67 protein-coding genes, 3 pseudogenes and 1 other annotated feature (2 of these 71 cut by a window edge) are annotated in these 55,038 nt (G+C 41.2%); of the genes and pseudogenes, 52 read left to right on the forward strand and 18 right to left on the reverse strand.

What is annotated here, in order from left to right; translation table 11 throughout:
• The 5 genes from ACXAD1_RS01190 to ACXAD1_RS01210 form a co-directional block, all read left to right on the forward strand.
• Positions 1-706, forward strand: the 3' portion of a protein-coding gene (locus ACXAD1_RS01190; protein ID WP_206845164.1) for an ABC transporter permease. The gene continues 488 nt to the left of window position 1, outside the view; 706 of the gene's 1,194 nt are visible here — the last part of the coding sequence; its start codon lies off the left edge, out of view; the stop codon is at positions 704-706.
• Between the two features lie 142 nt (positions 707-848).
• Positions 849-1,019: an EAL domain-containing protein gene (locus ACXAD1_RS01195; RefSeq protein WP_206845163.1), complete on the forward strand. Its 171-nt coding sequence runs from the start codon at positions 849-851 to the stop codon at positions 1,017-1,019.
• A 345-nt stretch (positions 1,020-1,364) separates the two neighbouring features.
• Entirely contained in the window at positions 1,365-1,592 is a 228-nt protein-coding gene (locus ACXAD1_RS01200; protein ID WP_206845161.1) for a hypothetical protein, read from the forward strand.
• A 321-nt stretch (positions 1,593-1,913) separates the two neighbouring features.
• Positions 1,914-2,432, forward strand: coding sequence for a GNAT family N-acetyltransferase (locus ACXAD1_RS01205; RefSeq protein ID WP_474909215.1), 519 nt, complete (start codon positions 1,914-1,916; stop codon positions 2,430-2,432).
• A 59-nt stretch (positions 2,433-2,491) separates the two neighbouring features.
• A complete protein-coding gene (locus tag ACXAD1_RS01210; protein ID WP_206845159.1) occupies positions 2,492-2,647 on the forward strand; it encodes a DUF1540 domain-containing protein in 156 nt (51 codons plus the stop codon).
• Positions 2,648-2,721: 74 nt separating this feature from the next.
• Here ACXAD1_RS01210 and ACXAD1_RS01215 read toward each other — a convergent pair whose 3' ends face one another.
• The gene (locus ACXAD1_RS01215) at positions 2,722-2,991 is read right to left on the reverse strand and encodes a hypothetical protein (protein WP_206845158.1); all 270 of its coding nucleotides are present in this window, start codon (positions 2,989-2,991) and stop codon (positions 2,722-2,724) included.
• A gap of 254 nt (positions 2,992-3,245) precedes the next feature.
• On the opposite strand from ACXAD1_RS01215, the gene ACXAD1_RS01220 reads away from it, so the two are divergent.
• The 4 genes from ACXAD1_RS01220 (at position 3,246) to ACXAD1_RS01235 (ending at position 4,277) form a co-directional block, all read left to right on the forward strand.
• The gene (locus ACXAD1_RS01220; RefSeq protein ID WP_474909216.1) at positions 3,246-3,698 is read left to right on the forward strand and encodes a GNAT family N-acetyltransferase; all 453 of its coding nucleotides are present in this window, start codon (positions 3,246-3,248) and stop codon (positions 3,696-3,698) included.
• 21 nt (positions 3,699-3,719) lie between these two features.
• On the forward strand, positions 3,720-3,893 hold the full coding sequence (locus ACXAD1_RS01225; protein WP_474909217.1) for a hypothetical protein: 174 nt from the start codon (positions 3,720-3,722) through the stop codon (positions 3,891-3,893).
• Positions 3,893-4,054 (forward strand): hypothetical protein, encoded by a 162-nt coding sequence (locus tag ACXAD1_RS01230; protein ID WP_206845150.1) that lies wholly within the window; start codon positions 3,893-3,895, stop codon positions 4,052-4,054. The genes ACXAD1_RS01225 and ACXAD1_RS01230 overlap by 1 nt, the downstream gene beginning before the upstream one ends.
• Before the next feature lie 82 nt (positions 4,055-4,136).
• Entirely contained in the window at positions 4,137-4,277 is a 141-nt protein-coding gene (locus ACXAD1_RS01235; protein WP_474909218.1) for a hypothetical protein, read from the forward strand.
• Positions 4,278-4,379: 102 nt separating this feature from the next.
• Here the strand turns inward: ACXAD1_RS01235 and ACXAD1_RS01240 are convergent, their stop codons facing one another.
• From ACXAD1_RS01240 to ACXAD1_RS01255, 4 genes are all read right to left on the reverse strand, one after another.
• The gene (locus ACXAD1_RS01240) at positions 4,380-4,676 is read right to left on the reverse strand and encodes a putative quinol monooxygenase (protein WP_206845148.1); all 297 of its coding nucleotides are present in this window, start codon (positions 4,674-4,676) and stop codon (positions 4,380-4,382) included.
• A gap of 21 nt (positions 4,677-4,697) precedes the next feature.
• Positions 4,698-5,333, reverse strand: a complete 636-nt coding sequence (locus ACXAD1_RS01245) for a nitroreductase family protein (protein ID WP_370221412.1) — start codon at positions 5,331-5,333, stop codon at positions 4,698-4,700.
• A 36-nt stretch (positions 5,334-5,369) separates the two neighbouring features.
• Positions 5,370-5,798, reverse strand: a complete 429-nt coding sequence (locus ACXAD1_RS01250; protein ID WP_206845146.1) for a MarR family winged helix-turn-helix transcriptional regulator — start codon at positions 5,796-5,798, stop codon at positions 5,370-5,372.
• A 161-nt stretch (positions 5,799-5,959) separates the two neighbouring features.
• Positions 5,960-6,595 carry a class I SAM-dependent DNA methyltransferase gene (locus ACXAD1_RS01255; RefSeq protein ID WP_474909219.1) on the reverse strand — a complete coding sequence of 212 codons (636 nt, stop codon included), beginning with the start codon at positions 6,593-6,595 and terminating at the stop codon, positions 5,960-5,962.
• A 248-nt stretch (positions 6,596-6,843) separates the two neighbouring features.
• On the opposite strand from ACXAD1_RS01255, the gene ACXAD1_RS01260 reads away from it, so the two are divergent.
• Entirely contained in the window at positions 6,844-7,770 is a 927-nt protein-coding gene (locus ACXAD1_RS01260) for a PLP-dependent cysteine synthase family protein (RefSeq protein WP_474909220.1), read from the forward strand.
• Positions 7,767-8,894: a bifunctional cystathionine gamma-lyase/homocysteine desulfhydrase gene (locus ACXAD1_RS01265; RefSeq protein ID WP_474909221.1), complete on the forward strand. Its 1,128-nt coding sequence runs from the start codon at positions 7,767-7,769 to the stop codon at positions 8,892-8,894. Before ACXAD1_RS01260 ends, ACXAD1_RS01265 begins: the two co-directional genes overlap by 4 nt.
• Before the next feature lie 60 nt (positions 8,895-8,954).
• On the opposite strand, the gene ACXAD1_RS01270 is transcribed toward ACXAD1_RS01265, so the two are convergent.
• Complete coding sequence (locus ACXAD1_RS01270; RefSeq protein WP_474909222.1) at positions 8,955-9,341, reverse strand: DUF1259 domain-containing protein; 387 nt, start codon at positions 9,339-9,341, stop codon at positions 8,955-8,957.
• Between the two features lie 363 nt (positions 9,342-9,704).
• Between ACXAD1_RS01270 and ACXAD1_RS01275 the strand changes: the two genes are divergently transcribed.
• On the forward strand, positions 9,705-10,082 hold the full coding sequence (locus ACXAD1_RS01275) for a hypothetical protein (RefSeq protein ID WP_206845138.1): 378 nt from the start codon (positions 9,705-9,707) through the stop codon (positions 10,080-10,082).
• Positions 10,083-10,113: 31 nt separating this feature from the next.
• Here the strand turns inward: ACXAD1_RS01275 and ACXAD1_RS01280 are convergent, their stop codons facing one another.
• The 3 genes from ACXAD1_RS01280 to ACXAD1_RS01290 all read right to left on the reverse strand — a co-directional run bounded on the left by ACXAD1_RS01280 (position 10,114) and on the right by ACXAD1_RS01290 (position 12,791).
• Positions 10,114-10,410 (reverse strand): 4a-hydroxytetrahydrobiopterin dehydratase, encoded by a 297-nt coding sequence (locus ACXAD1_RS01280; protein WP_206845137.1) that lies wholly within the window; start codon positions 10,408-10,410, stop codon positions 10,114-10,116.
• Positions 10,407-12,137: an aromatic amino acid hydroxylase gene (locus ACXAD1_RS01285; protein WP_474909223.1), complete on the reverse strand. Its 1,731-nt coding sequence runs from the start codon at positions 12,135-12,137 to the stop codon at positions 10,407-10,409. Before ACXAD1_RS01285 ends, ACXAD1_RS01280 begins: the two co-directional genes overlap by 4 nt.
• A 91-nt stretch (positions 12,138-12,228) precedes the next feature.
• Positions 12,229-12,436, reverse strand: a binding site (T-box leader).
• A 100-nt stretch (positions 12,437-12,536) separates the two neighbouring features.
• The gene (locus ACXAD1_RS01290) at positions 12,537-12,791 is read right to left on the reverse strand and encodes a YiaA/YiaB family inner membrane protein (protein WP_009335475.1); all 255 of its coding nucleotides are present in this window, start codon (positions 12,789-12,791) and stop codon (positions 12,537-12,539) included.
• Between the two features lie 304 nt (positions 12,792-13,095).
• Here ACXAD1_RS01290 and ACXAD1_RS01295 point away from each other — a divergent pair, with 304 nt between their 5' ends.
• From ACXAD1_RS01295 to ACXAD1_RS01310, 4 genes are all read left to right on the forward strand, one after another.
• Positions 13,096-13,299: a hypothetical protein gene (locus tag ACXAD1_RS01295; RefSeq protein ID WP_474909224.1), complete on the forward strand. Its 204-nt coding sequence runs from the start codon at positions 13,096-13,098 to the stop codon at positions 13,297-13,299.
• Between the two features lie 325 nt (positions 13,300-13,624).
• A complete protein-coding gene (locus tag ACXAD1_RS01300; protein WP_370223950.1) occupies positions 13,625-14,587 on the forward strand; it encodes a DUF2268 domain-containing putative Zn-dependent protease in 963 nt (320 codons plus the stop codon).
• An 18-nt stretch (positions 14,588-14,605) separates the two neighbouring features.
• Positions 14,606-15,205 carry a hypothetical protein gene (locus tag ACXAD1_RS01305; RefSeq protein ID WP_206845132.1) on the forward strand — a complete coding sequence of 200 codons (600 nt, stop codon included), beginning with the start codon at positions 14,606-14,608 and terminating at the stop codon, positions 15,203-15,205.
• A gap of 212 nt (positions 15,206-15,417) precedes the next feature.
• A complete protein-coding gene (locus tag ACXAD1_RS01310) occupies positions 15,418-16,125 on the forward strand; it encodes a DNA alkylation repair protein (RefSeq protein ID WP_206845131.1) in 708 nt (235 codons plus the stop codon).
• 47 nt (positions 16,126-16,172) lie between these two features.
• On the opposite strand, the gene ACXAD1_RS01315 is transcribed toward ACXAD1_RS01310, so the two are convergent.
• The gene (locus ACXAD1_RS01315; protein WP_474909225.1) at positions 16,173-16,784 is read right to left on the reverse strand and encodes a cupin domain-containing protein; all 612 of its coding nucleotides are present in this window, start codon (positions 16,782-16,784) and stop codon (positions 16,173-16,175) included.
• Between the two features lie 475 nt (positions 16,785-17,259).
• Here ACXAD1_RS01315 and ACXAD1_RS01320 point away from each other — a divergent pair, with 475 nt between their 5' ends.
• On the forward strand, positions 17,260-18,711 hold the full coding sequence (locus ACXAD1_RS01320) for a serine hydrolase domain-containing protein (protein WP_474909226.1): 1,452 nt from the start codon (positions 17,260-17,262) through the stop codon (positions 18,709-18,711).
• Between the two features lie 37 nt (positions 18,712-18,748).
• Here ACXAD1_RS01320 and ACXAD1_RS01325 read toward each other — a convergent pair whose 3' ends face one another.
• Positions 18,749-19,225 carry a VanZ family protein gene (locus tag ACXAD1_RS01325; protein ID WP_370223942.1) on the reverse strand — a complete coding sequence of 159 codons (477 nt, stop codon included), beginning with the start codon at positions 19,223-19,225 and terminating at the stop codon, positions 18,749-18,751.
• Between the two features lie 369 nt (positions 19,226-19,594).
• On the opposite strand from ACXAD1_RS01325, the gene ACXAD1_RS01330 reads away from it, so the two are divergent.
• From ACXAD1_RS01330 to ACXAD1_RS01365, 8 genes are all read left to right on the forward strand, one after another.
• A complete protein-coding gene (locus ACXAD1_RS01330; RefSeq protein WP_206845126.1) occupies positions 19,595-19,786 on the forward strand; it encodes a hypothetical protein in 192 nt (63 codons plus the stop codon).
• A 22-nt stretch (positions 19,787-19,808) separates the two neighbouring features.
• Positions 19,809-20,246: a YfmQ family protein gene (locus tag ACXAD1_RS01335; RefSeq protein ID WP_370223940.1), complete on the forward strand. Its 438-nt coding sequence runs from the start codon at positions 19,809-19,811 to the stop codon at positions 20,244-20,246.
• Positions 20,247-20,429: 183 nt separating this feature from the next.
• On the forward strand, positions 20,430-20,888 hold the full coding sequence (locus ACXAD1_RS01340) for a LytTR family DNA-binding domain-containing protein (RefSeq protein ID WP_370223938.1): 459 nt from the start codon (positions 20,430-20,432) through the stop codon (positions 20,886-20,888).
• Complete coding sequence (locus tag ACXAD1_RS01345; protein WP_061791884.1) at positions 20,885-21,298, forward strand: DUF3021 domain-containing protein; 414 nt, start codon at positions 20,885-20,887, stop codon at positions 21,296-21,298. Before ACXAD1_RS01340 ends, ACXAD1_RS01345 begins: the two co-directional genes overlap by 4 nt.
• 123 nt (positions 21,299-21,421) lie before the next feature.
• Complete coding sequence (locus tag ACXAD1_RS01350; RefSeq protein ID WP_370223936.1) at positions 21,422-22,219, forward strand: hypothetical protein; 798 nt, start codon at positions 21,422-21,424, stop codon at positions 22,217-22,219.
• Positions 22,220-22,418: 199 nt separating this feature from the next.
• Positions 22,419-23,330, forward strand: a complete 912-nt coding sequence (locus tag ACXAD1_RS01355; protein ID WP_370223934.1) for an ABC transporter ATP-binding protein — start codon at positions 22,419-22,421, stop codon at positions 23,328-23,330.
• Positions 23,327-24,067 carry an ABC transporter permease gene (locus ACXAD1_RS01360; protein ID WP_370223932.1) on the forward strand — a complete coding sequence of 247 codons (741 nt, stop codon included), beginning with the start codon at positions 23,327-23,329 and terminating at the stop codon, positions 24,065-24,067. Before ACXAD1_RS01355 ends, ACXAD1_RS01360 begins: the two co-directional genes overlap by 4 nt.
• 107 nt (positions 24,068-24,174) lie before the next feature.
• Positions 24,175-24,615, forward strand: coding sequence for a GNAT family N-acetyltransferase (locus tag ACXAD1_RS01365; protein WP_370223930.1), 441 nt, complete (start codon positions 24,175-24,177; stop codon positions 24,613-24,615).
• Positions 24,616-24,691: 76 nt separating this feature from the next.
• On the opposite strand, the gene ACXAD1_RS01370 is transcribed toward ACXAD1_RS01365, so the two are convergent.
• The gene (locus ACXAD1_RS01370; RefSeq protein ID WP_474909227.1) at positions 24,692-25,345 is read right to left on the reverse strand and encodes a cupin domain-containing protein; all 654 of its coding nucleotides are present in this window, start codon (positions 25,343-25,345) and stop codon (positions 24,692-24,694) included.
• A 180-nt stretch (positions 25,346-25,525) separates the two neighbouring features.
• Positions 25,526-26,959 (reverse strand): MocR-like pyridoxine biosynthesis transcription factor PdxR, encoded by a 1,434-nt coding sequence (pdxR, locus tag ACXAD1_RS01375; RefSeq protein ID WP_474909228.1) that lies wholly within the window; start codon positions 26,957-26,959, stop codon positions 25,526-25,528.
• Positions 26,960-27,185: 226 nt separating this feature from the next.
• Here pdxR and spxA point away from each other — a divergent pair, with 226 nt between their 5' ends.
• The 5 genes from spxA (at position 27,186) to ACXAD1_RS01400 (ending at position 30,319) form a co-directional block, all read left to right on the forward strand.
• Complete coding sequence (spxA, locus tag ACXAD1_RS01380; RefSeq protein WP_076260056.1) at positions 27,186-27,581, forward strand: transcriptional regulator SpxA; 396 nt, start codon at positions 27,186-27,188, stop codon at positions 27,579-27,581.
• 85 nt (positions 27,582-27,666) lie between these two features.
• The gene (locus tag ACXAD1_RS01385) at positions 27,667-28,080 is read left to right on the forward strand and encodes an RrF2 family transcriptional regulator (RefSeq protein ID WP_370223924.1); all 414 of its coding nucleotides are present in this window, start codon (positions 27,667-27,669) and stop codon (positions 28,078-28,080) included.
• Positions 28,081-28,163: 83 nt separating this feature from the next.
• A complete protein-coding gene (locus ACXAD1_RS01390; protein ID WP_370223923.1) occupies positions 28,164-28,493 on the forward strand; it encodes an IDEAL domain-containing protein in 330 nt (109 codons plus the stop codon).
• Between the two features lie 417 nt (positions 28,494-28,910).
• Complete coding sequence (locus ACXAD1_RS01395) at positions 28,911-29,396, forward strand: hypothetical protein (RefSeq protein ID WP_370223921.1); 486 nt, start codon at positions 28,911-28,913, stop codon at positions 29,394-29,396.
• Positions 29,397-29,725: 329 nt separating this feature from the next.
• Positions 29,726-30,319 carry a hypothetical protein gene (locus tag ACXAD1_RS01400; protein ID WP_370223920.1) on the forward strand — a complete coding sequence of 198 codons (594 nt, stop codon included), beginning with the start codon at positions 29,726-29,728 and terminating at the stop codon, positions 30,317-30,319.
• A gap of 69 nt (positions 30,320-30,388) precedes the next feature.
• Here the strand turns inward: ACXAD1_RS01400 and ACXAD1_RS01405 are convergent, their stop codons facing one another.
• A complete protein-coding gene (locus ACXAD1_RS01405) occupies positions 30,389-30,826 on the reverse strand; it encodes a cell wall hydrolase (protein ID WP_009335446.1) in 438 nt (145 codons plus the stop codon).
• Between the two features lie 669 nt (positions 30,827-31,495).
• On the reverse strand, positions 31,496-32,425 hold the full coding sequence (locus ACXAD1_RS01410; protein WP_206845095.1) for a DMT family transporter: 930 nt from the start codon (positions 32,423-32,425) through the stop codon (positions 31,496-31,498).
• A gap of 208 nt (positions 32,426-32,633) precedes the next feature.
• Here ACXAD1_RS01410 and ACXAD1_RS01415 point away from each other — a divergent pair, with 208 nt between their 5' ends.
• From ACXAD1_RS01415 to ACXAD1_RS01430, 4 genes are all read left to right on the forward strand, one after another.
• Positions 32,634-33,110, forward strand: a complete 477-nt coding sequence (locus ACXAD1_RS01415; RefSeq protein ID WP_474909229.1) for an Lrp/AsnC family transcriptional regulator — start codon at positions 32,634-32,636, stop codon at positions 33,108-33,110.
• Between the two features lie 183 nt (positions 33,111-33,293).
• Positions 33,294-34,142 (forward strand): hypothetical protein, encoded by an 849-nt coding sequence (locus tag ACXAD1_RS01420; protein WP_370223918.1) that lies wholly within the window; start codon positions 33,294-33,296, stop codon positions 34,140-34,142.
• A 12-nt stretch (positions 34,143-34,154) separates the two neighbouring features.
• Positions 34,155-34,478 (forward strand): hypothetical protein, encoded by a 324-nt coding sequence (locus ACXAD1_RS01425; protein WP_206845091.1) that lies wholly within the window; start codon positions 34,155-34,157, stop codon positions 34,476-34,478.
• Positions 34,479-34,596: 118 nt separating this feature from the next.
• Complete coding sequence (locus tag ACXAD1_RS01430; RefSeq protein WP_206845090.1) at positions 34,597-34,797, forward strand: ChaB family protein; 201 nt, start codon at positions 34,597-34,599, stop codon at positions 34,795-34,797.
• 47 nt (positions 34,798-34,844) lie between these two features.
• Here ACXAD1_RS01430 and ACXAD1_RS01435 read toward each other — a convergent pair whose 3' ends face one another.
• The gene (locus tag ACXAD1_RS01435; protein ID WP_370223917.1) at positions 34,845-35,315 is read right to left on the reverse strand and encodes an SRPBCC domain-containing protein; all 471 of its coding nucleotides are present in this window, start codon (positions 35,313-35,315) and stop codon (positions 34,845-34,847) included.
• 159 nt (positions 35,316-35,474) lie between these two features.
• Here ACXAD1_RS01435 and ACXAD1_RS01440 point away from each other — a divergent pair, with 159 nt between their 5' ends.
• From ACXAD1_RS01440 to ACXAD1_RS01465, 6 genes and pseudogenes are all read left to right on the forward strand, one after another.
• Positions 35,475-35,675, forward strand: coding sequence for a hypothetical protein (locus tag ACXAD1_RS01440; RefSeq protein WP_474909230.1), 201 nt, complete (start codon positions 35,475-35,477; stop codon positions 35,673-35,675).
• Between the two features lie 145 nt (positions 35,676-35,820).
• Positions 35,821-36,425: pseudogene (locus tag ACXAD1_RS01445) on the forward strand (TerD family protein).
• A 130-nt stretch (positions 36,426-36,555) separates the two neighbouring features.
• On the forward strand, positions 36,556-37,044 hold the full coding sequence (locus ACXAD1_RS01450) for an N-acetyltransferase family protein (protein ID WP_474911268.1): 489 nt from the start codon (positions 36,556-36,558) through the stop codon (positions 37,042-37,044).
• Between the two features lie 303 nt (positions 37,045-37,347).
• Positions 37,348-38,880 (forward strand): maltose/glucose-specific PTS transporter subunit IIC, encoded by a 1,533-nt coding sequence (locus ACXAD1_RS01455; RefSeq protein WP_206845083.1) that lies wholly within the window; start codon positions 37,348-37,350, stop codon positions 38,878-38,880.
• 24 nt (positions 38,881-38,904) lie between these two features.
• Positions 38,905-39,597, forward strand: coding sequence for an N-acetylmannosamine-6-phosphate 2-epimerase (locus tag ACXAD1_RS01460; RefSeq protein ID WP_370223914.1), 693 nt, complete (start codon positions 38,905-38,907; stop codon positions 39,595-39,597).
• Between the two features lie 164 nt (positions 39,598-39,761).
• Positions 39,762-40,601, forward strand: a complete 840-nt coding sequence (locus ACXAD1_RS01465; RefSeq protein ID WP_370223913.1) for a MurR/RpiR family transcriptional regulator — start codon at positions 39,762-39,764, stop codon at positions 40,599-40,601.
• A gap of 58 nt (positions 40,602-40,659) precedes the next feature.
• Here ACXAD1_RS01465 and ACXAD1_RS01470 read toward each other — a convergent pair whose 3' ends face one another.
• Together ACXAD1_RS01470 and ACXAD1_RS01475 are read right to left on the reverse strand one after the other, a co-directional pair.
• Entirely contained in the window at positions 40,660-41,007 is a 348-nt protein-coding gene (locus tag ACXAD1_RS01470) for a DMT family transporter (protein ID WP_370223912.1), read from the reverse strand.
• A gap of 1 nt (position 41,008) precedes the next feature.
• Positions 41,009-41,332, reverse strand: a complete 324-nt coding sequence (locus ACXAD1_RS01475; RefSeq protein ID WP_370223911.1) for a DMT family transporter — start codon at positions 41,330-41,332, stop codon at positions 41,009-41,011.
• Between the two features lie 173 nt (positions 41,333-41,505).
• Between ACXAD1_RS01475 and ACXAD1_RS01480 the strand changes: the two genes are divergently transcribed.
• The 12 genes and pseudogenes from ACXAD1_RS01480 to ACXAD1_RS01535 form a co-directional block, all read left to right on the forward strand.
• Positions 41,506-41,688, forward strand: a complete 183-nt coding sequence (locus tag ACXAD1_RS01480; RefSeq protein ID WP_474909231.1) for a hypothetical protein — start codon at positions 41,506-41,508, stop codon at positions 41,686-41,688.
• Complete coding sequence (locus tag ACXAD1_RS01485) at positions 41,685-42,713, forward strand: erythromycin esterase family protein (RefSeq protein ID WP_474909232.1); 1,029 nt, start codon at positions 41,685-41,687, stop codon at positions 42,711-42,713. The genes ACXAD1_RS01480 and ACXAD1_RS01485 overlap by 4 nt, the downstream gene beginning before the upstream one ends.
• Positions 42,714-42,759: 46 nt before the next feature.
• Positions 42,760-43,615: pseudogene (locus tag ACXAD1_RS01490) on the forward strand (manganese catalase family protein).
• Positions 43,616-43,748: 133 nt separating this feature from the next.
• Positions 43,749-44,522, forward strand: coding sequence for a TerC family protein (locus ACXAD1_RS01495; protein ID WP_206845076.1), 774 nt, complete (start codon positions 43,749-43,751; stop codon positions 44,520-44,522).
• 245 nt (positions 44,523-44,767) lie between these two features.
• A complete protein-coding gene (locus ACXAD1_RS01500; protein ID WP_370223908.1) occupies positions 44,768-45,874 on the forward strand; it encodes a sugar ABC transporter substrate-binding protein in 1,107 nt (368 codons plus the stop codon).
• An 84-nt stretch (positions 45,875-45,958) separates the two neighbouring features.
• Positions 45,959-47,479 carry an ATP-binding cassette domain-containing protein gene (locus ACXAD1_RS01505; protein WP_474909233.1) on the forward strand — a complete coding sequence of 507 codons (1,521 nt, stop codon included), beginning with the start codon at positions 45,959-45,961 and terminating at the stop codon, positions 47,477-47,479.
• A 12-nt stretch (positions 47,480-47,491) separates the two neighbouring features.
• Positions 47,492-48,667, forward strand: a complete 1,176-nt coding sequence (locus ACXAD1_RS01510; RefSeq protein WP_370223906.1) for a sugar ABC transporter permease — start codon at positions 47,492-47,494, stop codon at positions 48,665-48,667.
• Between the two features lie 210 nt (positions 48,668-48,877).
• Entirely contained in the window at positions 48,878-49,855 is a 978-nt protein-coding gene (locus tag ACXAD1_RS01515) for a sugar ABC transporter substrate-binding protein (protein ID WP_474909234.1), read from the forward strand.
• Positions 49,852-51,292: pseudogene (locus ACXAD1_RS01520) on the forward strand (sensor histidine kinase). Before ACXAD1_RS01515 ends, ACXAD1_RS01520 begins: the two are co-directional and overlap by 4 nt.
• Positions 51,289-52,830 carry a response regulator gene (locus ACXAD1_RS01525; RefSeq protein ID WP_474909235.1) on the forward strand — a complete coding sequence of 514 codons (1,542 nt, stop codon included), beginning with the start codon at positions 51,289-51,291 and terminating at the stop codon, positions 52,828-52,830. Before ACXAD1_RS01520 ends, ACXAD1_RS01525 begins: the two are co-directional and overlap by 4 nt.
• A complete protein-coding gene (gene xylF, locus ACXAD1_RS01530) occupies positions 52,827-53,930 on the forward strand; it encodes a D-xylose ABC transporter substrate-binding protein (protein WP_370223900.1) in 1,104 nt (367 codons plus the stop codon). The genes ACXAD1_RS01525 and xylF overlap by 4 nt, the downstream gene beginning before the upstream one ends.
• Before the next feature lie 386 nt (positions 53,931-54,316).
• On the forward strand, positions 54,317-55,038 hold the 5' portion of the coding sequence (locus ACXAD1_RS01535; RefSeq protein ID WP_370223899.1) for an MFS transporter. Its footprint extends 523 nt past the window's final position; the window shows 722 of its 1,245 coding nt (coding positions 1-722); the start codon lies at positions 54,317-54,319; the stop codon falls past the right edge of the window.

Consider the following 55,038-nt stretch of genomic DNA (forward strand, 5'->3'; position numbering starts at 1 on the left):
GCTTTTTGATGGCAAATCGCCGGTTGGCGAAGTAATCCGGATTGGAAACCAGCCTATTGAAATCATTGGCGTCATGAAAAAGCCGACAGGGCTCTTTTCATTCGGTGTTCTTGAGATCTATGTGCCTACTAAAACATGGCAGACTATTTATGGGAAGAGTGACTTTACCCAGGTGACGCTTCAGGCAGAATCCGCTGATCAGCTTCAGACTGCCGGAAAGAAGGCTGCCAGCTTACTTAACAAGATGCATAATACAGAAGAATCGTATATGGTCATCAACATGGAAGAAATGGCAGAAGGAATCGGCCAGATTACAAAGGTCATGACGTTAATCATCGGCAGTATCGCCGGTATCTCGCTGTTTGTTGGCGGAATTGGTGTCATGAATATCATGCTCGTATCTGTAACCGAAAGGACGAGGGAAATCGGCATCCGTAAAGCACTGGGAGCAACCAGGGGGCAAATCATGGGACAGTTTTTAATCGAATCTGTCACACTGACCTTGATCGGCGGAGTGCTGGGAATCCTGCTGGGCTGGGGTTCGGCATCTCTGATTTCATTATTTGCCGGATGGCCATCGCTCATTTCCTGGCAGGTCGTCGCAGGAGCACTTTTCTTCTCAATGGCGATCGGGATCATCTTCGGACTGCTGCCGGCTAATAAAGCTTCGAGGCTGAGTCCAATTGAATCTTTGCGATATGAGTAATTCATTATAAGGCTATCTTCGGCTGAGGCTGGGGGTGGTCTTTTTTGCTGGCTGGGAATGCACTGTAATTAGTTTTTTTAAGGTATCCTATTCCTGGTAATAAAGTAAAATAGAACTATTGCATAATAAGGGTGTGCATAGGATGACCATGCGGGATTTTCTTGATTTTTGCAAGGATCATATGGAAGCTGAAGGGATTGAAAACCGGGAGGGTTTTGATTGGCTTCGGAACAAGGGATACCAGCTTTTTCAGGGATATCTGTTTGGAAAACCTGCGCCGATTGCAAAAAAAGATAAGGTATCAGTAAAGTAATGAAGAAAATGCCTGTATTTTGCAAATCTGAACCAAACTCTTATTGTTTTTTTCCATCTGGAAAGATTTATGTGCGGATAGCTGAAAAATATATGCACATAAAATTTTTTCTGTGCGGATAGAAAAGATTTGTGTGCGGATAGAAAAATTTATGTGCGTTCAGCTTTTTTTGAAGGTACTTCCTGCATCATGGCCAGAGGCTTTTTCATGGTTGTCGTATACGGACTGAAATAATTGTTATGTAATCTATCCGCAATATATGTAACCTTTCACTCATGTTTATATTGCGGACCCAGGGGAATAGTCTACATAGAAACATAATACTGCAAGAGGAGATGATAAAAAATGAAGTATAAGAATCTGCTTTTATCAATTCCATTAGGAGCAGGATTAATGTTAGCAGGCTGTGCTTCTGAGCAGGATCCGCCTCCGGAAGATGAGGAAAACATGGAAATGGATCAGCAGGAAGATAACGAAGAGCCAGATTTAAGTGAAGAGCCAAGCGAAGAGGAAATGGATGAAGAAGAACCTGATATGGATGAAGAGCCTTCTGAAGAAAATAATAATCAGTAAATAAACTATATCTGAAAATGGCATCCCATGCGGATGCTATTTTTGTGCATAGAAAAAGTCAGCATAAAAGATGCAAAGGCGATACCTGTTGCACCAGTTAGATTAAATTAAGATTTAGTGACCTAAGAAGCTGTCATGGTTATCAGTAAATCAGCTTAATTTTGCCTGCATCAAGCCTGATACCATATGACTTTGCCTCAGTTTAAGATAGTCCAGTTTCTTCCAAATTAGAGTGAAGTAATGAAATTTTCCAGAATTTAGAGGGGATTTTTCCAAAAGAGAAGAATACTCTCTTTATAAATTTTAATAGGGGAAAAGACGATGGACATTAAAACAAAGAGATTAACCGTAAGAAAGTTCAAGTCAGAAGACTGGCAGGCAGTTTATGAGTACACATCAAATCCAGAAGTAATGAAATACATTCCAGGTGGTATTTTTACAGAAGAAGCTGCTAAAGAGTTTATCCGCATGAATACCGAAAAAGCAGAGCATTTTCCCGTTCTTTTAAAAAATGAAGAGGTACTGATTGGCCATGTCGCTTTTCATAAGTATTTTGGCGATCATACATATGAAATTGGCTGGGTTTTTAATCCGAAGTATTATAATAAAGGCTACGCATCAGAAGCAGCATATGCAGTGCTGAAATATGGCTTTGAAGAACATGGCCTGCACCGGATTATTGCAACCTGCCAGCCTGAGAATCCGCCTTCTTACCGGGTGATGGAGAAAATCGGCATGAGGCGGGAAGGTTTTTTCAAAAAGTGCATTCCACATGGCGATGAATGGTGGGATGAATATTATTATGCGATTTTAAAGGAAGAGTGGAACATGGATAAATAAACAAGCAAGTATATCACCATCCTGAATGGCTAAAATAATAAAATCAGGAGGTGATATACATGGCTAAAGATGTTCTTTGTGAAGTAAATAACTGCACCTTTTGGGAAAAGGGAAATAAGTGCAGTGCAGACGCTATCTATGTTGTCAGCCATACAGGCAAGCAGGCGTCCAACAGCAAAGAGACAGACTGTAAAACGTTTGAACCTGAAGTTTGATCCAAGGGGTAACCGATTTGGTTACCTTCTTTATCTATTATTGATAATAATTATCAGTTTCATTCAAAAAAATTTTACCATGCTGATTCTTTTGTTTTTCGAAGTGGAGTCAGTTTTTTCATGTTCTTAAAGATTTTATAATGGGCAGTAGCTACTTTTTCTTCTACATAATCCAATGAATAATCACCCGATGGATCAGATAGTTCCCCAATCGCACGTGATAGGTGATCAATGACTGTTCTGTATGATTCATTCTTCTTATGGTCTTCCTTTGAATTCATTTCTACCATAATGTCGTGAGCAAGGCTTTGAATTCTCCGTAAACGAATTTGCTTCGCTGGCATATATCGCATCCTCCCCTTTTTTTGCTGAATCAATATATTATATATGGCCTTTTCATAGAAAAAATAACTGAAATCCGATGTGCGCATTTATTGGAATATTATAGTATAATGAGTGAGTCTTGTTTTTTCTGACAATTTAGTAAAAGGAGGCGTTCAATATGCTAAATAAAACTTTAGTTATTATGGATCAAAATAAGGGGAGAACGCCTAATTAATATCAGCGTTTCCCCAAAATGTGAAAAGGGGAAATTTAAATGAATACTGGGAATGTGAGAATAGAAGAAGTAACAGCAGATAATTGGTATGAATGCTGCCTGCTCGAACTTGCAGAGGAACAAAAAGCCAATTTGGAGCCGAATGCTGTTTCCATTGCGCAATCTAAATTTGAATCGGCGCTGAGACCGTATGTGATTTACTTGGAAGATAAAGCTGTCGGCTTTTTAATGTTTAATACATGTATAGAAGAATTGGAAGCTTACTGGATCTACCGGATTATGGTTGATAAGTCGCACCAAGGCAAGGGAATAGGAAAAAAAGCGACGGATCTGATGATTGCGGAAATGGCGAAACTGCCGAATGCGAAAAAAATTGCAGTAGGCTACCAACCTGAGAATCTTGGGGCACACAAGCTTTATGCAAGTTTGGGGTTTGCAGATCATGGCCACCGATTTGGGAAGGAAATGGCGGTTGTGAAAGATTTAGGCTAAGGAACAGGAGGAAGAAGCAGAATGAAAGTGGGAATGGCCCTGTTTATAGGAGGGCTTATTTTGCTTATGTCCGGCATCTTTCTGTCTGCCTATTGGACTGTCGCCGGCAGTTTCATGGGGATCTTCGGAGGCATGATGATGGGAAGCTCTTCTTATTTCCTTGCGAAACAGGACAAAAGGCAGGTTAAGCGATAATGGAATTTATGATTTTTTTATTTGTATTCTTTATTTTTCTGGCAATCAGTTCTGTAATGAATGTGTTATTCAAGATGACCGAAAAGAAACATTGGGGTATGTCACTGCTGCTGAGTCTGGTGTTAACAGTCATTGCCATTGCCATTTTGGGGATTAAATAAAGATTGAATCCGGGTATTTTTGGTATAAAAATGCCTGGAAAACACAAACTTTAAGTATCCTATTACGAAAAGGTGATGAAAAATGGATAAACAATATCATTTTGCAAATTTGTCCGACGGAGATCTGCAGCAGGTGCATAATCTGGAAAAGCGGTTAAGTGAGGAAAAGGGAGAAGAAGTCATCCTCATTGCTTATCATGATCAAAAAGAGAACAATGAATAAAATGAGTAGAAAACCCCAGGCAGAGATTATAAATCAAACTGTATATCCAGAAAAAGACGCTTGGGAATTTTAAATTCCAAGCGTCTTTTTCTGGATAATTTATTATTTATCTACAGACAGTGCATCATACACCTTCACCTGAGGAGGTGCAGAAAAGTATTGTGGAGCCTTTGCTGTAAATGATGTAAAATGTTCTGTCTGATTGTGGAACTTCACAGCGTCCATATCCTTCCACAATTCCATCATGGTATAGGAACCCGCTTTTTCTGTATCTTTTACCAGGTCATAAGAGATATTGCCTTCTTCTGCTCTGGAAGCCTCGATCAGCGGACGGATTTCAGCAAGAAAATCATTTTCTTTATCAGTTTGTACTTGGAAGCCAGCATGAATAATGATCATGTTATATTTCTCCTTTATGAGTTATTTCCATTCCGTGATATCTTCAACAGGAAGGCGGACAGATTTATACCCCTGATCAGCAGCTTTGCCGATTGAGATAAGCATGACAGGGTAGTAGCGTTCCTTATCCAGATGGAATGCTTCAGCTATCCTGTCTTTTTCATAGCCTCCAATTGGATTTGTATCATAGCCATGGGCACGAGCTGCAAGCATTAGCTGCATCGAAACGAGACCAGCATCGATCAGGTTCATTTCTTTCTTTTGCTCGAATGTCATATTTTCCACTAAGCCTTTGATGGATGGCACCTGGGTGTCTCTTACATCAGCAGGCATGTATCCTTTTTCAACAGCTGTATCATAAATTTTTTCAATGTATGCTTCACTCTTCATATCAACAAAGACAGCGATGACAGCTGCTGATGTCTCAACTTGTCTTTGATTGAATTTTGCGAGCGGTGCCAGTGTGTCTTTGCCTTCTTTTGAATCAATGACCACAAAACGCCATGGCTGCAGGTTTACGGATGAAGGAGCTAAAGATGCTTCTTCCAGGATTTCAGCCATTTCTTCTCTGCTGATTTTGACTGTTGGGTCATAATTACGGATGGAACGTCGGCCTGTGATGATTTCTTTAAAGTCATTGATAATGGTTTTATTCATGATGAACTCTCCTTTATGTTTTTCTGGATGTGAAAATTAAATATTATCTACATTTTCCTGGATGCGTGTGAGCATATTTAGTAGTGTGCTTCGCTCAAGTTCCGAAAAGCCGTTCAGGATTTTGGAAATAAACCGCTTCTTTTCTTCGCAATAAGCAGCAATTTTCGTTTTGCCTTCCTCTGTCAGGCTGACGTAAGTAAAACGGTTATCTTCAGGATTTTTCCTGCGGATCACCATGCCCTTTTCTTCCAGCTGTTTAAGGTGTCTTGTGACAGCAGCATGATCAATATTCACTTTTTTCTGAAGCTCCCGCTGCGTAATTTCTTCCGCTTCAAAAAGCTCCCGAAGAATCTCAAGCCGTGATTGGCTGATGCCTGTACAGCGTTCAAACTTTGGCATTGTCTGTTTGCTGAGTTCAAACAGCCGGGCAGCAATTAATTCTTCTTCCTTTGAACATTTGAACACAGCATCCCCCGCCTTTTAGATAATTGATAGGTCAATGATTGATACGTCAATTAATATACTGCAAAATATTTTAGAAGTCAAACTGGATGCTTAAGGCAAAGAAAACCCTGCTGAACCAACTTATGGATCAGCAGGGTTATCAGTCATTGAGCTTCGTTTTCCTAAAGTTTCTCTGCTTCTATCAGCCATACATATCGATTGAGCTGCTTAAACTCAACAGAGAATTCATTGGAATGAAACATGCTTTCTAATATGGGGATGGTTGTATAGTGTTCTGTTTCCAGGTCTTGTGCCAGGCTGAGGTAATGATTGTTTTTAGCTTCCTGGATAAAAGTCTCTTTTTCGCCCATGCTTCCAAAGACAGTATCGGCAAAAACGACTTTCCCGCCAGTTGAAAGGAGGGTGGTATATTTAGAGATGGCATTGGCTTTTTCGCTGTCTTCTAAATGATGGAATGCGTACGAGCTGACAAAGGCATCTATGGGACCAAACAATTGAAAGTTTAAAAAATCACCATCTAATAATGTAAGATGAGGCATTTTTTTGCCTGCTATTTTTCTCATGGCAGCAGAAGGTTCCACTCCGATTATTGAACAGCCTTTCTCCAGTAGCCTTTGAGTTAGGTTGCCGGTACCTGTACCGAATTCCACCACATTTCCATTCACAAGATTAGCAACCTCTTGAAGGATATGTTCATAATTCAAAAACACCTCTTGATATTCAATGTCTTTACCCGTTACAGCCTGATCATAGGATTCTGCCCAATGATCAAACAAATCTACAAATTCACGGCCCATTGTAAAAATCACCCCTTCAATTCTTATAATACTTATTGGTATAGTATGAATTAATATCTCACTTGGCAACTTTGCAATCATCCTTAATTCTCAGTTGCCAGCGGATTTTTCAGCTGACAATTGACAAAAATAAACTTAAAACATACTATACAAGTAGGAATAATATGAATTAAAAGAAACGTAAGAAATATCCAAAAAACGCAATGAAGAAGAGTAACCATTCTTTCTGAAAAACAGAGGTGCTGACGATGAATTATTACAGCAATGTGAATGAATTGATTGGGCGTACCCCTCTTGTGAAAATTAAACACTATGCTATTCCGCAGGGAGTAAATGTTTTCGCAAAGCTTGAATATTTTAACCCGGGAGGCAGTGTAAAGGACCGGTTAGGACAGAACTTGATTCAGACAGCTATTGAGGATGGGCTGGTTCCGGAAGATGGGGCTGTAATTGAACCGACTGCAGGGAATACAGGAATTGGCTTAGCGCTTGCTGCTATTGGAACGAAGATCAAAATCATCTGTGTCGTACCTCAAAAATTCAGTGTTGAAAAACAGAAGCTAATGAAGGCGTTAGGGGCAGAAGTTATTAATACCCCGACTGAAGAAGGAATGAAAGGCGCTATTAGGAAGGCGGAGGAACTGCTGCTGAAGATTCCTAATTCCTATAGTCCTCAGCAGTTCAGCAATGAAAATAACCCGCAAACGTATTATGAAACATTGGGACCTGAGATTTTCGAAGCATTAGATGGGAAACTTGATATTTTTGCAGCTGGAGCTGGGACTGGCGGTACGTTTATGGGCTGCGCCAGATATCTTAAAGAAAAGAACCCAAAGATAAAGACAGTTATCGTCGAACCTGAAGGCTCCGTTTTAAATGGCGGAAAGGCAGGGCCGCATCGAACCGAGGGAATCGGGATGGAGTTTTTGCCGCCGTATATGGAAATAGGCTTATTTGACGCCATTCATACCATTTCAGATAAAGATGCCTTCAAACGAGTGAAGGAGCTGGCATTGCTGCAAGGATACTTAGTTGGAAGTTCGTCAGGAGCTGTTTTTGAAGCAACGCTGAGAGAAGCTGAAAATGCTCGGCCCGGCACGAATATTGTCACCATTTTTCCTGACAGCAGTGAGCGGTATATAAGTAAATCAATTTATGAGGAGGATGAACAATGAGAAGGAAAACACAAATGATTCACGGCGGTATTTCCAGAGATGATTATACAGGTGCCGTCTCCATACCTGTCCACCATGCCAGTACCTTTAAACAAGATGGAGTGGGCAATTTCGTTTATGAGTATGCAAGAACCGGAAATCCGACCAGGCATGCTTTAGAGGAATTAATAAAGGATCTGGAAGGCGGATACCGCGGGTTTGCTTTCGGTTCCGGCATGGCAGCTATTTCTTCTGTAATGCACTTATTTTCAACAGGAGATCATGTTATTTTCACAGATGATGTGTATGGCGGGTCCTATCGGTTAGTGACAAAGGTTTTGACGAAATATAATGTAGATGTAACCTTTGTGGATACAAGTGATTTGGCTGCTGTGGAAGCGGCAATACAGGAAAATACAAAAGCCATCTATGTTGAGACACCGACGAATCCATTGCTGAAGATTACAGACCTGGCCGGAATTTCCAAACTGGCCAAATCCAAGAATTTGCTTATGATTGTGGATAACACCTTCAGTACACCATACTGGCAAAATCCAATAGAACTGGGTGCTGATATAGTCTTGCACAGTGCCACCAAATATATAGGCGGACATAGTGATGTGGTTGCCGGGCTGGTTGTGGTGAATACTGAACAGCTTGCAGCAGATATGCACTTCATCCAAAATTCAATTGGTGCTGTTCTGGGACCGCAGGATAGCTGGCTATTAATCAGGGGAATTCGGACACTGGCCATTCGGATGGAGGAAATTGAAGAAAATGCGAAAAGGGTGGCGAATTTTCTTACCAATCTTCCGCAGGTTTCAAAGGTTTATTATCCAGGATTTAAAGATCAAAAAGGCCATGACATTCACTTGAAGCAGGCACGGGGATTTGGCGGAATGATTTCCTTCGATGCCGGAAGCGGTGAAAAGGCAGAAGAGGTGCTGAAAAAAGTAAGATATTTTACCCTGGCAGAAAGTTTGGGTGCAGTTGAAAGCCTGATTTCCCTTCCAGCCAAAATGACGCATGCATCGATACCGAAAGAACGCCGTCTGGAACTGGGAATTACAGATGGCCTGATTCGAATTTCAGTTGGCCTGGAGGATGCCGAAGACTTAATTGAGGATTTGCAGTCAGTGCTATAAGGAAAAGCCCCATTTAGTTACAACATTCTAAATGGGGCTTGCTTTTTTTATATAATATGATTAACTTCTTAAAGCTCTTCTGACTTTCCTTGCAAAATTGATTGGATGATCAACATCCTGGATATTCACATAAATGAGGCTGGGCTGATCAAATAGCCACTCATTGTGTACGGACGAAACGGTTATTCCCTGTTTAATAATGGCACCAGCAAATCCATCAACTTCCTTTTGCAAAAGGGCCACCCTGCCCAGACACAATGCCCGTCCTGACCTGGTATCCATCGATTCAAATGAGAAAGAAGTTGTTACGTTAAATGGTTTTCCCATAATGGTGACTTCCAGTTCATCCCGATTAATCGTTGCTACACACTTCCCGCCGGCAAATCCTTCCTGGCCGCCGATTGTTCTTGCAAACTGCTGACACAGCGCTTCTTCATTAATAGCCATACCTTTATACCTCCCCGTCACTTATTATTAGTGACCTGCCCTAACAACTTTTGCTCTAATGTATGATGTTGGGCACTGGAGTGTTCTGGGCATCAGTATCAAAACAAATAAGCTATATTAATTATTAGGGTTAATATGGTAATATAAGGTAAGTGGAAGGAGTGATGCCATATTCAGCTTCCCCATGAAAAAGGTTTAATACCTAAGTTATTCAGCCTAAGCCTGATTTACATTTTAAGTGTAATCCCCATTAGCATCATTTGTGTTAACTTCATTCATAAATTCTACTTTCATCCTCAATTCTTCTTAGCATTTAGCACCTATAAGCTATCTTATGTGATTTTTAGTGCAGGATTTTTTCTTTTGTTCGCTGTTGCCGGGCTTTTTCTGTATTCCAGGGAAATGAATTCTTCAAAACGGCTGACATTAACAGCTGTTTTCTTGTTTGGCCTGTCTCTTTTCATATTCTTTATGTCTTTTGATGTGTATACCTATTTGGATGAAAGCGGAATTCATATAAATAGCGTATCCAATATAAAGGCAGTTGAAAGCTATCAGTGGGAAGAGGTAGAGTCGGTCACTCAGCTAAACAAGAGAGGGCTGCCAGCTCAGCTTGAGATTGCTTTAGAAGGTGATAAAAAGATTTTGCTGAATCTGCATTCAGACTGGTATGCAAAGAGAAGGGCGTTTTACGAGGTGCTTCGGGAATATGAACTTCCACTTGATACAAGGGAAAAATAAGTGCCTGTCATCTCAACAGGCACTTATTTTCTTAATTATGGTCTGCAAGAAAAACATCATCTATCTGCCGGGCTAGCTTAAAATCCAGACCTGTCAGCCCATTTTCACTCCAGGAAGTGAGGGAGACGATCACCATTTTGTATTGAATGGCGATAAAAGGATGATGATTTTCGTTTTCAGCAAGAGATGCAATTTTATTTACGAAGGCGATACCGTCTAAATATTCTTTGAAGCGATAGCGCCGTTCAATCCATTTGCTGTCTTTTCTTTTCCAGTCTGGCAGCTTGGATAGTTTCCGGGCTATTTCTTCTTCACTTATTTTTGTCATACTGTGACATGCCTCCAATCAAAGATGACATCGAGTCCGTTTTGAATCAGGCGGACATAGCGTTCTTCCTTACTTAACTTTTCAAGCTGGTCCAGAAGCAGTTTTTTCAAAGGCGATTCTTTGTCATGCTTTTCAAGCAGTTCCAGAACTTCCAGCTGAAGCAGCCATTCTTCCGGGAACTCATCAAGAATTTTTCCGATAACACTGTGAAGAAGGACATCCTGAGGGAAATTCGTTTCCCGGATTTGTCTTACTTCCGCATATAATTCTTCCAGAGGGGTTAGGGCTTTTCCTTCTTTTGGGCTATCTTCATTCATAACAGATTCTCCGTGGAATGCAGCGTAATCCGCTGCGATTGGACGTGCAGAAACAATCTGGCTGCCCACAGCTAAATCATAGATGCCCCAAGTGGGGTGGAACAAGATTTCATCTTCCTTTTTGACGAGACATTCTTCAAGTGATATTAAAACAAGGGAATCATGATTAAATAACAGATTCGTCACATGGCCGGAAATTTCTACTCCGCTTTCGAAGGTGATTTGCATCATTTTATTCATCTCGATGCCAAGTTTTTTCAGGCTCTGTTCTGTTTGATTTTCAAGCCTAATGCCTCCAGCCAATTTTCCGATCGGCGCTCCAAAGCCGTCATGGTGAATATCAGGCCCATGATGATTAATTTGTTCATTTTGAATCGAAAGGGCACTCGGACCTGTCGTTTTGACATAGATGGCTTCACCTTCTGCATCCTTTATGATATCAGTGAAAAGACCAGTAATTTGAATGCCTGAATTGAGTTCGATGTGCGCAACCTGGCTTGAAGCGATCGCTTTTTCGATAGCCGCTGTTCCACCTTGCCTGAAGGCCATGGACTCGCCGAATCTCGTCACTTCCTCTATCAATTGTTCAAAGCTTTCGCAAACAAATAGCTGGGTCTGCATAGATGTAACGTCATAGCTGGTGTTAATAGCATCTTCAATTGTGAACCGGCGTTTCTTCACCTGATCGGACAGGCAATGCTTGCTTTCGCCCACAGATGACAGCAGTCCTGCACCAAAGATTTTGGGCTTCTGCAGTTCGCCAATCAGGCCAAATTCGACCGTCCACCAGAAAATCCGGGAGATTTGCTCAGCTTCAGAAAGTCCTTTTACTTGCAGCTGTTTTTCCTTTAATCGCTGTTTGGCTGCTTCAATTTCTTCTTCAGTTGAGGCTGGACTTTCCATGACAATCGATAAATGCCTTGTTGCCTCAAACACCTCATGTTCTTCTTTTGTCGCAAAAGCGTTAGCTCCGATATTCCCTATTAATTTAACAAACTCTGAGTAGGTTTCATCAAATAAAATCGGTGCATGCCCCGCCGCTTCATGGAGAATGTCAGGAGCGGGTGTGTATTCGATATTGGTCTTCTGGCGTATATCCGTTGCGATAGGAAGGATGCCATGCGCTTGAAAATCAAAAAACGCTGTGCCGGGAATCAATCCGTCGACAATGACAGCCCCCCAGCCGATTTTATCTAAATGATCGTTCATTTCACTTACCCGTGGAATGCTGTCGATGGAAATGCCGGATGACTTCAGACCTGAAGTGAATGCATCATGGGCGATGTCCTCAAGGAAATGATGATTTTGCCTCATCACATATCTCCAAACCGCATGGTCAATGGGACTGTAAGCATTGTAATGCTGATGGGCTGTAAAAGGGCGTAAGTGCAGGGGAATCGATTTCTTCATTTGGTAGGTCTCCTTTTATTAGTTTTCATGCTTAAACGCTTTTGAGTGCGAAAGTAAATGGATATAAAAAGTCCCTGCTGAATTTTCATTCAGCAGGGACGAATTTATTCGCGGTACCACCCTGATTGTAAGTATATAACTTACCACTTCACAGAATAACGGCTAAACCGTCTTATTTCAGAAAAGAAATAAGAAGCTCCAGAAACGTAATTCATGATCTCCTTTGTACTGGTTTTCAGCACCACCAGCTCTCTGTAACAGGGAGGATACCACTACTTCAATTCCTTCAAAGCATTTAAGTATTAGGATGCTTTATATCTTAAACGCTTTTAAGTGTTAAAGTCAACACATTTTATTTAATAAAAAGAAAAAGCCCAGAAGCATTTCTGAGCTTGTGTATTATTGTTCGATTTTAGCTGATCTGCGCTCCTGCTCTGCCATGATTTCCGCATCTTCGGCATTGTCCCGTGTCACTTTCTGAGTCAAAATGGACCCGACCGCCACCAGAAGCATGACGGCAATGTAGTACCCTTTTTCATTAAGCTCCATATCAGCATTGTAAAGTCCGATAAGAAACAGACCAACACCGGCAATCAGTGTAAAGTATGCTAAAAATGTAAAAGCTGGCGTGTTTCTCCTTCTATACTTTTGCATATGTTTCAATCCCCTTTTTCCATAACATATTCTCTCGCTATAAGGTCTGCCATCAATTCAGCAGATGTAACATATTATTCTTTATGACTTAAAATTATCCTTTTTTGTAAAAAAATGCAACAAAATAATCTAAGTGTTTTTACTATTTTTGGTGTGAGTTTTTTAGTTTATTGAAAATCCACTTAAATTTTAGAAGAAAAGTTGGTTTAGATAGGTTAGTATTTAATTTACAGTATTTGGATGGTGTTGGGGTGAAGAACTGTTTCTATCGATATATAAGAAATAACGGTTAGGAGGTGGCAGAGTGTGCTATATTTTATTAACTGCAGTAATAGGTTTGCTGATATATATTCTTTTTCGGATGTTTAAGTCCAGAAGAGACATATCAGGCAGTAACTATACCCCAATTGATGACTTGGATTATGGGCTGGTGGGGAAAAGCAGCAAGGAACCCTATAAAATTGAAGCCAGAAGTGAAACTTCATTTGAAGATAGAAAGGAGAAATAAATCGGGATACTATGAATAATACAGAAGTATATAATGATCCAATTTTATATGATAAAGAGCCCTGCGGTATGTTTTACCTAGAGAATGGAACGGCTTCTATTGAATAACGGAATGGGGATTGTCCATGTATTTAGCGATTGGATGGAGACACCTGTCACATCTGATAGCTATGGAATGGTTTATGTTTGCATAAAGATGAGTGAAGTCCAGGGATTTATGCTGCCTGCCTCCGTAAATGAGGGCAGGTTTTTTTATGAGAGTCACCTAGTGAATGTCCATATTATGGTAAAATTAATTTAGGAATATTTGATCAGGAGGGGTTGGTTTGAAAAGAGTTTTGTGTTTTTCAAGATTTATAGTGATGCTGACGATACTGTTCACATTGGCTTCCTGTTCCGAAAAGGATAAATCGAGCAATGTACCTGATGAAAACCAAGTTGAAGAACAGATTGTTTATTCATTTGAACATCCGGAGACAAAACAGAAATACAAAGTCGTACACGCTTATAAGCTATATACTTCTCTGATTGATCAGCTCGAAAAAAATCCTGAAGCTGCCGGTGAAGTTTATCAGAATAATATAATAAATAATGTCTACAGCACCTGCTTTAAGGACGGAGAACACCTCCACATGGTAGATAGCCTGCTGAATTGGACTCCTGAAAACCCTGATTCAATTACGAAAGTTCTGAACGAAATCGATGAAGAAAAAACAAATGCTGTCATTATGGAAGCACTTTTTAAATCCTCAGATTATTTACCTTCGGAGAATGAAACAGCAGTTTGCGTTTTTCCTTCACATCCCGGAGATGCCAATACAATGGTCGCGGCAGGAGCTGGAAAGATTACTGTCTTTTACAATGAATTTTACACAGAAGATATGATTAGAGCAGGCATAGCGCATGAATATCATCACAGTATCTGGACTGAGAAACACTTAAAGATGGGTATGTCTTTTTCTGTGCTGGATACTCTCATTTTTGAAGGGAAAGCTGTGATGTTTGAAAAACTCGTTTATCCAGATATCACCTTTTCTCATGTGGACCCAATGTTTAATAAAACTTTTTGGGCCAAAATTGAAGGGGATCTGGATACATATGATCTAAATCGCTCTCTGGAGATCTTAATGGGCGGTCAGGCCCTTCCCCGTCATTATGGCTACAGTGAAGGCTATAAGATGATAGAATCTTATCTCAAACTGCATCCGGCTACTACTCCGGAAGAGTGGACAGCCTTGAATGCGGAAAGGATTTTTCAAGAGGGGCAGTATTTAAAAAATTATCAGTAGCACGAAGGAGGAGTTAGGGTGAAAAGAATGCCGTTTGAAAGACCTGCAGAGCATTATGATGAAAGACTGTTATCCATTGACGAGAAGATCTGTTCTTTGCTGAAGCAGCGGAAGGAATTATCTGATAACCCTGGGTATCCGCGGCTTGAAGTGATTTCGGATTGGGCAGAAAAGTATGGCCTTTATGAGGATTATCTAAGGTCATTATTCGGACTGCTTGAAAATGATGAGCATTTCCGCCCGCAGGTCGAGCCTGTAAATTTCCAGAAGTATATCCCGATTTCGAGGTCAGTTGAGAAAGAAAAGTCTATATACTCAGTCAACTTTATTCGGCAATATGAGAATTCGAGTGTTGTGAATTTTAATATTGATTGGGAAGCTGACGCAGAAGATGAAAGAGATCGGTTTTTTCGTCATAGTTTCTGGAGTCTTGAAATAAGTGGTGAATATGATACAAGAGAAACGGGCGGAGGAGGTTCAAGCGGACATATCAATCACAATTTCGTTGTATCTCCTCCTCTGCCAGATGATATATCCGGGCTGGAGTTTATTTTCAAAGAGTATAAAACTCCTTTTAAGAAGCAGCCCACAGACCTGGAGATAAGGATGGATCTATGAACCAAAAGAATGATGTCACCTCGTTAATGAACTTAATGGGCATCAGCTCTTCGGTTGTAGCCTATTTTATTTTGTATATAGTTCAATTCAGCTTTGTAGAGGAATTAATTGAGTAAATAGGAGGCTAATCTGAGAATCACTCAAAGTTCCTGCTTAATATTAATGATCAAGGTCCATAATGAAGAGGTGGCTATTTGAAAGGGAGAGAGAATATGACTTACGAAGAAATCATGCAAAAGCTTGAGGAGCTTGGTACAGAGCAGACCAAGCGGATCTTTATGAATCACGGGGCGAAGGAGCCCTTTTTTGGCGTGAAGGTTGGAGATTTAAAAAAGCTTGTGAAGTTTGCAAAGAAGGATCATGGCCTGGCACTGCAATTATATGAATCAGGAAATCATGATGCGATGTATTTGGCAGGACTATCTGTCAATCCGAGGCTTATGACAAAGGAGACTTTACAGGAATGGGCTGAAAAGGCATATTGGTACATGGCTGCGGAGTATACAGTTGCCCAGGTGGCAGCGGAAAGTGATTATGCTCTTGAACTAGCCCGGGAGTGGATCAAATCAGAGGATGAAATGGTTTCGGTCTGCGGCTGGAGCACTTATTCCAATTATGTATCAATCACATCTGATAATCAGCTGGATGTCAGCGAAATAAAAGCATTATTGAGTAAAGTAAAAAATACCATTCATGAGGAAAAAAACCGAGTACGGTATGTGATGAATGGCTTTGTCATCTCAGTGGGCTCTTATGTACCGGACCTGAATGCGGAAGCGAAGAATGTCGCTGAACATATCGGAAAAGTGCATGTAGACGTCGGAAACTCTGCCTGTAAAGTTCCTTTGGCAAAGGAATATATTGAGAAGGTGGAGTCGAAGGACCGGGTTGGGGTTAAGCGAAAGACTTGTATATGCTAAGAGAATCTAAGAAGGCAGGCATGGTAATTTCCATGCCTGTGAAACCATCAATAATAATACATGTGCTGAGGGAAATATTGCTGGGTGTATTGATATTGCTGGTTTGGTTCAGAGCTATTAGCATTTCTGCTGCAGTCTTTTGCCGGTCCGATAAAGGTTGAAGGCTGGACAGGTGCTACGGTCTTCTTCCATTGCTTTGCATCCATACAATAAGTGTGCGCCATTATATTTGAAGGTGTTAATTTTAGAATGTCAGATCCCAGGATGACTTCAGGAGAAGGAGCATTAAAAATGGCCAGCAGATGAGTGCTGTCGGTATTAGCTACCTCATAATGCCACCAGCCCTGAGGGACATTGGCTACTTGCCCGGGTGTAATGTAATAGTTCAGGATTTGTTTTGTAAATGGATTAAGTAATGAAACCGTTGCAGCTCCGGATATGCAATAAACCAATTCAGCAGCGTTTTGGTGATAATGAGGTTCTATTACATTATTTTTGCTAAGATAGATGTCCAGAAGCGAGACATCTTCCAGCGTGTTTAATTGCTGAATGCCCAAAACATTTATTAAATTCCGGTTATCTTTTTTCATCAGATTGCTTTTGTTTACATCAAAAAAGTAATTTAAAGACGGAGAGGTGTAATCCAAATATTTAACCATTGCTGCTCAGTCCTTTTGTGAAATTGAATTTCTCAGATAAAGTATGCATAGGCACCCAATCAGTGCATGTACTAAATAACGTGGTTGTGTTTGAAAAAGAAGGAGAGCAATAAATGAAAAAAAAGGCAGTAAGGTTCGCAGCTGGTATGGAATAGTAAAATCATCATTCCATCAGTTCTATAGGCAAAAGAAATCTAAGCACTGCAGTCTCGTTATTTGTTTCCCTGCCCCATGTGTATCCTCCATCATTCCACATTAACCTGCATTATTTTCCATGTTATCTATTTTGATGAAAAGAGTCCGATCTTCTACTGCGTCTCAAGTCCTATTTGAAAATAAAGCTGACGCTCATTATATAGATTTCCAAATACAGGTAAGATGAAATCAAGAAAGGGAATGTGCCTATAGATATTTTTTAGCATCCCAGCAACGGGACAAACCGTTAATCAAGAACACTGGCAGAGGGAGAGGTTATATGGCAGTCTTGCCGTCCAGTTTATTAAAGATATTATTGGTTCTTTTCTTGTTCACTTCATTTAGTTATTTGCTTGTAAACTCGGCTTCAGCTGAAGAAGGCATCGAAGCAAAAATTGAGAAGGCAATTAAGGATTACCTGGTAGAATATCAAGTTCCAGGAGCTTCAGTTGCCATCGTTCATAATAATGAGCTGTTTTTTTCACATTCATGGGGCGTTACTGGAGAATCAGAGGAGGATGTTACAGAACAAACTCCTTTTACGATTGGCTCCATAAGCAAATCATTAACGGGAATGGCCATTATGAAATTAGCTGATAATGGAACCATCCGTCTGGATGCCAGCATTCAAGAATATCTTCCCTGGTTTAAACTGAAAAATGGGAAAGCTGCCGAAATAACAGTGGAGCAATTGCTCGCGCAAACAAGCGGGTTGAGTACCTATGACGGGCTTGCACTATCAGATAAAGAGTTTACAGGCAGGAATGATATTAAGAATCAAGTCAAGAAATTGTCAGAAGTTGAACTGACTGCTGAGCCTGGTGAGAAGCATCAATACAGCAATGCCAATTTCTTAATTTTGGGTGCGATTCTTGAAGAACTAACAGGAATGTCCTATGCAGAGTATATGGAACAGCAGATCTTTCAGCCTTTAGGGATGAAAAATGCTGCAGCCAATAAAGAGGGAGCTTATAAGAGAGGATACTTTAGCGGTTATCAATCCTGGTTTGGGATGCCGGTGAAAAGTTCCGTAGCCTATGATAATGCCGGGGCGCCTTACGGTTACATTACGGCCAGCTCTGCAGATATGGCCCAATTTGTAAAATTATTGAGCGGGAAAGGGCCAGATCATTTTATCAGTGAAAAAACACTGGATTTATTTATGACTCCTCAGGTACAAACAGGAGAGGACCGATATTATGGCTTAGGAATACGCATATCAGGCCCTGATACTCCCAAAGAAATGATCTGGCATTCTGGTTCTACCCCTGATTCGCATGCAGAAGTCTTTTATATTCCGGATACCGGCTGGGGCGGCGTGATTCTGACAAATAAGAATCATATTTTAGAGGAAGATGGACTTTACTATCTGAAGGATCATATTATTAGTCTATTAAATGGCGATGAGCCTGAAAAAGTACCTAATCATAGTTTGACCATACAATACATTTTGCTGGGATGTGTATTGCTGCTAGTAATTCTTGCAATCTATTTATGGAAAAGATTCCGAACCCGGAAGTTTTTAAAAAAGGGGACGGGACTTTTCTTAGGGCTGATTTTTATTGGCCTGTCAGCTGCACTAATCCCTCTTTTCACATCCAGCACATCTTCTCCTTGGCATTCTGTCTCTGTCTTTGCACCGGATATCTCGCTTTTAACAATTTTGGCTGTAATTATGCTAGCAATAAATGGGCTGCAGCTGATTAGATTAATTTTTAATAAAGCAAGATAATGGAAATGCCTGTCTATATCAGTTAGACAGGCATTTATTATACGTTCACTGCATTTTTCCTTGCTTTCCGGGCTGTCATGGCTTTCCATAATCCAAACCCTATTAAAGCTCCAATGATATTTAGAATAAAGTCATCAATATCCAAACTGCCTCTTCTTGAGACCAGCTGAATAATTTCCACACTAAGGATCATGACAGTCATGGTAATTGTAAATGACTTAAGTCTGTTTAGCCTTCTAATATAATAGGGCAGAAAAATTCCCATTGGCAAAAATGCAGCCACATTACCGGCTAGGTTTTTTATAGGAATGATTAAATTCATGCTTCCATTGGGAATTGCCATCACATACCCATTAATTGTTTTAAAGGGCACAAAGTTTGAGGAATGCTTCATATATTCCATTAAAGGCATGTCTGACCAATATCCTCTCGATATAAAGAACAGTAATACGGTTAAGGCACATAAGTAAGAAAGAAAGCTAATTCCCATGATCAACCTTATTATCTTTTTCATTATTATCCCCGCTTAAAAATAGTCTTTGATAATAATAACATAATTTTTCCATATTCTACTCAAAAAACTATACTGTCAGCTATTTTAAAGTACTAGCCGTGAACGAGCTGCCAGATGATTTGAGGGAGTATCTTATGAAATTGCCTCATTAGATTAATAGTGATATTTTGGAAGCTGGGGAAATCTCTATGCCTGATAAGCAGAATCCAAGAATAGTATGCTGTACCCATTATAAGCTGTGAGCGGCATTTTTATATGGTTAAAGTGGATGGTTAAATTTAGATCTAAGTGGATGGTTAATTATTGGCTAGTATGCGATATTATTTACTTATAGAAGTTTATTAATATGTAAAAGAAGAGGTGCGCAGCATGGGAATAATGCTTGGGCTGGTTCTAATTATTTTAATTTTTGCTGTGGTTTCGACTTTGCTGCTGACAGGCAAGGCTGACGAGAACTATGGAAGTTCAACAAAACGGAACACAACCAATTTAACCTTAATATATGTGGTAATTATTTTTATCGGATTAGCTTCTCTAGGAATTTATATTTGGCTGATCTAAATACAGATGGAGATGAAAAAAGATGACATGGGCAGTAGTGGTTCCTATTATTCTCGTTAGTCTGCTGAAAATCGTGCTGACCTGTATGCCGACAGGCACGGTTAATTGGCTGATTCGGAAATTTGAAACTCATTCCAGGCTTGATGAAAAAGAGGTTACAGTCACAATTGGTGATAGTAGGCTGGAAGATGAGGAGAAACTTCAGTTTATCAATCAGTTCAATGAAGGAATATTTATTAAGAAACATTATATCCACCCTGGCAGGGAACAGCTTTTTTTACGGCCGGAGATCAGTGGAACACCTATAGTTATCGAGTTTCTGGAAAAAGAGGACACGCTGTTCGTATATAGCTATAAGGACCGAATTGATGTGGTGAAACAGCGCGGAAAAAAGGTCATAGCATACAGCCTGATTTCTGATAGCCTTCAAAGCAGTTCACTGGCAATTAAGGCCGGTTAAAATAAGAACATTAAATTGACGCCTAGATCCAGAGTGATTTAGGCTTTTTTATGTCTGCAGGAGGGATGTAATTAACTGCTGCTTACCATGCTGATCTTGCATGCTGCCTTAATTCTGGTGACAATTGGAAATTATCCATCTATACTAAATTTATAAAGCTGATGGAAAGGAGGAGCGTCCTTCATGAAAATCGTACTCGACATCGACCCGCGCAACGAAGAAACCTCGGTGACAATCCATTGCAAAGAAATCACCCCGGCTATCCAGGAAATCCTCGAGTACCTCAAAAAGAATGAAACCGGACTGATTGTCGGAAAGGATGGAGAGAATCAGCACTTAATAAAGCCTGATGAAGTTCATTATTTCCGTTCAGAAGGAGACACAGTAACAGCCGCCACCTCAGAAGGAACTTTTAAAGTAAAGGAAAAACTTTATGAACTTGAACAATCCCTCCCTTCCCACCGTTTTATCAGGATATCCAAGTCAGTCATAGCGAACCTTTACGCCATGAGCCATTTTGAGCCATCCTTTAACGGAACACTCTGTGTTCACTTTAAATCGGGGGAGAAGGAGTATGCTTCACGCCATTATGTGGGACGGATAAAGGAAATTTTAAGAATGAACAGGAGGGATACGAAGTGAGGGCATTTTTGTACAGAAGCATGATCGGCATATTCTTTGGGGGATTCATTTCTACAGCGGCAGCTATAGCCTTAATTTATTTCGGCGGTCAACCCACGTTAGATGGGCAAAAGTTTATCATAAATGCATTGGGCTTTATTATCAGCGGCTGGCTGTTTACGGTTACTCCGCTTTATTTTGAAATCCGCTCACTTCGCCTGCCCATGCAGACTGCCCTGCATTATCTTACCGTCACGATTGTTTATTTCACATTAGGGCTTTGGATTGGCTGGATTCCGATCGGAGTAAAGAACTTTTTCATTTATCTTGCAATCTCACTATTGGTTTACGCGATTGGCTGGATCGGATTTTATCTATACTTTAAAAACGAATCGAAGAAGCTGAATAAGGATCTGGAGTGCCTCGAATGAGGGTGTGCAATTACGAATTGTAAGTGCAAAAACGGTCATACAGGCGGCTATGCCATACGAGAAGAATATCATGGGCGTTTCGCAAATAGACATAAGGGAAAACAGTTTTTGAGGTGAGGATTCATGAAGATTAAGGCAATTAGTATTGCCGCTTTCCTGATTATTCTTTCAGCCTGCACCAGTGAACCTGCCATGACGGAACAAACAGACGATGGAAAAGTCCAGAGCAGCAATCAGGAAACTGGAAACACGGAGACTGAAAATCACGAAGAAGCTCACGAGCGAGCATTAACTCCTGAGGAAGTAATAGCTGAAACGGAAAAGCAATTGAGCACGGATGTTCCAATTAAGATGCCTGATACGCTGAACGTGAACCAGGGATATCATTTAACAGCCAAGACCGTCTCTGATCGAGATTCTTACCAAGTTATTTTCTTTCAGACAGAAGATGTAATTCCTATAAACAATGCTAAATTGGATCAGTTGAGTGACGACTCTATTCTAGCCGTTCTGTCTGGACAGAATTTTGACAGCAATGAAGCTGCATCTGAACAAATTTCATACCAGAATTTTGAGGAGATCGGCGGAAATCCGGTTGATCTTGGATATTCCATCATAGGCTACCAGGATGCAGGTGCCGGTTCCGTATACCTTAGCTGGAATGAGGGAAGATGGGCATTTACATCACGGGCACGAACAGAAGATCCTGATAATCTCCTGACTGACTCCAAAAAAGTAGTTGAATTCTTAGAAAGCAGTACGCTGCCGCCTCCTAAGATGTATGGAACCGGCAAATTTGACACAATCAGTGAGCATTCCCGGAATCAAATGCTCGTCTGGCAGGAGGAACGAACCGTCTATAAGATTGAGAAAGCCGAGGGAGCACTAAGGACATTGGAAATTGCAGCTTCTATCAAATAGAAAAAATGCCTGTTCACTTTAACATAAGTGGTGCAGGCATTATTTTTTAAAACAGCCTTCACTGACTGATAATGAAATTTGCAAGTCGGAGGCTAATATGTGCATCTTATCATACTCATCCTGCGTGTCGCATTGCAATTGGTGAATTTTGGAAATGACAGCCCTATACTGATTATATAAAGATTAAAGGAGGATCCGGATGGAAAGTGTCATTTCTGTAAAAAATTTATCTAAAAATTTTGGTGCCACCCGGGCGATAAAGAATCTTTCTTTTACCGTTTATAAAGGGGAAATCTTCGGAATTATAGGACCGAACGGAGCAGGAAAAACGACAACACTTGAAATACTTGAGGGGATTTCAGTTCCGAGCGGGGGGGAAGTCGAAGTGCTTGGTCTTGTGCCAAGCAAGCAGCTGCGTGAATTAAACAAAAAAATCGGCGTGCAGTTTCAAGCCACATCCATTCAGAAGAAAATGAAAGTAAAAGAAGCGCTGGATCTCTTTTCTTCCTTTTATGAAGGCCCGACGCAAAAAGATTATTTAATAGACTTGCTTGGTTTGAGAGAAAAAATGAACGTAAAGTTTGATGACCTGTCCGGCGGCTGGAAACAGCGGGTAACGCTCGCCTTAGCCACCCTGCACGAACCAGAGATTCTTTTTCTTGATGAACCGAGCATGGGGCTGGATCCTTCAGCAAGGAGGGAAATGTGGTCATTAATCCGGCTGTTAAGGGAACGGGGAAGCACCATTGTCGTGACCACACACTATATGGAAGAAGCTGAGCAGCTTTGTGATCGGGTGGCAATGATCTACAGCGGCCAATTGAAAGCACTGGATGCACCACGTGAGCTGCTAAATGAAGGGGCTGGTGGCTGCCTGGCTTTTACGAGTGCCGGCCTTAGCCGGGAATATTTAAATTCCCTTCCTGGTGTTGAACGAGTGGAAAATAATCTGGACGAATTCAAAGTGTACTGCGATGATCAGCAGACAACAGCTTATCACATTTTCACTCACTGTCAGGAAAAGGGGATACGTCTGGCTGGCTTTAAGTTTGAGAAGGGCTCACTCGATGATTTATTTGTCCAGTACTTAGAAAAGGAGAAAATCGGATGAATGCAATTGTAAAGCTCGCCAGCCTTGAAACGAAAATGTTCTTTAGGGACCGGCTAAGTATGTTCTGGACGTTCCTGTTTCCAGTAGTCATGATTTGGCTGTTCGGTTCCATGTTTGTGGGAGACAACATGAGCCAAAAGGCTTTTGCGGAATACTTTGTTCCTTCATGGATTGGCGTCAATATTGTGACCACTTCCTTTTTTACACTGGGAACTGTCTTAACCAATTACCGGGAAACAGGCGTATTGAGAAGATATCAGTCGACTCCGCTTCAGCCTTGGAAAATCCTCGCCGCCCATACCTTTCAAGGGACCGTCATCTTTGCCATATCCGCATTGCTGCTAATGGTCTTTGGCATGCTTCTCTATGATTTGACCCTGCCAGCTTTTATCGGAAGTACGCTGCTCTCACTGCTGATCAGCATTCTGGCTTTTTTTCCGTTTGCTTTATTCCTTACATCCTTAGCTAAAAATGCACAGTCTGCAGCAGCCATCAGCTCCTTATTCCTGAATCTGATGCTGTTCCTTTCAGGAGCGACCTTTCCTCTTGAGATGATGCCGACAGTCCTGCAATATGCAGCTAAAATCCTTCCGCTTTATTATGTGATTCAATTGCTCAGGGGAACCTGGACGGAAGCGCCTATTACGGAATATGGGTTTGAAGCTGCTGTTTTGATAGGGATTGGGATTGTGTCTGTTGTACTTGCTGTGCGGTTCTTTCGGTGGAGCGGGAAGTAAGCCCTAAGAGATTGGGGCTTTTTTCATTTTATGAACATATTGAGTTTACAAATATTTGTTAATATTTATATAATTACTTAATTAATGCTATAAAGGTGGTTATGAATATGGAAATTTACCAAGCTTCAATGAACGATTTAGAAGGGGTTTCCGCTTTATTTAATTTATACCGTGTGTTTTATAAGCAAGCACCGGATATGGAAGCAGCAGCCGAGTATATAAAAGAGCGCTTAGAAAAGAAAGACTCTGTCATATATGTAGTAAAGAAGGAAGGAAATTATCTTGGATTTACTCAGCTTTACCCAACTTTTTCATCTATATCTATGAAAAGGGCCTGGATCCTGAATGACTTGTATGTGGATGCAGAGGCAAGAAAACAGGGAATAGGGGAAATGCTTATAGACAAGGCAAAAGAACTCGCTGCTGAAACAGGGGCGGTAAGTCTCAGCCTGAGTACGGCTCCTGATAATTTCTCTGCACAAAGACTCTATGAAAAAATCGGGTTTAAGCGAGATGAGCAATTTTACCATTATGAATTAAGTATTTAATGTAATCATAGAAATCGGATTAGGAGATGCACTAATCATTAAAAAAGGCATGGATTTTCCATACCCTTGGATCCTTTTAAAAATCAATAGATTTATGATTGATATTTATGGATATTTTATCATTTTTTCTGTTTGTACAATCTGGATTTAAGTATTTTGTAATAGGTTCTGAAGGCTCTCTCTTTGCAGGGGGCCCAATTACCACAGATTCTTTAATTGGTGTGAGGGCATCTGCTATTTTAATGGAATCCACACCATAGGCCATCTGGAAAACTTCTGGCGGAGTCAGGCGCAGTGTATCAGACCCTTCTGCCGTTTCAAATTGATCATTGTTAAAAAAGAGGTGGAGATGCAATTTCTCTGATGCAGGTCTAATCCAATGCCACCAAGCCATTGGGATGAAGACGACTTGGCCCTGCTTAGCTCGATAATTGTGCAGTTTTTTCGTATCAGGATCAACAATTGAAATAATCGCTTCACCTGAAACCACCACATCCAGTTCCCAGGCATTGGGGTGCCAATGCGGTTCCCGAATATGTCCTTTTGTAAGGTAGAGGTCTACAAAAGCTCCGCCCACCATGGCCGGCATTTGCGTGGAAGTAACCTCATAAGCAATATTGTCAGGGTCTCTCTCGAAAAAAACACTATCCCTTGAGTCAAAAAAAAGATTAGGGGTTCCGCTTGTTTTCTTTATGTTTGTATTATCGGGAACAAAACCAGATTTCGTCATGACAGCTCCTCCATTCATTCAGAATAAAATAAACACTTTTTGAGTCCTGCAGAACTGTGACATCATAATTTTATGTGTGACTCTGTGGAGGTGTGAATTGGATAAGCAGATATGTGGATTAAATGAATGGAAGATTTCTATTTATAATGAAAGAACGCCTGAAAATCAGGCGTTCTTTCATTATTCGAGATTTTTCAGAGCCTCAGCAAACCGCTTAATCCCTTCATGGATGTTTTCTTCATTTTCCCTGCCAAACGTAAAACGCACAAATCCTTTTTCAGATCCCATGGTTGTTCCAGGAACGTAGATGACACCCCGTTTAATTGATTCTTCAAGCAGCTGATTTTCATTGTGCTCTTTTTTGATCCGGCACCAAAGATGAATTCCACCCTGCGGTATGCTGAATTCCACTTTGTTTTTCAGGAAAAAATCCAGGCTCGAAACAATTTGATTTCTCCGCTGTTCCAATTGCCTGGTCAGAAATTTTAAATGTGACTCAAAGCCTGCGGACTCAATAAAATCATTCGCAATCCATTGAGAATAGCTTCCATGGCCGAAATCCACCTGCTGCTTGGCGTCTGATAGCCGCTCAATTACCGGTCTGGGGCCAATGATCCAGCCGATTCTAAGCCCGGAAGCGACAATTTTGGTCAGAGAGCTTATATATAAAACAATGCCGTTGCGGTCCAGGGATTTGAGTGTATTCATTTTTTCACCGGTAAAGGGTGTTAGGCTGTAAGGATCATCTTCCACCACCGGAATCCCGTATTCAGAGGATAATTCAAGGATTTTTCTGCGCCTGTCTTCAGGAAGCAATGTTCCTGTTGGGTTCTGAAAAATAGGATTTAAAAAGATCATCTTAATTCGATGCTTTTTATATAAGGCTATGATATCATCAGGATTTATTCCATCCTTGCCTGTCTTTAAATAATAAGTTTTGACTCCGGCTGATTTAAAGATTGGCAGGCTGTAGTGATAAGAGGGATCCTCGATGGCAACAGAGTCCCCGGGTTTTAAGAGGCATTGGACGACTAGATGCAGGGCCTGCTGGGCACCGGATGTAATAAGTATGGAAGAAGGGCTGGTCTCGATGTCCCGGAACTCTTTTACATGTTCAGCCAGTGCTTTTCTCAGAATTTCATTTCCCTGTGGGTGATCGTACCCCAGTGTCCCGATAAAAGAGCGATTGGAAGTAATCTTTCTTAGCGAAGCCAAAGGAAAGAGGTCCTGAGAGAGTTCCCCGCTGGCCAGGTTGATCAGTTTTGTCTCTGTCAGTTCTTTATGGATCCTTTGTGTGACTGGTAAGTTGGGCAAAAAGGAGCCTGCTTCAATATATCGGTTCCAGCTTGGAATACGTCTTTTGGCCATTCCCCAGATATCCTTGCTGACCATCGTACCGCTTCCCCGATTTCGTTCAACGATCCCGTTTGACTCCAGTTCATCATATGCAGCAACAACTGTGCTTCTATTGATATCAAACTGTTTTGCTAATCCTCTTTCTGAGGGCAGCTGTTTGTCTGGGGGGAAGGTGCCATCTGCTATTCCGTTTTCTATATAAATCGCCAGCTGCTTATAAATAGGTGTTTTTGATTTTCTATCAGGTTTCCAATCCAATTGAAACATCCTTTTAGTAAAAATGAGATATGTAATATTATATCAGCTCTTTAGAATATTATCGGCTGCAGGATTTAGTAAAAGTGCATATTGACTTTTGCAACTGTAAATATTATTATTACAGTATATCCTGCAGTATTAATAAATGCAGCTTTATTTTTGTGCTAACTGTAATTTTTATTATTACATTTTTATAAAGACGAAATCAATAGAGGGAGTGTTTTTAATGGTGAATTTATTCTTATCATCAAGCTGCGGTTCCTGCCGGAAGGCCCGTGCATGGCTTGAGGAGCATCAAATAGAGTATGTTGAGCGGAATATTGTTACAGATCCGCTTACAGTGGATGAAATTAAATCAATTCTTCGTCTTACAGAAAATGGGACTGAGGAGATTATTTCAACTAAATCAAAAGCTTACCAGGAGTTAAACGTGAATATTGATTCCATGCCGCTAAAAGAGTTATATCAATTGATTATTGATAATCCGCAAATGCTTCGCAGACCGATTATTCTGGATGAAAAAAGACTTCAGGTCGGCTTTAACGAGGACGAAATTCGCAGCTTCCTTCCACGGAAGTTTCGTACGTTTTCATACAATGAACTGCAAAGATTGGCTAACTAGACAGCACCAGCCTGTAAATTCTTGACAAGTCAATCTGTAACACTTAGTCTTACAGTACAGCACCAGAAAACATAGGAGGCCGGCCATGAATAGCGATTTTACTCTTGCCATTCACAGTCTAACTTATCTCGCCCTGCAGCTGGATCGCATGTCAACGAGCGATGCGATTTCTGAAAGTGCAGGTGTCCATCCGGTCCGCATCCGAAAAGTCCTGAGTTTATTAAAAAAACATGGATTTATTAAATCAAAAGAGGGAACGGGCGGCGGATTTATTTTTGCCCGGGATTTAAGCGAAGTGAATCTTTGGGATATTTATAAGATTACTTCTGAAGGCGCACTGCAGCCAAAGTGTCCGGAATCAAATGAAGCCTGTGTAGTAGGGGCAAATATGCAAAGAGTTCTGATTAGCATTTTTTTAGGTGCAGAGGAACATTTAGGTGAATATTTAAAGCACTATACATTAAAGGATATTGTTGATTTGATCTATAGAGAAAATTAATTGGGAGCTAACATGCTTTCCATTTGTTAAAATGTAACAAAAAATATTACAGTTTAAAAATCTCTTTAAAGAAGGTGAAAAAAATGATGTCCAACAATAATGCCATTTTAAAAGCGGGAGATTGGATTAAAGGAAAATCCCGTGAAGGGGAACTGATCATTGGCTATATAGAGACCTTAGAAGAAGGCATTATAAAGACAAAAGTAATTTCAAGTGATAATAAAACCATTGAAGGCAGAATCATTCCGCTGCTGAGCAAACAGGTCAAGAAAATACCGGCAGCAAAAGTAGCCAACAAAGAACAGATTCATTTCCTGATCGATCTGGCCCTTTCCACTGGAGATGAAGAATGGTTTTTTGAATTGACCTCGAAGCTTAACTCGATGAGAGAGCTTGTGAAGGGTATTAAATAAAAACGGGGAAGTGCCTGTGTCGGTCTGCATATAAGCAGGCAGGTGCAGGCACTTTGTTTTATATTGCCTGACAGTCTTGTGCACTGCGGCTGTCCATATGATTTCTTTCCTGTCAGCATTAGTTCTGCATGAAAATAACCGTATTGGGTGCTTCCTTGTCTACACTCTCTCGCCACTTCATAAAGAAGTGAATCTAAAAGTAATATATTAGAAAGTGATATAAAAATCTATAAAAATTCCAATTTGTTTGGAGGAAGAGGGATATTGGTTTCGAATATGTACAGGAAGGAATTAATAAAAAAATCTAGTTAACAGCAGGTTTTTGGAACGGTGCTTCGGATTTAACTATTTTTCCGCTTTACATAAATGTTGATAGAATGAACAGGGATGGTATGTCTAAAAAGGAGCGGCAATAAGATGAGCATCAATCAAATGTTTGCAAGAAAAGTAATAGCTGCATCGATTTCAGGGTCTCTGTTCGCAATTGTGTTAGGTCTGATTGTAACGGATCCTTTTGTTGGAGAAGCTGGTTCTGCTGGTGAATACTTTCAGGGTGCTATGATATCCATTCCCTTTTATCTTATATACAGCTTCCCGGTCATTTTGGTTTATGGCACATTAACTTCTGCCGTTAGTGACTTATTAGCCTTTTTTATTTCGAATCGTACTAACAGGGTAATGGAAATATATATTTCATTAATCCTGCACTTGCTTTTTGGATCAATATTGCTTGGATTAAGTTTAGCAGCGGCTGTGTTATTTTTTATTACGGATTATATTTTGCAGCGCAAGCAATTCGGCGGCTGGAGAAATGCTTTGAAATCTTTAGGGTTGCCTGTTCTTGTTTGGATTGTGTTTATGGGTGGCGTGTATGTTTTGGATGCTTCCTTATTGAAATGGTAAGAATAAGCGATTGTATTGATAAGTAGTTTTTCGTGAAAATGGCGGCTAGTTTTATTCCATCAGGGGTTGCTTTCCATTTTTTTTAATACCATTTAGTAAAGAGGTGGAAAAATGAACCTAATCCTTTTTGCTATTATCCACATTTTAATTGGGTGTACATTCATTTATACATACGGTAAATTGCCAAAAGCTATATCCACATTTGCATTTGTATTTCTTACTATGAGTTTTCTTTATTGGGGAGCAGTGTTAATCAATTTTGCTAGTTAGTCAGCTGCCAGGAGGGCGGCTTTTTATTTTTTGGAACGATAGATGCAGAGGGGGATTTGATGAAGAAGACAATGAAAAAGTATTTTAAGAGAATGTTCTTTATATTAATGGTGTCAGCTTTTGTTTATAGCATTTATATAAATCTCGGATACAGGCACTATATAAAACAAAGCCAGGAAAGGAATTATGCACATTTGAGGTTTATAGCTGCAGTAGGCGATAATTCGGCCCACTGGCTTGAGGAATTTGTTCAGATACCTATTGAGAAAGAGGATGAATTTAAAGACGAGTTATATAGTTCATGGAGGGTTGTGAACGGAGAGAGCAGAAGTATCAATTCCTATTTGTCTGCCATGTCTGTTTTTGATATGGGAGAGGATGCACCTGATTGGAACTTGCTTCAATATAGCTTATTTCGTGTTGATGGGTTTATAAATGGCATGACGGATAAGTTTCTTGAAAATCAATCATATCGTATGAGTAAGGAAGAAACAGAAAGAATAGAAGCGGTTATTACAGTTTATAGAAGTGTTAGCGAAGAACTGGAAAAGGAATCTGTCAATGTAGAAAAACTCCTGGAAGCTATAAAGGAACCGATGCTGGTAATAGATGATTATTATGCGGATGCCCTTGAGAAAGTGGATAGTAACTAAGAGCTTTCTTTTGGGATTTACATACACTAAAGGAAGGCAAATTATCCCCCACTAAACGTGGGGGTATGATCACCTATAAACACTTTCACATGTATTAGCTTGGGGTTCATAATAGCAATGCTGTTTGAATTGTCCTGAAAAAGGCTGATCGTACCATGTTGGCGGACATGGAGCATATGGATTGAAATACCAGAGAGCAAACTTGGAAGGATGCTGCCTCCAATAGTCTAAGGTTTGTTTAGCCAATCGTTTCTCTACACCTCTGGCCCTGTTGTAAAAAACATTTCCTTTCTGTACGGCTTCAAAAGAGTAATTTCCTCCCTGCACTTGAAATATGACTTGAGGTATTGTCCGGAGACCTACAAAATCGAGGCAATCAGCCGCTCTTCGATTGACTATAACATTTCCGACCATAAGCATCCCCAGTTTTCCTTCACCTTCGGCTTCTGCCCTCATCATCCTTGCCATTAAAGCCACGTCACTGTCGGTATATTGTACTCTTGGCACTTTTTATCACCTCTAAAAGAATTGTATTAAGAAATCCTGTAAACATGCTAACGGGTTCAAAGGAAGAAATATTAATTGGGGGTGCAAACCGCATTGCGTGTTCAGCACCCCCTTATTACGGATATATAAACAGTTAGTGTGGCTTAACTGCTTCGAGCTCTATTTAAATAAGCTACCTAATTTATATGCTGCCTCCGTTTGAAATATGCAAAAAAAGGGGGGGTTAATGAAACCTTTTCTATGGAAATTCGTACCATTACTTATGAGGGGTGGAGATCTTGAAAACTCAAAATGATAAAAGTGCAGTAAGCCTGAAAAAATTTTTATATGGTATAGGCCTATTTATTTTCGGGGGATTGGCTTTAACAAATGTGACGGCGCCGCTGCCTTTAAAGGAATCAACCAAAGAATTTCTTTTGTTTATTTTTGGGTGTGTACTAATCTATTATTTTTTAGTAAGTGTCTACTTCATAGGCGGATTATGGAGGAAAGTTTTTTATGCGATGTTAATTTTGCTATGCGGGTTTAGTATATTAATGGTTTTTTATTTGATAACACATTCAATACCGCACTAATATTTAGAAGGGTGGAGATAAAGGGACAAGGGGACAGGTATTCTGTCCCCAACTTTCAGCTGGGACGAGGGACCTGTCCCTCTGTCCCGCTCTCTTATCTCTCCTTAACCGGCTCCCTTATGAACACTGTTGCGGGAATCCCCATTGTTGTTTTTCCAGGCCTGGTTTTAAGTGCCGAGAATAAGAAACACCCTGCAATGACAATGATGCTTCCGATGGCTTGTATCCAGTTCATAACCTCTCCTAAGAAGATAAAAGCTAAGATGGCTGTGAAAATTGGATTAAAGTTTAGGAACAGGCCGGAAGTGCTTGGTCCCAGCTGGTTGACCCCGATGTTCCAGAGCACCATGCATAGGACTGTTGAAATCAGACCCGTATACAGAATGGATAAAAGAAATGAAGTACTGACATCTGTAATGGTGAAATCAGCAGTGTTGAACGGCAAAAGCACGAGTAGGCCAAATATGCCTGAGTATAAGATGGACATCATAGGTGTAACGAAAGACATGGCCCATTTGCTGCAGACCGAATAAATTCCCCACATGCCCACCGCGGCCATCATAAAAAGGTCCCCGTTATTAAACTGCAGCGAAACCAGCATCTCCAGGCTTCCTTTTGAAAGGACCAGCAGTACGCCAAACAATGAAACGAACATGGACATGAACTGCAGTGTGTTTATTTTTTCTTTTAGAAAAATGAAAGAAAAGGCAGCAATGGAAAACATATTTAATGTAGAGATTAAGCCAACACTGGTGGCCGATGTTTTTTCCAGTGCCATGAATTGCAGTGCCTGAAACAAAGCTACTCCCGTGATGCCCATCAGCAATAATGGCAGGATGGCATTTTTGGGTGGCAGCAGCCGTTTCTCTTTATGCCATACAAGAGGAACAAGACAAATGATGGCGATGGCCCATCTTAAAATGGTTAAGGTAATAGGGGATCCGTGATCAACAAGCGTTTTTCCTACAATAAAATTTCCGCCCCAAAGAAAACTTGTTAATAGAAGGAGGAGGTAATATTTCACGTCATTTAGCTCCTTTTCAGAGCCATTGTGCACAATGACATTGTTTATATGAATAATTTTAACATTTTTTAAATCAAACAAAAGATAATTTTGTATAATGATATTAATTCGAAATAATTAAAAGTATATGAGATTATAAGTTTGTGATATTCAGTTTGAACATGTGATTTGATCAGTATTTGGAATAATTGAAAAGGGCTGATGGGTAGTGGAATCGATTGTAAGCAAGGTGTTAGATAACCTGGATATTAAAATATTGGATTTGCTCCAAAAGGACTCGCGGATTAGCAACCTGGAACTGTCGAAAAGGGTGAATCTGTCTGCTCCAGCTGTACACGCAAGGATTAAGCGTTTGGAAGCGGAAGGATATATCCAAAATCATGTGGCTATTCTAAGCCATGAGAAGCTGGGCTTTGATTTATTATGCTTCGTGTTCATGAGCACCAATATGCACCAGGCTGAAAAACTGGAATCTCTTGAAAAAACGCTGGAATCCATGAAGGAAGTTTTAGAGTGTCATTGTTTAACAGGGGAGTATGATTATCTATTGAAAGTTGCCTGCAAGGATCGCAAGGGGCTGGAGATGTTTATCAGGAAGCTGAATGAATTGGGAATTACGAAGATTCAGACCAGCCTGGCACTGAGGGAAATTAAGGATTCGACGGTGCTGCCGATCCAGGAGTAGGGTCTTTAACAAAAACTTGAAACCTTTTCCAAAAATAAGCGTAGAAAATAGGAACAAAGGTCAGGAGGGGTTAGTTTGACAAAAAAGCTCGCTCAGCTCGAAACACGTTATTATGTGCTTTTTGGCGCTGTAATTGGTTCTGTGATCGGTTTAGTGGCTTATGTGAAAGATTGGATCTAATCTATGAAAATCATTGATACCATTCCGTTTTTTATGCGCAGCTATCAGCCTTCGGTAGATTTCTTAAGAAGCTACTATGATAAATATCCTGAAGTATTTATGGAGTATTTTGCCTATCATTGTAACGACTCCGAAGAAAGGCACCGGCAATCGATTGCAAAGTATTTGCTGCCTGCAATTGATGCCGTTCATGGAAAGATTATTCCTGTAATCGAAGAAGTGGCTGATAAGTATTCAGCCGGGTATCAGGTTTCATTTCCGATTGAAATTAATCTGATCGTGGGCGGATTTGGTTCGAATGCCTTTACACATCGGATGATCATCCCTAATATTACCTTTGCTTTAGAGAAGTTGTCGCCAGAAACCGATCATCTAAAAGCTATAGTTGCGCATGAGTTTGGACATGCCTGCCACAATATTATTTCAAATGAATCGGGGATGGACTGGGCAAAAATAAGGTGGGCAAACCCTCTTACCTGGCTGTATCAGGAAGGGACGGCTACCCATTTTTCCAGAATGACGGAATCCGGTTTAAGCCGGTCTGTCTATTTTTCCTTCGATAATGAAGGTGGTGGTTGGCTGGAATTCGCAGTATCCAACCATCATGATATCAAGCTGAAATTTGCTGAAGATTATGCTTCAAAAACAGCAGATGCGATATTTCTTGAATGGTTTTCTATCCGCGGCGGTGAAAGATTTGGGTATAGCCGATTGGGATATTATTTGGGGGATTTGTTTTTTCAAAGTCTTGTTGAACGGATGGGAGAAAGACATGCCATTACTGCCTGGAAGAGACCTGACTTTATTGACACTGCAGAAAATTGGCTGAATGGCAAGGGTATTGTGAAATGATGAGGTGGAAGTATGAGTGATTATAAAGATCAAGCAAATGCAGGCTATACGCTGTTTAAACCAACAGGTGTACGCCATGAATTTTCTTTTGTCGATTTAGTGAAACAACAAGTGACGGGAACTGTTCTTTACAAGGATAAGATACATATGACCGTTGTTGTTGACGTAAAGGCAGGTACAGTACAAGTTCAAGGAGACACTGCCGATTTAGGGGATTTAGCCATTAGCAGAGAGTCTTACATTGATATGTTCAAAGAACAGGCAAAGTTTTTCATTGATAACCATATTTCCAATCCCCAGGAGTATTATGATGAACTGATTAATCTTCCCGAGTAGTTGGATGACAGGCGGCTGAGTAGCTATATCTGTACATGAGGTATTCCTGAGACTATGTTTAAAACACTTATAATCAGGAAAAATACATATAAGAACATGTGCAGGGGAGGAAGCAAAAATGCCATATGATAAACTAAGCGATCTGCCTGATTCCGTCAAAGATAATCTTCCGCACCACGCACAGGAAATCTTTAAGGAAGCGTTTAATTCTGCAAGCGAAGAGTATGACGAGGAAGAAACGGCCTTTAAGGTTGCCTGGAGTGCAGTGAAGAAGAAATATGAGAAGAATGATGATGATAAATGGGTGAAGAAGGAATAGTAAATAGGCTTTTACAGTAAAAGGTGTCCTGTTCCAGGACACCTTTTTTATTCATCATCATCCACTTCATTCTCCACATATCTCTTCAAGTTCTGGTATTGTTCTTCAAACACAAATTTAGCTGTCCATCCTAAAAGTTTGGTTGTCAGCTTATAGAAGAAGTTGCTTGGAACAAGGCTTGCTTCCACAATCAGACGCGTTCCGTTATGTTCTCTTGATAAGTGATACTTTGAAATGCTTAATCCTTCTTTGGAATGAGAGTGCATAACAACTTTATGGGGAGCTTCATATTCAATCAATTCGGAATCAATTTTGATGATTTTTTTATCCAGTTTCTGAACGGCGACAAACTTGGTGCCAGGCTCTGGGACCGGATTATTTTCCTCATTGTCGTAAATGTTTTCGATAAGCATTGTATTCCAGAGCTTTATTTTTTCATCATCATCCACGTATTTGAAAACCAAATCAATCGGGGCATGGATAACATCTTCATATCTGTATACCAGTATTTCTTTCATCTTAAAATCCTCTTTCTTTCTAGTTATTCAAAGTCATCATAATAGTTTTTTCGGTAGAACCTGCCTGTTATTACACTCATAAATGTATCATTTAATTTATTTTAATTTTCTGAAACCTAACGAGCCATCTTTCGTATATAAAAATAAGGGGTGATGGAAATGTCAGGGTTCATTATAATTGGGTTACTTTTTATTATCATGATCGCTATTGGTGGTTCCAGACCATCCAATCGTTCTTATGCCAGCGGGAAAAATCATACTTCCTATCACCATACTGGAGACTATAGCAGTTCGCATAACTGTGATAGTTTAGAAGGCGGCTTTGGAGGAGATGGCGGAGGCTGCGGTGGAGGGGACTGATTCTAATTCTCTTAGTCCAGCAATTTATGTTAAATTCCATAAAACCAGAACCCGTCATTCATGGCGGGTTATTATTTTACTCTTAACTGTTTGCGCATACGAGATATGCTAGACTGAAAGAAACAAAATGGAAGGAAGTATCCAAATGAGTGTAACATTATTAAAGGGGCAAAAGACCGATTTAACGAAGAAGCACCCTGACCTTCAGGAGGTTACGGTTGGACTTGGCTGGGATATATCAGGGACCGATTTTGACCTCGATGCGAGTGTGTTCCTGCTTGGAGGAAGTGGAAAAGTGAAATCAGAAGGGGATTTTGTTTTTTACAACAATCCGATTGCCGGTGAAGGCAGTGTTCTTTACCATGGAGACAGCCGGATTGGAAGTGATCACGGCGATAGTGAACAGATTGAGGTCCGCCTTTCTAAAGTTCCTCCCCATGTGGAAAGGCTCAGTTTTACTGTGACGATTAACGATGCCGAGCAAAAGGGACAGCATTTCGGGCAATTAAATAAAGCCTATATCACATCCTGAACCGAGTTACCGGTGAAGAAATCCTTCGATTTGATCTGGGAAAAGATTTTACTGCTGAAACAGCGATTGTGGCAGCAGATCTTTACCGGCATAACGGGGAGTGGAAGTTCAATCCGGTTGCAAGAGGATTCCATGGCGAGCTGTTCGGTAAAAAGTTAAACAGAGGGATTTTTACAGGCCGGAAACAACACAAATTTTCCTGCTCCAGCTTAAAATGAATACATAGCCATAGGTTTCGATTTGGATAATAATGCCCCTGGTCAGGGGGCATTTTTGATCAAAAGTACAGGATTGCAGTTTATTGGGCTAACAGGACAGGTAAGTCAGATTCGCGAAAGGAAGTTAATAATGAATAGTGTCATGATAAGAAGACCATTAGAAGAGGATGTAAAAGATCTAAACAATTTCTTTAGATTGGTTGTAACCGATACGTTTCACAAAGAAGGTATTGGAGATTTGCTGAAAGACATGGAAGAAGAAATTAAAGCCAAGAAAAGCTGTCTGAATAGTGATATGAAAAGCGGCGGTAAAGAACGGTATTTTTTAATTGCTTTACATGGAGAAAAAATCATTGGATCAATAGAATACGGTCCAGCTAGTGACCTAATAAAAAAATGTACAGATCAGGCACTTAAAGATCTTTATGAAGTGGGCACAGTATTCGTGCATCCTGACTATCAGAAAAAAGGCATAGGCAATCAATTAGTGGCAGCAATTTATTTGACCTTAAGGAATAAAGGAATAGAAGAATTCTGCTTAGATTCAGGATATAAACATTCACAAAAGGTCTGGAGAAAAAAGTTTGGGGAACCTGATTATTTGTTAAAGGATTATTGAGGAGAAGGGGCTCATCATATGATTTGGCGAATCAAGGTTAATTCTATTTTATAATCTTGCTGAATGAAGATTTAACCGTAAATAATCAACCCCATTTTATATTTTCTTTTACTGTCCTCCAAATTTCGAATTATGTTTTTAGGCAATTTAGCAATTGAACGTATTTTCAGCGTTGACGGCAGAATGATGAAAAGGATTGAAAACGGTTTCAATCTCATTGAACTGCTGAAGCTGTGAATATATGATACGGATAGAAGGTTAAAGCAGAAAAGCTTCTCATCAAGGTAAAGGGGGTCAGTATCAATGAAAAAAGCTTTTGAAAAGGCACAGCAATTTGGTAAATCGTTTATGCTGCCAATAGCCGTTTTGCCGGCAGCAGGTTTATTATTAGGAATTGGCGGAGCGCTGTCTAACCCGAATACGGTTTCAGCTTATCCATTTTTAGATATCAGCTGGCTGCAGGCCATTTTTACGATCATGAGTGCGGCGGGTTCAATCGTATTTGCCAACTTGCCGATCATATTTGCGGTAGGGGTAGCGATTGGTTTAGCACGTTCAGATAAAGCAACGGCTGGTTTAGCAGCCATGATCGGTTATTTTGTTATGAACAGTACCATCAGTGCGCTGCTTTCATTAACCGGAGACCTGGCCAAGGATAACCTTGCAGGAGCCGGTCAAGGGCTGGCTGTCGGGATTCAGACTTTAGAAACAGGTGTATTTGGCGGAATTATCGTCGGGATTGCAGCAGCTGCCCTGCATAATAAATACAATAAAATTCAGCTGCCTCAAGTGTTAGGATTCTTTGGGGGATCTCGTTTTATTCCTATAGTCGTTTCATTTGCTTCGATTTTTGTAGGAGCGATTCTATTTGTGATATGGCCATATTTCCAGGCATTAATCAATGGGCTTGGATCAGTGGTTACAGGCACAGGGGAAATCGGAACCCTTTTCTATGGATTTATTCTGCGTATGCTTGGACCGCTTGGCCTGCACCATATTTTCTACCTTCCTTTCTGGCAAACTGCTCTTGGCGGAACACTGGAGATTGGCGGAAAATTAGTCAGCGGTACACAAAATATCTTTTTTGCGCAATTGGGTGACCCATCGACTGAACAATATTACGAAGGGGTATCCAGATTCATGTCAGGCCGTTTTATTACAATGATGTTTGGCCTGCCGGGAGCTGCATTGGCCATCTACCATTGCTCTAAAAAGAAAAACAGAAAAGTGGTAGCAGGTATTTTGCTTTCAGCAGCGTTAACATCATTCCTGACCGGTATCACAGAACCGCTTGAATTTAGCTTCTTATTCGTGGCACCTCTTCTTTATTTAGTGCATGCTATTTTCGATGGTTTTGCTTTTATGATGGCAGACATTTTCAATATTACTGTTGGGCAAACCTTCTCAGGCGGATTTATTGATTTCATCTTATTTGGAATTCTTCAAGGTGCCGATAAAACAAATTGGCCATATGTATTGATGGTAGGTATTCCATGGTTCTTCCTTTACTACTTTACGTTTAAATTCTTAATCAGAAAAAAGAACTTCAAAGTTCTTGGACGTGAAGACGAAGAACAGGCAGCAGAGCAAGTTTCAGCTACAGACCGTGCCAAAACAATTGTAGAAGGATTGGGCGGAACAAATAATATTGAAATTGTTGATTGCTGTGCGACTCGTCTCCGGGTAACTGTTAAAGATGATTCCCTCGTAAAAGATGATGTCATTAAACAGACTGGATCAAAAGGAATTGTGAAAAAAGGAACGGGTGTTCAAATTATTTATGGACCTCAAGTCACCATTGTTAAAAACGAAGTAGAAGAGTATTTAGGTCAGTAATAAATAATAAGGACGTGTTTTTAAATGCATCAAGTGCTGGAACAGATCAAAAATGGACTAATCGTATCCTGTCAGGCTTTAGAAGGAGAACCGCTTCATAGTCCATTCATTATGGGGCGCATGGCATTGGCTGCAAAGGAGGGAGGAGCTTCTGGCATTCGGGCAAACTCCGTTCCTGATATTAGGGAAATTAAAGAACTAGTCGATCTTCCTGTTATCGGTATCATCAAACAGGTATACAAGGATCATCCTGTCTTTATTACACCAACCATGAAAGAAATCGATGCCTTAGCTGAGACGGGAGCCGAAATCATTGCAACAGATGCAACTAATCGGATCCGGCCGGATGGCAGTGATTTAGAATCGTTTTATCAGGAAGTAAGATCGAAGTATCCACAGATTTTGCTGATGGCAGATGTTTCTTCAGTGGAGGAAGCCGTTTTTGCCGACAAGCTGGGATTTGATATAGTGGCACCAACATTATACGGATATACAGAAGAAACAAAAGGATTGAAAATTGATGATCATGACTACGCTGTGATCAAACAGATCGTCAAAGATGTGAAGCATGCAAAGGTAATAGCTGAAGGAAATGTTTCAACCCCGGAAATTGCACGCTCTGTGCTGAATATTCATGTTCACTCAGTTGTGGTGGGCGGTGCAATTACAAGACCGCAGATCATTACGAAAAGATTTGTAGACGCTATGCAAAAATAAAGAATAGCTGAAAATAGCTCAGGCTGCCGACTGGGCTGTTTTCAGCTTTTTGCTTTTGTTCGGCAAGATAAGGGGGATTTCATAGTTTTTAGCAAATGATCTAAAAATAAGGATAGTATCTTGTATAATGTACCTAGGGACTATCTAATAGAGGAGAAAAGAGTATGGAATATCTCGGTGAGAATCTTCTGCATGGCATAGCCTGCACCATGGAAAAATTCACAAGCTCTGAGTCGGACTTGGCAAAGTATATAATCGAAAATCCGGATGAAATCAGCCAATTGTCGATTAGTCAAATTGCCAAAAAAATTCATATTTCCCCAGCTACAATCACCCGTTTTTGTCAGAAAATCTCTTTTTCAGGTTTTAATGAATTTAAGCATGAATTAAAAAGATATATTGATTTAAGGAACAAACCGACTATATCCAGTGATATCAAGGAGATTGATTATTTTTCCAATCTCTATCAGAATCATTTGGAGATTATCGAAACGACTTTTCGGAAAATGACTTATTTAGATATTCAGCAAGCCGTTTCACTTTTAACTGATGCAAAAAAAGTGCATGTATACGGCATCGGCAACTCAGGAATTGCAGCACAGGAGTTCAAATGGAAGTTTTTCAGGATTGGTATCCAGGTTGAGTCTATTACAGACCCTCATCAGGCGGTGATGGATGCTGCGTTAAGCTCTGGCGGCAGTCTTGTCCTAGGCATTTCAGTTTCAGGGAAAACAAAAGAAGTCATTGATGCTGTTAAGATTGCCAAGCAACAAGGGGCATCAGTTCTTGCCATAACAAGTGATAAAACATCTGAACTTTCCCAGTTAGCAGATTTATCCCTTCTGGTTATGAGTAAAAGCAGTATGCATATGGGGCAGAACATTTCTCCAACACTCCCTCTGTTTCTGCTATTTGATTTATTGTACACAGAACTTGTTGCAAAGGATTATATCAACCGTGTTCAGATTAGGGATAAGACGCTGAGGGCTTTAAAAGATATTTAATAAAGGGAGTATGGATCTGCTCAATCTCTTCCCTGCATGAGGGAACAAAAAAAGAGCCCTAGCGTGAAGGCTCTTTTACCGTTTCTGCACTGCTGTCAGAATTCAATACGACTATTCCTCCAATAATCAAAATGATTCCGAGTATCTTGAGGCTGCTAAATGCTTCTCCCCATATAATGGACCCAATCAACGCTGTTAACGCTGTTCCTGCACCTGACCAAATGGCATAAGCCAGACTTAATGGAACCGTTTTAAGACATAATGATAAGCAATAAAATGAAAGTGTATAGCCAAACAAGACTCCCGAAGTTGGCAGCGGCACAGTAAATCCATCCGACAGCTTGAGCATGGTGGTGGCAAAAATCTCTCCTGCGATTGAGACTGTTAAATAAAAATATCCCCTCATATTAATGGCCTCCACCGCTATTCAATAAAATGCCTCCTCCAACTATTAAAGCCAGTCCCAGAAATTTTTTGCCATTTACATTTTCTTTATAGATGGTGACTCCGACTAAGGCTGTCAGCACAGTCCCGAGGCCAGCCCAAATCGCATAGGCTACGCCGAGAGGCAGCGTTTTTAACGATAAAGATAGCGCATAAAAAGCGACACCGTATCCAATGATTACACCAATGGATGGCAGGAGCTTTTTAAATCCGTCTGCTGCTTTAAGCAAGGAGCTGCCAAACACTTCACTTACAATGGCTAATGCTAAAAGTAAATAGGCATTCATAAAGTCTCCCCGTTTCTTCTCCGAATGGATTCAGTTTATTTTACCTTTTCGAAGGTTCCTTTTGCCAAGTATATGAATAAAAGAATAAATGAAACCAATTTATTTCCAATTCGTAAACATAGATATATTCTTAATAGGGGAATTTCCCCCGGCATTATGATGGAGGCCTTGTTATGAATTACATAACACAAAAAACAAAATTACTTTGGATAGATCAGATAGCCAGCAAGAGCTGTGAAATATCTGATCCATCTGATTTCGCCTGTATGGATCCATATGTTGAGGGGAAAAGGATTGTACTGCTGGGAGAGAGGACCATGGAGTCGGTGACTTTTACACAGCCAAAATCAATATGATTAAGTATTTGCATAGTGTCCATGGATTTAATGTAGTTATTCTCGAGAGCGGTCTGCTTGAAGCGGTATTTTGCAGAAGAACATTGAATGGCCTGCCTGCCAGGGAACAAATCCAGCACGGACTGCTGGATATTTATCATAATGAAGAAATGCTTCCTTTATTTCAGGAAACATGGGCCAATGAGATGCATCTCGCTGGAATGGATATTCAGCCTGCATACCCGCTGATCTCGCAAAACATGCTGGAATGGCTCAAGATTCATACAGAGGAAGAACTATATGCTTCCATTCATCAGGCAGAAACAGTATTTTTCAACATTGATAAGGAGATAGGGGGACAAACGAAAATACCTAAGAAGATTAAAGCAAAGATACAAATGTGTATGGATCTATATCATTCAAGTCTGGAACTTTTTGAGTACAGATTGGAAGAAGCCGATTGGAAAAAAGAAAAGATCTTTCACATTATTAGGAAGGGACTCGAAAATCGGCTGAAGTGGCTGGAAATCAATACAAAAAGCTGGATTTCTTCCGGCGTCATGCGGGGAACGTATATGTTCAGAAACCTGCAATGGTTATTAGAAGAGTATTACAATGGAGAAAAGGTCATTGTATGGGCTCATAATTTTCATATTAGAAAAAGCAAAACCGTGGCCTCTAAGCTGTTTGGTATCACGAATGTCGGGCAGCTGCTTACAAAATGCTATGGGGATCAGGTATATTCCATAGGTTTTTATGCTGGAGAGGGTGAGTTTGCCTCCTTGCTTCGAGTGAACTTTCCTATTGTTGTATCTAAAAGGCAGTTGGAAAGTTTGTTTATGGATGCCTGTGGACATGACAGTTTTGTACCTTTATGTGAAAAGGGGCTTCCTAAACGGAACTGGCTGAATCGGAGATGGCGGCTCCTCGAAGCCGGCATGATGGGGCTGCTGCCCATTGCCATCTATCCGCAAGAGCACTATGACGGTATCATGTTTTGCAGAAAGGTTAAGCCGCCTGTTTATTTTATGAATAGCCTGCCTTAGGCCAGGCATTCTAATTAAGAATGCTGGAATAAGGAGATTGATGAACATGTACTTTTATAAAGAAGATTTAATTAATATGATAGTACCTGATAAACCGGATCCTCATGCGGCGAGAGTGCTGCAGGAGGCATTGCGGACAGTTTGGCGAAATGAGGACGCTGATGCAGTTTTCATTCCAGAGCGCAAATTTCAGAGGAAAAGCGAAGCAATATCGTGATCTGATCAGAGGTGTGTTTTTGGAAGAGCTAAGCCATGTCGAACTCGTTCAAACTACGATTAATCAGCTCCTGAATGAAGCGGGAGGGAATATGCCCGGCAATCAGGCTGCAGATGGAGCTCCATTGGATGATGTGATCCAGGGTGGAGCGAATCCGCATCATTTCATTATGGGGGCAAAGGCATCTCTTCCTGTCGATGCTGGCGGCAACCCGTGGAACGGCTCATGGGTATATGACCATGGCAACCTGGTGGCCAACCTCCTGAATAATGTGGTTCTTGAATCGACGGGTGTTCTCCAGAAATCAAGAATTTACGAGATGAGCAGCAATAAGACGCTAAGAGAGACGATTGCCTTCCTGATTGTCCGGGATAATGCCCATCAAAATGCTTTTGCAAAAGCACTGGAAACGCTAGGAGTGAATTGGGGCAAAATATTCCCGATTCCTAATTACGATTTAAATAAATACCCTGAATGCCGAAAATATGTGGAAATGGGCTTCCACAATGCCCAGTTTAATTTCAGGCTTGATGATACCCGGATCGGTGAAGTTTTTCAGGGGACCACTCCAAGCAGAAATGGCGGAGACCTTGCCGTGGTAGAACCGCCAAAAGGCTATCCTGTTCCTGAAATGCCTGATATGCCAAATGAGCATGCGCCGGGGCTTTTTGATTTAAATAATTAGTTTTTTCTTCTGGTGTCCTGAATATAGGACGCCATTTGTTTATATATTTTTAAGGTTTCCTCCAGCATTTTTGGGGAATCTATAGTTATCGAATCAATGAAGAACATTTTTGTTCCTGAAAGGAGTGTCGCGGATGGAGTCTATTTGGCTCGAGTATGCCTGGGCATTATTGATATTAATTGGACTGGAAGGATTGCTGTCGGCTGACAATGCTCTTGTCTTAGCAGTCATAGCGAAGCATTTACCGGAAGATCAGAAGAAAAGGGCGATAAATTACGGAATAATTATGGCTTTCGTTTTCCGGTTTGGTGCGCTATTTGCCATATCATTTATTGCAAACGTCTGGCAGATCCAGGCGATTGGGGCTGCCTATCTATTGTACCTTGGCTTAAAACATGTGATTAAGGCTAAGTTCGGGAAAGAAAATGAAAATATTCGTGAGGATGTGAAGGAAGAAGCAGCAGGGAAAGGATTTTGGCCTACTGTGGGGAAGATTGCATTAGCCGATCTTGCCTTTGCCATCGATTCGATTCTTGCTGCTGTGGCGCTGGCACTTGGTCTGCCGGATTCACCGCTTGATGATTTCGGCGGCATGGATGGCGGCCAGTTTATTGTAGTGGTGCTTGGCGGGATTGCCGGACTGATTCTGATTAAGTTTGCTGCAACCTGGTTTGTGAAGCTCCTTGCCAAACGCCCGGCATTGGAAACAACAGCTTATGCGATTGTTGCCTGGGTGGGTGTCAAACTTGCTGTTATCACACTTGCCCATGAGGATATCGGTGTCCTTGACCATCATTTTCCTCATAGTACAGGATGGACACTGGTCTTTTATGGCGTATTGGTGGCCATTGCTCTGTTTGGCTGGTTTGCGCCGGGTAAAAAGCAAACTGAGGGTGAAGCTTTATAAAGAGATTTGCGTTGATCTTTGGATTAACGCATTTTTTTATGGGCAGCTTTTGCAGGCTGTCTTTTTTAATTGAGAAAATAATAAAATGCTGAAGCAAAAGTAGAGATTTGAGATTGGATTAAGTATAAAAAATTACAGGTGATATTAAAAGAGTGCTAGTGATAACGCTTTCACGGACTGGTAATAAAGTTATAATTTTTCCTGTAGGCAGGTAATTTTTATCCATTATAAAGGGGGAAAAAGAAATGAAAAGAAAGTGGAAAGTCATTTCTCTTATGCTGATGATGTTTGCGTTTATTGCAGCAGGATGCAGCCAGGGCACTGGCGGCAGCAGCAGTGAAGTGAGTGTCGGAATCGTTTTGCCAACGAAAGATGAGCCTAGATGGGTTCAGGATGAGCAAAGATTTAAAGATGCGTTAAAAGGAACGGAATATACAACTGAGATTTTGTTTAGCCAGGGCTCTTCGGCTAAGGAAAAAGAAAATGTAGAAACATTGCTGAACAAAGGGATTGATGTGCTGATTATCTGTCCGCAAGATGGAGATGCAGCTGCTGCAGCGGTGGAGGCTGCAAAGAAAGATGGCGTAAAAGTCATTTCCTATGACCGTTTAATTACCAATACAGATGCTATTGATTACTACGTAACATTTGACAGCCTTGCGGTAGGAGCTGCACAGGCGCAATATTTAGTTGACAACGCAAAGGGCAAGGACGTGCCTCTGTACCTGTACGCCGGAGCTGCTTCTGATAATAATGCCTTCTTGTTCTTCCAGGGAGCATGGAGTGTGCTACAGCCTAAAATTGCAGATGGGACATTCAAGATTGCTAACTCAAGCGAAGCTGAAGCTTTGAAAGATACAGCTGATCTGTCCCGTGATCAGCTAAGCAAAATTATTGGACAGGTGACAACGAACTGGGATCCGAACGAAGCGAAGAACAAAGCACAAACGCATTTGACAGCAGCTTCTGATGATATGAAAGGCGATGTGGCCATTCTTGCTCCGAACGACGGAACTGCCCGTTCCATTGCAGATGTCTTTGGAACTGACAGCGCAGTATCCAGCTATCTTGTAACAGGCCAGGATGCAGAGAAAGCTTCCATTCAGTATGTTATTGATGAAAAGCAATCCATGACAGTATTCAAGGATGTTCGTACTCTCGTTAAAGATGCAATGGGTATGGCGATTGATATCCTTGAAGACAAGGACCCTGAGACAACCGGATCTTACGATAACGGCAAGGTTGAAGTTAAAGCAAAGCAAACAGATGTAATCGTTGTCGACAAAGATAACGTGAAAAAAGAACTGATTGATTCTGAATACTATAAAGCTGATGAATTTACAGGACTTTAATCAATAAAGGACGAGAAATAGTGATAGATGCGTCTATCACTATTTCTCCTTCTGATTAGCTGTATGGCTAAGGGGGGAGTTATAATGAGCGAAAGTATTTTGGAAATGCACGGGATTTCCAAGGAATTTACAGGTGTCAAAGCGCTCAGCAATGTCAATTTCAAGGTGGAAAAAGGTGAGATCCACTGCTTGATCGGTGAAAACGGAGCGGGTAAATCCACTCTGATGAAGGTACTCAGTGGCGTGTATCCTTATGGCACCTACCAGGGGGATATTGTATTTGAGGGCAGTGTGCAGCAATTCAACAAGATCAGTGACAGTGTAAAAGCAGGAATCGTCATTATATACCAGGAGCTTGCATTGTTTCCTGATCTCACAGTCTATGAAAATATATTTGCGGGCAATGAAATGAGGCAAGGCGGAATCGTCGATTGGAACCGGACTATTGCTGAAGCTAAAAAAATGCTGGATAAGGTTAAGCTCGATGTGAACCCTGAAACACTCGTAAAAGATCTGAGCGTTGGAAAACAGCAATTAGTCGAAATTGCCAAAGCTTTAAGCAAGGATGTGAAACTGCTTATCCTGGATGAGCCGACTGCAGCACTTAATGAGGATGACAGCGAAAATCTGCTGAATCTGTTAGATGAGCTGAAAGAGCAGGGAATTACGTGCATCATGATCTCCCATAAGCTGAAAGAAGTCATCTTGATTGCAGATAAGGCTACGGTGCTTCGTGACGGCCAAACCATTTGTACTCTGGACGCAGCAAAAGGCGAAATCTCTGAAAATGTCATTATTAAAAACATGGTTGGCAGGGAAATTGAAGATATTTATCCGAAGAGGATGAACAAAACATTTGGCGATCCTGTACTTGAGCTCCGCAGCTGGTCTGCGTATGCTGTGCATTTGGGCAGGCAGGTTGTAAAAGATGTTAATTTTCATGTTAAGAAAGGAGAAATTGTCGGGATTGCGGGCTTGATGGGGTCAGGCAGGACAGAACTTGCCCTGAGTATTTTCGGAAATCCAAAATCTTATAAATTACAAGGCGAACTATTGGTGGATGGCGTTCCAAAAACGCTGAAGCATCCGAATGACGCCATCAGGTCAGGGATTGCGTACGTAACGGAAGACCGAAAAGGGGACGGCCTGTTTTTAATACAGGATATTAAAAACAACATTTCTGCAGCAAACCTCAAACGGGTTGCTGTAAATGGAGTGATTAATGATAACGAAGAAGTGAAGGAAACAACGGAATATAAAAAGTCCATGTATATCAAAGCATCCTCCCTTGAACAGATTGTCGGCAATTTGAGCGGGGGGAACCAGCAAAAAGTGTCCCTGGGCAAATGGTTATTTGTCGGGCCAAAATTGCTGATCCTGGACGAGCCGACGCGGGGCATTGATGTTGGGGCAAAATTCGAAATTTATACGATAATGAATCAATTGATTGAGGAAGGCATGAGCATCATTATGATTTCTTCAGAACTGGGTGAAGTCCTTGGGATGAGCGATCGTGTCTATGTAATGGCGGAAGGCCAAATGAAAGGCGAGCTGTCGATTGAAGAAGCAAGTCAGGAAAGTATTATGCAGCTTGCTACGCAATAGGAGGTAAAATATATGGAATTTTTAAACGAAGCGAAATCGCTATTTAAGGATAATATCCGTGACTACGGCATGTACATTGCCTTATTCGTTATTATGCTCACCTTCACCATTATGACTGACGGGCTGTTTATGTCTTCACGAAATATAAGTAATTTGCTTGATTCAACGGGGTACATCGCTGTCCTGGCAGTGGGGATGACTCTGGTTATCGTGATTCGCCATATCGACCTCTCAGTCGGGTTTGTTGCCGGCTTTTTGGGAGCCATTGCTGCGATTCTCCTGACGGGAATGGGAGTGCCTTTTTATATCACCATTCCGATTATCCTCGTGCTGGGTATTTTTGTCGGATTATTCAATGGCCTGCTAGTTGCAAAGTTCGGCATCCCCTCCTTTGTAGCTACTCTAGCAGGAATGCTGATCTTTAGAGGTGCACTTCTTCAGGTAACAGAGAAAACAGGGACCATTATCATCAAGGATGACGGATTTAACGCAATCGGAAACGGATTCATTCCTTCGATTATGCAAGTGAATGGACTGCATCTCCTTACACTGATTCTCGGTGTACTGGCCATATTGCTGTATGTATACAGTGAAATTACCACGCGGAAAAACAAGATGAACTATCAATTCGAGGTAGTGTCAAAAGGGATTTTTATTATTAAATTAGTTTTTATTTCTGCTATCATTTCCTATATTACCTGGATCCTGGCAGGCTACAACGGGTTTTCCTGGACGGTTGTCATTATGCTTTTAGTGGTTGTCATCTATCACTTCCTGACAACGAAAACCGTGCTTGGAAGACATATATATGCTGTCGGAAGCAATCCGGAAGCGGCACATTTGAGCGGAATCAATGTAAATAAAATTACGTATATAGTATTCGGTTCAATGGGGATGCTGGCAGCCCTTTCCGGCATATTATTCACCTCGCGCCTTCAGTCAGCGACCACTACAGCTGGGACATTATTTGAACTCGATGCCATTGCAGCTGCTTATGTAGGCGGGGTTTCTTCTGCAGGGGGCGTGGGCAAAATCACTGGTGCCATTATCGGTGCAGTAGTCATGGCCTCTTTATCAAGCGGCATGAATCTGCTCGGTGTGGGGGTTTCCCTCCAGTATATGATCCGCGGAGGCGTATTGGCGGGTGCTGTGATCTTTGATGTCATGACCCGTAAGAAGAGAGGATAGATTACCAGTTTCCTGGATTAGCAGTTTTGAAATGGGCATCCGGCAAGAGGGTGCCCTTATGATGAAGATAGGCAGCATTCCTTAAATCACCGATTATCCTCCTGCTAACAACAGACAATCCTCTCTCTTTCTAACTCTTCTATAAGCCGTAAAAAGGTGATATGATTAAAATTATTTAACTATTCATACTTAGGAAACGGAGATACAGCCTTGCGTAAAACGGGTATTTTTGTATTTTGTCTTACATGTATCGTCCTTGGCTATTTTACATTTACGCTATCAAAGAAAGCGTTTACATCCGAGTGGGATCTCCCAGCTGGATCAGATGGCCAGGAAGTGAAATATCGCCTGGTCCTGATAACGCAGGAATTAGAAACCCCCTTCTGGGATAAGGCAGGTATTGCTGCGCAGGAACAAGCACGGAAGGATGGGGCAAGCCTGGAAGTCTGGGGAAGCTATGGGAAGAATCAAGAGGAATTTTTAAAAAAATTGGAGGTAGCCATTCAATCAAAAGTGGACGGCATCATTGTTCAGGGTCTGGACACACAGGAATTCAAAGATTTAGCAAAGATTAAGGCTGCTTTTTATGGAATCCCAATTATTACAATTGCCAATGACGTGCCCAAATCTGAAAGCTTGAGAAAAACGTACGTCGGCTCGGATCAATATCTGGCAGGGCGGTTAATTGCAGAACAGCTTCTTGACGATATGGGCCATGAGGGAAAAGTTATTCTCATGGGCGACAAGCATAAAGAGTTTTATCAGCAGCAGCGACTCGATGGCATTCATGAAGTACTGAAGGATTATCCAAATATCCAGACAGTCTATGCGGAAACAACTGATGTTAGGGAGGAAATTATCGCTGCCACTCAGAATATGCTGAATCAAAACCCGGATGCTGACAGTTTCATAGCTATCAAGGCGAATATAGCCGGAGCGATGATTCAGGAAATTGGCAGGCGATCACAGGTAAAACCTTATTATATCTATTCTTTTGACGATGGTCCGGATTCAATATCTCTGCTTACTCAGGGAAAACTTGATGGAATCATTGAACAATCTCCTGAGAAAATGGGAAGCCTCAGTGTAGAGCTGATTTTAAAATGGCTTAGGGATGAAGAAGTGCCGCTGAAATCTGATGGCTATCTTACCGATATCAGGATATTAAAGGCGATGGAAAAGCAATGAACAAGATTCATAAGAAAATCTGGACACTCACTACTGTCATTCTATTAATTATGGCAGCCATATGGATCACACTTACCTATTATAATCAGAAAACTCAGAATCAATATAACGACATCCTTCAGCGGTATCTTCGGATGAATGAGGTTACAAGGACAAGCCAGCAGATGATTGCAGACTTGAATAACTACTTTATTACTCCTATACCGGAAAATCTGGAGAAATTGAACAATAGCAAGGAAAAAATGATAAAGGTTAAAAGGGATGTTTCATATCTTCGAAATTCAGAAAATGATTTTGCACTGACAAATTATATGAATCTGATTGATAGCCTGGTTGAGACGACGGACCGCTCCCTTCTTTTCTTTAATGAAAAGGAAACAGAGGATTCTGCGAAAGAATTCTCGGAAGCGACGCGCATCTCCATGTATATCTCCGAGATGACGCTGACGCTGATCGATAGTGAACTGAATACCTATGAACGGTTTTACCGGGGGATCATTGAACAGTCCGAAGAAATCAAAAAACTGGGGATTTGGCTGATGCTGATGATCACCTGCCTCTTAATGTTCTTGACCTATGGATTTTCCTTAAGCATTACGAAGCCTGTACAGAAGCTGACCAAGGCAGCAAATGATTTATCAAGGGGGAGATTTCATTTGCCGATAAAGGTTGATTCGAATGATGAAATTGCTTTTCTTGCCCAGACCTTTGACCGGATGCGGATTAATATCAATAACCTGATTTCAGAAATCCAGCATAAGGCACAGCTGGAGCATGAGCTGCAGGAAAGCAAGTTATTGCTGAAGGAAAGCCAGCTCTTGAACCTGCAAAGCCAGATTAACCCTCATTTTTTATTTAACACATTAAATACCCTTTCCAAGAAAGCCTATCTGGAAGGTTCTCATGAAACCAGTGACCTTCTAGTAAGTGTTGCCGGCCTGCTGCGCTATAACTTAAAAAGGCTTGATAGGCCTGTAACACTTAGAGAAGAAGTGATGGTCCTGCAGCAATACATGGATATCCAAAAAGCCAGATTTACAGATCGCCTGCATTTGAAAATGTCAATAGATGAAACGTGTCTGAATGTGGACATTCCGGGTCTTACGCTTGCAGCCGATCATCGAGAATGCCGTCAACTATGCAGTGGAGCCAAGAGAAGATGGCGGGATCATCTGGTTTCGCATTCAGGATGGAAATGACTGTGTGATTATAGAAGTGGAAGACAACGGTCCAGGTATTGAGGAATTTAAAATTAAACAGATTCTTCAAGGGCAATTCATTCAGAAAGATGGAAATTCAACAGGCATCGGGTTTACCAATGTTGTCAGGCGTTTGCGTCTTTTTTACGGCTATGAAGATGTCATGAACATTGAGAGCAGTGCTGCCGGCACAAAAGTAGTGGTGACAATACCGAAAGATAGGAGGGGGGCAGCATGACAAAACTCCTGATCGTGGATGATGAACAAATTGAACGGGAAGGGCTGGAAGTGATTCTGCAGAAAGCCTTTCCTGGTGTTGAAATCAGCCAGGCGAAAAATGGGAAAATGGCCGTTCAAGCGGCTAAAGAGTTTAACCCTGATTTAATCCTGATGGACATTCAAATGCCAGGGCTGAATGGCCTGGAAGCTATTAAGCTAATCAGTGAGGCTGATCCGCATATTAAATTTATTATGATTACAGCATTCGATACATTCGATTATGCACGGCAGGCCATAAAGCTAGGGGTCAAGGATTATTTACTGAAGCCAAGCAAGATCACGGAAATAGAAGCAACAATTGGGAAGGTGCTTGAACAGATTGAGGAAGAGCGGAGGTTCCGTGAAATGACGAAACTTCAGCAGGATGCACTGCAAAAGGCTCTTCCTGTCATTGAGACCGATGTCGTGACACAGCTGCTGTTCGATCATGTCCATGAAGTTCATCTGGATATGCTGGTTGAAATGCTCGATATTCGCTCAACAGATGAACAGTTCGTCATGAGCATCCTGCTTCCTGATGGACAAGAACACCTCTATACCTCAGTCAAAGAGAAAGTCAGGCAAGCAGGCAGTGCATGGGTAGGTGCACTATATGGCCGCCAGCTTCCCATCATCGTTTTTCGGGAAAAGCAGCATTCATTCCGTTCACAGGCTATATCTATAGCCGGCGAAATTCTTTCCCTTGCAAAAAAAGGCTCATCAGAAGGCTGGTTCGTCGGGATTGGAAACGCTTGCGGTTCGCTGCAATCCATCCGTCAATCTTATCAGGAATCTCTTATAGCCACCCTGGATTCAACTCTCCCCGTTAAATACCGATTTTATTCCGATGTGCCAGTGCTTAGCGCAGGGGAAGATTTACAGCTGACCAAAGAGCGGGAAAAGCAGTTTTTCGATCAAGTCAGGCTTGGCAAGTGGAAGCAAATCAGGTTGCGTGTAATGGAGATGATTCAGCGGTGTGAAACGGAAAGGGCCGGGGTGATTCAAGCGCAGCAGCGGGTGCTGCAGCTGCTTTGGATTGCTTCACGTGTAATGAGTGAGATTGGGGTAGAAGCCCCTGCGCCATTTTTTGCGTATTCAGCCCAGGATTTCCGGCAGCTGCGTACTGAATCGGTACAAATGCTAAATCAAATGAAGAAATCGTATATGGAGCATTACGCCAGGCTGGAAGCTGATACTATTCACCAGCTGAAACAATATATAACGGAACATTCCCATGAAGATATTTCCCTTGAAGCATTGGGAAGGAAAGTGGGGTTAAGCCCAATCTATATCAGTAAAATGTTTAAGGAGAAACTAGGGATAAACTATATCGACTTCCTGACTGAATGCCGTATTGAAAAAGCAAAGAAGCTGATGGCGGATCACGGAAAAAGTCTGAAAGAAATTACCTTTGAGGTGGGCTATCATGAACCGAACTATTTCAGCAAGGTTTTCAAAAAGATGTGCGGCCAGTCGCCGACGGATTTCCGCAAAACCCTTCTGGGCAAAAAGGATTGATGGAAGGAAAAGGGGCAAGACAGATGGATAGAATTCAAATGAAGCTGATTCTGGCTGCGCTGATTCTGGTTTGCCTCCTGTCAGCCTGCCAAACGAATACAGTATTCGAAAAAAATCCCGGGAAACCAATTCCTGCTGCCGGCGAAGCGGAAGGAGAAGAGGGTGGGGAGAACCCCATTAAGATCGGCTTTTCAATGGATACTTTATTGGAAGAGCGCTGGCTGAAGGATAGAGATCTGTTCAAAGAGGCTGTCGAAGAGCTTGGAGCCGAAGTGAAGATCATGGCTGCGAATGGGGATGATGCGGTTCAAATATCTCAGGCAGAAACATTGATAAAACAAAGAGTTGACCTTCTGGTTGTCGTTCCCCATAATGCTGAAGCCACCGCTTCGATCGTCAAAAAGGCACATGAGGCAGGCATTAAGGTCATCTCATATGACCGGCTTGTGAAAAATGCTGATATCGACTTATACATATCCTTTGATAATGAAAAGGTTGGCGAGCTGCAGGCAAGGGCTATCACCAAACTGGTTCCTAAAGGGAAGTATGTGTATATTGGCGGAGCCATCACTGACCATAACGCCCATTTATTCAAACGAGGAGTCTTTAACGTGCTTCAGCCTTTAATTGAAAAAGGAGATATACAGATTGTATATGATCAGTGGTCCAGAGATTGGACGCCGGCGAATGCATTTGTGAATATGGAAGAGGCTCTTAAAGCTAATCAAAATCAAATTGATGCCGTAATCGCAGCAAATGATGCAACCGCAGGCGGCGCCATCCAGGCACTGGCAGTGCAAGGGCTGGCAGGGAAAATCCCTGTAGCCGGGCAGGATGCCGAGCTTGCCGCTGCCCAGCGGATCATCAGAGGCACGCAGACGATGACGGTATACAAACCTATCGGCACGCTCACTAAAGAAGCTGCTGAACTAGCGGTCAGAATGGCAAAAGGAGAACAGATAGAAGCGAACCGAAAAATTAACAATGGCAAAATAGAGGTGCCTTCCGTCCTTCTTTCGCCAATTGCTGTCGATAAACACAATATGGATCGTACCATTATTGCAGATGGATTTCATTCCAGAGAAGAAGTTTATAAGTAGGGACGAGAGAGATACACACTACCTCCCGCCGCCTGGGACATGGAATCTGTCCCTATGTCCCTATTGCATGAACGGGTCTGCACTGGTATGATAAATGTAATTATAATGAAATGGAGGTTTTCCTTTTGACTGCATCAATGAGACTAAGAAACCCGCTTTTCAAGCGTTAATTGAATACGTTTGAAAGCTCTGCCTATGTTCAGAGCAACGGGATTGGTCTGTCTATTTAAGGAAACCTAAATTTAACGGTTATTTTTAAAGAGGGGATGAATTTCGCCTCTTTTTTGCTGTCTATAGATATAGAATGTACAGAGCGGATTGATCAACTGAATATAGGCAAAGCTTGTTTTTATAATTAATTAAATATAGAAATGAGTGATTAGACAATGAGTACAGTAAATCCTAATCTGCAGGAGAATTGGCTAAAGAATATTATTCTCTTTTTAAGCAGTCAGACGATCTCGCTTTTTGGATCGTCCCTCGTTCAATATGCGATTATGTGGCATATTACGTTAACGACAGAATCCGGTTTGATGATGACGCTCTACATTATTTGCGGGTTTATTCCAACCTTCTTTTTATCACCGGTTGCCGGTGTTTGGGCAGACCGGTACAATCGGAAAATGCTGATTATTTTAGCGGATGGTCTTATCGCATTTTCAACGCTGATTCTCGCTATCCTCTTTTTAATGGGATATGAATCCATCTGGCTGCTGTTTGTCATGGCGGCGATTCGTGCCCTTGGAACAGGGGTTCAGACTCCTGCCGTCGGAGCGATTCTGCCGCAGATAGTCCCTAAGGATAAGCTCACAAAGGTAAATGGAGCAAACGGGAGCATACAAGCGGTTATTATGTTTGTCTCGCCAATGGTCAGCGCCGCGCTGCTGGCAATGGCATCACTTGAAGTCATCTTCTTCATCGATGTCATCACAGCAGCGATTGCCATTTTTACACTGATGACATTTGTCAAAATCGCTGTGCACGAAAAAGCAGCAGCCAAACAGACAACGAGCTACTTCAGTGACTTTAAACAAGGGCTGCAATATGTAAACAGTACTCCTTTCCTGAAGAAATTCTTCCTGTTCTTTGCAGTTTTCTTTGTGCTGAT

It is taken from the genome of Cytobacillus sp. ABV4_503 (assembly GCF_056158445.1).

Excerpts from the sequence above, each read along its gene's own strand:
- ACXAD1_RS01510 (WP_370223906.1), top strand. The coding sequence starts at position 47,492 with ATGGAATTTTTAAACGAAGCGAAATCGCTATTTAAGGATAATATCCGT.
- ACXAD1_RS01200 (WP_206845161.1), top strand. The coding sequence starts at position 1,365 with ATGAAGTATAAGAATCTGCTTTTATCAATTCCATTAGGAGCAGGATTA.
- ACXAD1_RS01350 (WP_370223936.1), top strand. The coding sequence starts at position 21,422 with ATGAAGATTAAGGCAATTAGTATTGCCGCTTTCCTGATTATTCTTTCA.
- ACXAD1_RS01210 (WP_206845159.1), top strand. The coding sequence starts at position 2,492 with ATGGCTAAAGATGTTCTTTGTGAAGTAAATAACTGCACCTTTTGGGAA.
- ACXAD1_RS01280 (WP_206845137.1), bottom strand. The coding sequence starts at position 10,410 with ATGACAAAAATAAGTGAAGAAGAAATAGCCCGGAAACTATCCAAGCTG.
- ACXAD1_RS01365 (WP_370223930.1), top strand. The coding sequence starts at position 24,175 with ATGGAAATTTACCAAGCTTCAATGAACGATTTAGAAGGGGTTTCCGCT.
- ACXAD1_RS01320 (WP_474909226.1), top strand. The coding sequence starts at position 17,260 with ATGGCAGTCTTGCCGTCCAGTTTATTAAAGATATTATTGGTTCTTTTC.
- ACXAD1_RS01425 (WP_206845091.1), top strand. The coding sequence starts at position 34,155 with ATGAGTGATTATAAAGATCAAGCAAATGCAGGCTATACGCTGTTTAAA.
- ACXAD1_RS01485 (WP_474909232.1), top strand. The coding sequence starts at position 41,685 with ATGATTAAGTATTTGCATAGTGTCCATGGATTTAATGTAGTTATTCTC.
- spxA (WP_076260056.1), top strand. The coding sequence starts at position 27,186 with ATGGTGAATTTATTCTTATCATCAAGCTGCGGTTCCTGCCGGAAGGCC.
- ACXAD1_RS01270 (WP_474909222.1), bottom strand. The coding sequence starts at position 9,341 with ATGGCTATTAATGAAGAAGCGCTGTGTCAGCAGTTTGCAAGAACAATC.
- ACXAD1_RS01430 (WP_206845090.1), top strand. The coding sequence starts at position 34,597 with ATGCCATATGATAAACTAAGCGATCTGCCTGATTCCGTCAAAGATAAT.
- ACXAD1_RS01420 (WP_370223918.1), top strand. The coding sequence starts at position 33,294 with ATGAAAATCATTGATACCATTCCGTTTTTTATGCGCAGCTATCAGCCT.
- ACXAD1_RS01495 (WP_206845076.1), top strand. The coding sequence starts at position 43,749 with ATGGAGTCTATTTGGCTCGAGTATGCCTGGGCATTATTGATATTAATT.
- ACXAD1_RS01240 (WP_206845148.1), bottom strand. The coding sequence starts at position 4,676 with ATGATCATTATTCATGCTGGCTTCCAAGTACAAACTGATAAAGAAAAT.
- ACXAD1_RS01400 (WP_370223920.1), top strand. The coding sequence starts at position 29,726 with ATGAAGAAGACAATGAAAAAGTATTTTAAGAGAATGTTCTTTATATTA.
- ACXAD1_RS01260 (WP_474909220.1), top strand. The coding sequence starts at position 6,844 with ATGAATTATTACAGCAATGTGAATGAATTGATTGGGCGTACCCCTCTT.
- ACXAD1_RS01390 (WP_370223923.1), top strand. The coding sequence starts at position 28,164 with ATGATGTCCAACAATAATGCCATTTTAAAAGCGGGAGATTGGATTAAA.
- ACXAD1_RS01195 (WP_206845163.1), top strand. The coding sequence starts at position 849 with ATGACCATGCGGGATTTTCTTGATTTTTGCAAGGATCATATGGAAGCT.
- ACXAD1_RS01450 (WP_474911268.1), top strand. The coding sequence starts at position 36,556 with ATGAATAGTGTCATGATAAGAAGACCATTAGAAGAGGATGTAAAAGAT.
- ACXAD1_RS01355 (WP_370223934.1), top strand. The coding sequence starts at position 22,419 with ATGGAAAGTGTCATTTCTGTAAAAAATTTATCTAAAAATTTTGGTGCC.
- ACXAD1_RS01435 (WP_370223917.1), bottom strand. The coding sequence starts at position 35,315 with ATGAAAGAAATACTGGTATACAGATATGAAGATGTTATCCATGCCCCG.
- ACXAD1_RS01325 (WP_370223942.1), bottom strand. The coding sequence starts at position 19,225 with ATGAAAAAGATAATAAGGTTGATCATGGGAATTAGCTTTCTTTCTTAC.
- ACXAD1_RS01215 (WP_206845158.1), bottom strand. The coding sequence starts at position 2,991 with ATGCCAGCGAAGCAAATTCGTTTACGGAGAATTCAAAGCCTTGCTCAC.
- ACXAD1_RS01480 (WP_474909231.1), top strand. The coding sequence starts at position 41,506 with ATGAATTACATAACACAAAAAACAAAATTACTTTGGATAGATCAGATA.
- ACXAD1_RS01385 (WP_370223924.1), top strand. The coding sequence starts at position 27,667 with ATGAATAGCGATTTTACTCTTGCCATTCACAGTCTAACTTATCTCGCC.
- ACXAD1_RS01310 (WP_206845131.1), top strand. The coding sequence starts at position 15,418 with ATGACTTACGAAGAAATCATGCAAAAGCTTGAGGAGCTTGGTACAGAG.
- ACXAD1_RS01370 (WP_474909227.1), bottom strand. The coding sequence starts at position 25,345 with ATGACGAAATCTGGTTTTGTTCCCGATAATACAAACATAAAGAAAACA.
- ACXAD1_RS01315 (WP_474909225.1), bottom strand. The coding sequence starts at position 16,784 with ATGGTTAAATATTTGGATTACACCTCTCCGTCTTTAAATTACTTTTTT.
- ACXAD1_RS01285 (WP_474909223.1), bottom strand. The coding sequence starts at position 12,137 with ATGAAGAAATCGATTCCCCTGCACTTACGCCCTTTTACAGCCCATCAG.
- ACXAD1_RS01395 (WP_370223921.1), top strand. The coding sequence starts at position 28,911 with ATGAGCATCAATCAAATGTTTGCAAGAAAAGTAATAGCTGCATCGATT.
- ACXAD1_RS01290 (WP_009335475.1), bottom strand. The coding sequence starts at position 12,791 with ATGCAAAAGTATAGAAGGAGAAACACGCCAGCTTTTACATTTTTAGCA.
- ACXAD1_RS01255 (WP_474909219.1), bottom strand. The coding sequence starts at position 6,595 with ATGGGCCGTGAATTTGTAGATTTGTTTGATCATTGGGCAGAATCCTAT.
- ACXAD1_RS01330 (WP_206845126.1), top strand. The coding sequence starts at position 19,595 with ATGGGAATAATGCTTGGGCTGGTTCTAATTATTTTAATTTTTGCTGTG.
- ACXAD1_RS01360 (WP_370223932.1), top strand. The coding sequence starts at position 23,327 with ATGAATGCAATTGTAAAGCTCGCCAGCCTTGAAACGAAAATGTTCTTT.
- ACXAD1_RS01525 (WP_474909235.1), top strand. The coding sequence starts at position 51,289 with ATGACAAAACTCCTGATCGTGGATGATGAACAAATTGAACGGGAAGGG.
- ACXAD1_RS01265 (WP_474909221.1), top strand. The coding sequence starts at position 7,767 with ATGAGAAGGAAAACACAAATGATTCACGGCGGTATTTCCAGAGATGAT.
- ACXAD1_RS01230 (WP_206845150.1), top strand. The coding sequence starts at position 3,893 with ATGGAATTTATGATTTTTTTATTTGTATTCTTTATTTTTCTGGCAATC.
- ACXAD1_RS01475 (WP_370223911.1), bottom strand. The coding sequence starts at position 41,332 with ATGAATGCCTATTTACTTTTAGCATTAGCCATTGTAAGTGAAGTGTTT.
- ACXAD1_RS01245 (WP_370221412.1), bottom strand. The coding sequence starts at position 5,333 with ATGAATAAAACCATTATCAATGACTTTAAAGAAATCATCACAGGCCGA.
- ACXAD1_RS01225 (WP_474909217.1), top strand. The coding sequence starts at position 3,720 with ATGAAAGTGGGAATGGCCCTGTTTATAGGAGGGCTTATTTTGCTTATG.
- ACXAD1_RS01235 (WP_474909218.1), top strand. The coding sequence starts at position 4,137 with ATGGATAAACAATATCATTTTGCAAATTTGTCCGACGGAGATCTGCAG.
- ACXAD1_RS01505 (WP_474909233.1), top strand. The coding sequence starts at position 45,959 with ATGAGCGAAAGTATTTTGGAAATGCACGGGATTTCCAAGGAATTTACA.
- ACXAD1_RS01465 (WP_370223913.1), top strand. The coding sequence starts at position 39,762 with ATGGAATATCTCGGTGAGAATCTTCTGCATGGCATAGCCTGCACCATG.
- ACXAD1_RS01220 (WP_474909216.1), top strand. The coding sequence starts at position 3,246 with ATGAATACTGGGAATGTGAGAATAGAAGAAGTAACAGCAGATAATTGG.
- ACXAD1_RS01440 (WP_474909230.1), top strand. The coding sequence starts at position 35,475 with ATGTCAGGGTTCATTATAATTGGGTTACTTTTTATTATCATGATCGCT.
- ACXAD1_RS01205 (WP_474909215.1), top strand. The coding sequence starts at position 1,914 with ATGGACATTAAAACAAAGAGATTAACCGTAAGAAAGTTCAAGTCAGAA.
- ACXAD1_RS01470 (WP_370223912.1), bottom strand. The coding sequence starts at position 41,007 with ATGAGGGGATATTTTTATTTAACAGTCTCAATCGCAGGAGAGATTTTT.
- ACXAD1_RS01335 (WP_370223940.1), top strand. The coding sequence starts at position 19,809 with ATGACATGGGCAGTAGTGGTTCCTATTATTCTCGTTAGTCTGCTGAAA.
- ACXAD1_RS01500 (WP_370223908.1), top strand. The coding sequence starts at position 44,768 with ATGAAAAGAAAGTGGAAAGTCATTTCTCTTATGCTGATGATGTTTGCG.
- ACXAD1_RS01340 (WP_370223938.1), top strand. The coding sequence starts at position 20,430 with ATGAAAATCGTACTCGACATCGACCCGCGCAACGAAGAAACCTCGGTG.
- ACXAD1_RS01455 (WP_206845083.1), top strand. The coding sequence starts at position 37,348 with ATGAAAAAAGCTTTTGAAAAGGCACAGCAATTTGGTAAATCGTTTATG.
- ACXAD1_RS01460 (WP_370223914.1), top strand. The coding sequence starts at position 38,905 with ATGCATCAAGTGCTGGAACAGATCAAAAATGGACTAATCGTATCCTGT.